The 56010-nt window shown below is 67.9% G+C and carries 53 protein-coding genes and 1 tRNA gene (2 of these 54 running past the window's edge); 36 read left to right on the top strand and 18 right to left on the bottom strand.

The window, feature by feature from the left end; genetic code table 11:
- A protein-coding gene (locus tag F793_RS0106405) for a TonB-dependent receptor (RefSeq protein WP_231366516.1) crosses the window boundary here: on the top strand, positions 1-24 show its 3' end. Its footprint begins 2088 nt before the window's first position; 24 of the gene's 2112 nt are visible here — the last part of the coding sequence; the start codon falls outside the window, past its left edge; its stop codon occupies positions 22-24.
- A gap of 270 nt (positions 25-294) precedes the next feature.
- Here F793_RS0106405 and F793_RS0106410 read toward each other — a convergent pair whose 3' ends face one another.
- Entirely contained in the window at positions 295-1023 is a 729-nt protein-coding gene (locus tag F793_RS0106410; RefSeq protein WP_018877195.1) for a rhomboid family intramembrane serine protease, read from the bottom strand.
- A 248-nt stretch (positions 1024-1271) separates the two neighbouring features.
- Complete coding sequence (locus tag F793_RS0106415; RefSeq protein ID WP_026280264.1) at positions 1272-2777, bottom strand: SulP family inorganic anion transporter; 1506 nt, start codon at positions 2775-2777, stop codon at positions 1272-1274.
- A gap of 264 nt (positions 2778-3041) precedes the next feature.
- On the opposite strand from F793_RS0106415, the gene F793_RS0106420 reads away from it, so the two are divergent.
- A complete protein-coding gene (locus F793_RS0106420) occupies positions 3042-3530 on the top strand; it encodes a universal stress protein (RefSeq protein ID WP_026280819.1) in 489 nt (162 codons plus the stop codon).
- Between the two features lie 121 nt (positions 3531-3651).
- Here F793_RS0106420 and moaA read toward each other — a convergent pair whose 3' ends face one another.
- The gene (gene moaA, locus F793_RS0106425) at positions 3652-4656 is read right to left on the bottom strand and encodes a GTP 3',8-cyclase MoaA (RefSeq protein WP_018877197.1); all 1005 of its coding nucleotides are present in this window, start codon (positions 4654-4656) and stop codon (positions 3652-3654) included.
- Between the two features lie 227 nt (positions 4657-4883).
- On the opposite strand from moaA, the gene F793_RS0106430 reads away from it, so the two are divergent.
- From F793_RS0106430 to F793_RS0106440, 3 genes are all read left to right on the top strand, one after another.
- Positions 4884-7790: a molybdopterin oxidoreductase family protein gene (locus tag F793_RS0106430; RefSeq protein ID WP_018877198.1), complete on the top strand. Its 2907-nt coding sequence runs from the start codon at positions 4884-4886 to the stop codon at positions 7788-7790.
- 68 nt (positions 7791-7858) lie between these two features.
- Positions 7859-8554, top strand: a complete 696-nt coding sequence (locus tag F793_RS0106435; protein WP_026279312.1) for a 4Fe-4S dicluster domain-containing protein — start codon at positions 7859-7861, stop codon at positions 8552-8554.
- Positions 8555-8579: 25 nt separating this feature from the next.
- Positions 8580-9629, top strand: coding sequence for a DmsC/YnfH family molybdoenzyme membrane anchor subunit (locus F793_RS0106440; RefSeq protein WP_018877199.1), 1050 nt, complete (start codon positions 8580-8582; stop codon positions 9627-9629).
- Between the two features lie 133 nt (positions 9630-9762).
- Here F793_RS0106440 and F793_RS14230 read toward each other — a convergent pair whose 3' ends face one another.
- Together F793_RS14230 and F793_RS0106450 are read right to left on the bottom strand one after the other, a co-directional pair.
- On the bottom strand, positions 9763-9897 hold the full coding sequence (locus tag F793_RS14230) for a hypothetical protein (protein WP_018867741.1): 135 nt from the start codon (positions 9895-9897) through the stop codon (positions 9763-9765).
- A gap of 627 nt (positions 9898-10524) precedes the next feature.
- A tRNA-Arg gene (locus tag F793_RS0106450) sits at positions 10525-10601 on the bottom strand.
- A gap of 184 nt (positions 10602-10785) precedes the next feature.
- On the opposite strand from F793_RS0106450, the gene F793_RS0106455 reads away from it, so the two are divergent.
- On the top strand, positions 10786-11661 hold the full coding sequence (locus tag F793_RS0106455) for a c-type cytochrome (RefSeq protein ID WP_018879332.1): 876 nt from the start codon (positions 10786-10788) through the stop codon (positions 11659-11661).
- Positions 11662-11742: 81 nt separating this feature from the next.
- Here F793_RS0106455 and F793_RS0106460 read toward each other — a convergent pair whose 3' ends face one another.
- The 3 genes from F793_RS0106460 to F793_RS0106470 form a co-directional block, all read right to left on the bottom strand.
- Positions 11743-13248, bottom strand: coding sequence for a YifB family Mg chelatase-like AAA ATPase (locus F793_RS0106460; RefSeq protein ID WP_018881731.1), 1506 nt, complete (start codon positions 13246-13248; stop codon positions 11743-11745).
- A 58-nt stretch (positions 13249-13306) separates the two neighbouring features.
- Positions 13307-13567, bottom strand: coding sequence for an accessory factor UbiK family protein (locus tag F793_RS0106465; protein WP_018867744.1), 261 nt, complete (start codon positions 13565-13567; stop codon positions 13307-13309).
- A 64-nt stretch (positions 13568-13631) separates the two neighbouring features.
- Positions 13632-14354, bottom strand: coding sequence for a pteridine reductase (locus F793_RS0106470; RefSeq protein ID WP_026280818.1), 723 nt, complete (start codon positions 14352-14354; stop codon positions 13632-13634).
- Between the two features lie 148 nt (positions 14355-14502).
- Between F793_RS0106470 and F793_RS0106475 the strand changes: the two genes are divergently transcribed.
- On the top strand, positions 14503-15636 hold the full coding sequence (locus F793_RS0106475; protein WP_018881729.1) for a class I SAM-dependent methyltransferase: 1134 nt from the start codon (positions 14503-14505) through the stop codon (positions 15634-15636).
- Between the two features lie 76 nt (positions 15637-15712).
- Positions 15713-16744 carry a tRNA (adenosine(37)-N6)-threonylcarbamoyltransferase complex transferase subunit TsaD gene (gene tsaD, locus F793_RS0106480; protein ID WP_026280265.1) on the top strand — a complete coding sequence of 344 codons (1032 nt, stop codon included), beginning with the start codon at positions 15713-15715 and terminating at the stop codon, positions 16742-16744.
- 30 nt (positions 16745-16774) lie between these two features.
- On the opposite strand, the gene plsY is transcribed toward tsaD, so the two are convergent.
- Entirely contained in the window at positions 16775-17389 is a 615-nt protein-coding gene (gene plsY / locus F793_RS0106485; RefSeq protein ID WP_018875941.1) for a glycerol-3-phosphate 1-O-acyltransferase PlsY, read from the bottom strand.
- Positions 17390-17436: 47 nt separating this feature from the next.
- On the opposite strand from plsY, the gene F793_RS0106490 reads away from it, so the two are divergent.
- The 10 genes from F793_RS0106490 to ccoS all read left to right on the top strand — a co-directional run bounded on the left by F793_RS0106490 (position 17437) and on the right by ccoS (position 28087).
- Positions 17437-18261, top strand: a complete 825-nt coding sequence (locus F793_RS0106490; RefSeq protein WP_026280817.1) for an alpha/beta fold hydrolase — start codon at positions 17437-17439, stop codon at positions 18259-18261.
- Positions 18258-19130 (top strand): malonyl-ACP O-methyltransferase BioC, encoded by an 873-nt coding sequence (bioC, locus tag F793_RS0106495; protein WP_018880896.1) that lies wholly within the window; start codon positions 18258-18260, stop codon positions 19128-19130. The genes F793_RS0106490 and bioC overlap by 4 nt, the downstream gene beginning before the upstream one ends.
- A 205-nt stretch (positions 19131-19335) precedes the next feature.
- On the top strand, positions 19336-20820 hold the full coding sequence (gene ccoN / locus F793_RS0106500) for a cytochrome-c oxidase, cbb3-type subunit I (protein ID WP_028485053.1): 1485 nt from the start codon (positions 19336-19338) through the stop codon (positions 20818-20820).
- 19 nt (positions 20821-20839) lie between these two features.
- On the top strand, positions 20840-21574 hold the full coding sequence (gene ccoO / locus F793_RS0106505) for a cytochrome-c oxidase, cbb3-type subunit II (protein ID WP_018877206.1): 735 nt from the start codon (positions 20840-20842) through the stop codon (positions 21572-21574).
- Positions 21575-21592: 18 nt separating this feature from the next.
- A complete protein-coding gene (locus F793_RS0106510; RefSeq protein WP_026279315.1) occupies positions 21593-21811 on the top strand; it encodes a cbb3-type cytochrome c oxidase subunit 3 in 219 nt (72 codons plus the stop codon).
- Positions 21808-22737, top strand: coding sequence for a cytochrome-c oxidase, cbb3-type subunit III (gene ccoP, locus F793_RS0106515; protein WP_018867754.1), 930 nt, complete (start codon positions 21808-21810; stop codon positions 22735-22737). Before F793_RS0106510 ends, ccoP begins: the two co-directional genes overlap by 4 nt.
- Before the next feature lie 179 nt (positions 22738-22916).
- Positions 22917-24317, top strand: coding sequence for a cytochrome c oxidase accessory protein CcoG (ccoG, locus tag F793_RS0106520; protein WP_018867755.1), 1401 nt, complete (start codon positions 22917-22919; stop codon positions 24315-24317).
- 114 nt (positions 24318-24431) lie between these two features.
- A complete protein-coding gene (locus tag F793_RS0106525) occupies positions 24432-25265 on the top strand; it encodes a FixH family protein (RefSeq protein WP_018867756.1) in 834 nt (277 codons plus the stop codon).
- Positions 25266-25282: 17 nt separating this feature from the next.
- The gene (locus F793_RS0106530; protein ID WP_038036954.1) at positions 25283-27823 is read left to right on the top strand and encodes a heavy metal translocating P-type ATPase; all 2541 of its coding nucleotides are present in this window, start codon (positions 25283-25285) and stop codon (positions 27821-27823) included.
- Positions 27824-27865: 42 nt separating this feature from the next.
- On the top strand, positions 27866-28087 hold the full coding sequence (gene ccoS, locus F793_RS0106535; protein ID WP_018867758.1) for a cbb3-type cytochrome oxidase assembly protein CcoS: 222 nt from the start codon (positions 27866-27868) through the stop codon (positions 28085-28087).
- A gap of 296 nt (positions 28088-28383) precedes the next feature.
- On the opposite strand, the gene rpoH is transcribed toward ccoS, so the two are convergent.
- The 4 genes from rpoH to ftsY all read right to left on the bottom strand — a co-directional run bounded on the left by rpoH (position 28384) and on the right by ftsY (position 31975).
- The gene (gene rpoH / locus F793_RS0106545) at positions 28384-29250 is read right to left on the bottom strand and encodes an RNA polymerase sigma factor RpoH (RefSeq protein WP_018867760.1); all 867 of its coding nucleotides are present in this window, start codon (positions 29248-29250) and stop codon (positions 28384-28386) included.
- 103 nt (positions 29251-29353) lie between these two features.
- Positions 29354-30283, bottom strand: coding sequence for an ABC transporter permease (locus F793_RS0106550; protein ID WP_018867761.1), 930 nt, complete (start codon positions 30281-30283; stop codon positions 29354-29356).
- Positions 30280-30957 (bottom strand): cell division ATP-binding protein FtsE, encoded by a 678-nt coding sequence (ftsE, locus tag F793_RS0106555; protein WP_018867762.1) that lies wholly within the window; start codon positions 30955-30957, stop codon positions 30280-30282. The genes F793_RS0106550 and ftsE overlap by 4 nt, the downstream gene beginning before the upstream one ends.
- 10 nt (positions 30958-30967) lie before the next feature.
- The gene (ftsY, locus tag F793_RS0106560; RefSeq protein WP_018881725.1) at positions 30968-31975 is read right to left on the bottom strand and encodes a signal recognition particle-docking protein FtsY; all 1008 of its coding nucleotides are present in this window, start codon (positions 31973-31975) and stop codon (positions 30968-30970) included.
- Positions 31976-32030: 55 nt separating this feature from the next.
- Here ftsY and F793_RS0106565 point away from each other — a divergent pair, with 55 nt between their 5' ends.
- From F793_RS0106565 to F793_RS0106630, 14 genes are all read left to right on the top strand, one after another.
- Positions 32031-33443 carry a pitrilysin family protein gene (locus F793_RS0106565; RefSeq protein ID WP_026280266.1) on the top strand — a complete coding sequence of 471 codons (1413 nt, stop codon included), beginning with the start codon at positions 32031-32033 and terminating at the stop codon, positions 33441-33443.
- A gap of 14 nt (positions 33444-33457) precedes the next feature.
- A complete protein-coding gene (locus F793_RS0106570; protein WP_018880889.1) occupies positions 33458-34762 on the top strand; it encodes a pitrilysin family protein in 1305 nt (434 codons plus the stop codon).
- The gene (gene rsmD / locus F793_RS0106575) at positions 34749-35360 is read left to right on the top strand and encodes a 16S rRNA (guanine(966)-N(2))-methyltransferase RsmD (RefSeq protein ID WP_018879344.1); all 612 of its coding nucleotides are present in this window, start codon (positions 34749-34751) and stop codon (positions 35358-35360) included. Before F793_RS0106570 ends, rsmD begins: the two co-directional genes overlap by 14 nt.
- A gap of 179 nt (positions 35361-35539) precedes the next feature.
- Positions 35540-37162 (top strand): BCCT family transporter, encoded by a 1623-nt coding sequence (locus F793_RS0106580; protein ID WP_018867767.1) that lies wholly within the window; start codon positions 35540-35542, stop codon positions 37160-37162.
- A gap of 9 nt (positions 37163-37171) precedes the next feature.
- Positions 37172-38053, top strand: a complete 882-nt coding sequence (locus F793_RS0106585) for an NAD(P)-dependent oxidoreductase (RefSeq protein WP_081618653.1) — start codon at positions 37172-37174, stop codon at positions 38051-38053.
- Positions 38054-38420: 367 nt separating this feature from the next.
- Entirely contained in the window at positions 38421-38627 is a 207-nt protein-coding gene (gene rpmE / locus F793_RS0106590) for a 50S ribosomal protein L31 (RefSeq protein WP_018867769.1), read from the top strand.
- A gap of 49 nt (positions 38628-38676) precedes the next feature.
- Positions 38677-39507 carry a hypothetical protein gene (locus F793_RS0106595; protein ID WP_018867770.1) on the top strand — a complete coding sequence of 277 codons (831 nt, stop codon included), beginning with the start codon at positions 38677-38679 and terminating at the stop codon, positions 39505-39507.
- A 15-nt stretch (positions 39508-39522) separates the two neighbouring features.
- Positions 39523-40389: a M48 family metallopeptidase gene (locus F793_RS0106600; RefSeq protein WP_018867771.1), complete on the top strand. Its 867-nt coding sequence runs from the start codon at positions 39523-39525 to the stop codon at positions 40387-40389.
- An 81-nt stretch (positions 40390-40470) separates the two neighbouring features.
- Positions 40471-41691 carry a malic enzyme-like NAD(P)-binding protein gene (locus F793_RS0106605; RefSeq protein WP_018867772.1) on the top strand — a complete coding sequence of 407 codons (1221 nt, stop codon included), beginning with the start codon at positions 40471-40473 and terminating at the stop codon, positions 41689-41691.
- Positions 41692-41721: 30 nt separating this feature from the next.
- The gene (mdh, locus tag F793_RS0106610; protein ID WP_018867773.1) at positions 41722-42645 is read left to right on the top strand and encodes a malate dehydrogenase; all 924 of its coding nucleotides are present in this window, start codon (positions 41722-41724) and stop codon (positions 42643-42645) included.
- On the top strand, positions 42629-43585 hold the full coding sequence (locus F793_RS0106615) for a 5'-3' exonuclease H3TH domain-containing protein (protein ID WP_018877214.1): 957 nt from the start codon (positions 42629-42631) through the stop codon (positions 43583-43585). The genes mdh and F793_RS0106615 overlap by 17 nt, the downstream gene beginning before the upstream one ends.
- Positions 43582-44238, top strand: a complete 657-nt coding sequence (locus tag F793_RS0106620) for a DUF1007 family protein (protein ID WP_018877215.1) — start codon at positions 43582-43584, stop codon at positions 44236-44238. Before F793_RS0106615 ends, F793_RS0106620 begins: the two co-directional genes overlap by 4 nt.
- Positions 44239-44248: 10 nt before the next feature.
- Positions 44249-44788, top strand: a complete 540-nt coding sequence (locus F793_RS0106625) for a pseudouridine synthase (protein ID WP_018867776.1) — start codon at positions 44249-44251, stop codon at positions 44786-44788.
- A 115-nt stretch (positions 44789-44903) separates the two neighbouring features.
- Positions 44904-46970: a transglycosylase SLT domain-containing protein gene (locus F793_RS0106630; RefSeq protein WP_038032629.1), complete on the top strand. Its 2067-nt coding sequence runs from the start codon at positions 44904-44906 to the stop codon at positions 46968-46970.
- Positions 46971-47247: 277 nt separating this feature from the next.
- On the opposite strand, the gene F793_RS0106635 is transcribed toward F793_RS0106630, so the two are convergent.
- Entirely contained in the window at positions 47248-47631 is a 384-nt protein-coding gene (locus F793_RS0106635; protein ID WP_018867778.1) for a group III truncated hemoglobin, read from the bottom strand.
- A gap of 68 nt (positions 47632-47699) precedes the next feature.
- Between F793_RS0106635 and F793_RS0106640 the strand changes: the two genes are divergently transcribed.
- A complete protein-coding gene (locus F793_RS0106640; protein WP_018881724.1) occupies positions 47700-48608 on the top strand; it encodes a fructosamine kinase family protein in 909 nt (302 codons plus the stop codon).
- A 633-nt stretch (positions 48609-49241) separates the two neighbouring features.
- Here the strand turns inward: F793_RS0106640 and proC are convergent.
- Together proC and F793_RS0106650 are read right to left on the bottom strand one after the other, a co-directional pair.
- A complete protein-coding gene (proC, locus tag F793_RS0106645; RefSeq protein WP_018881723.1) occupies positions 49242-50060 on the bottom strand; it encodes a pyrroline-5-carboxylate reductase in 819 nt (272 codons plus the stop codon).
- Positions 50061-50069: 9 nt separating this feature from the next.
- Entirely contained in the window at positions 50070-50771 is a 702-nt protein-coding gene (locus F793_RS0106650) for a YggS family pyridoxal phosphate-dependent enzyme (protein WP_018881722.1), read from the bottom strand.
- Positions 50772-50912: 141 nt separating this feature from the next.
- On the opposite strand from F793_RS0106650, the gene F793_RS0106655 reads away from it, so the two are divergent.
- From F793_RS0106655 to F793_RS0106665, 3 genes are read left to right on the top strand one after another with little or no spacing between them, the layout of a single operon-like run.
- Positions 50913-51947 carry a type IV pilus twitching motility protein PilT gene (locus tag F793_RS0106655; protein ID WP_018865967.1) on the top strand — a complete coding sequence of 345 codons (1035 nt, stop codon included), beginning with the start codon at positions 50913-50915 and terminating at the stop codon, positions 51945-51947.
- 53 nt (positions 51948-52000) lie between these two features.
- Positions 52001-53173: a PilT/PilU family type 4a pilus ATPase gene (locus tag F793_RS0106660; protein WP_018881721.1), complete on the top strand. Its 1173-nt coding sequence runs from the start codon at positions 52001-52003 to the stop codon at positions 53171-53173.
- Positions 53174-53197: 24 nt separating this feature from the next.
- Positions 53198-54316 (top strand): PilT/PilU family type 4a pilus ATPase, encoded by a 1119-nt coding sequence (locus F793_RS0106665; protein WP_018881720.1) that lies wholly within the window; start codon positions 53198-53200, stop codon positions 54314-54316.
- A gap of 51 nt (positions 54317-54367) precedes the next feature.
- Here the strand turns inward: F793_RS0106665 and F793_RS0106670 are convergent, their stop codons facing one another.
- Together F793_RS0106670 and F793_RS0106675 are read right to left on the bottom strand one after the other, a co-directional pair.
- On the bottom strand, positions 54368-55276 hold the full coding sequence (locus F793_RS0106670; RefSeq protein ID WP_018875957.1) for a dihydroorotate dehydrogenase electron transfer subunit: 909 nt from the start codon (positions 55274-55276) through the stop codon (positions 54368-54370).
- On the bottom strand, positions 55273-56010 hold the 3' portion of the coding sequence (locus F793_RS0106675) for a dihydroorotase (RefSeq protein WP_018877219.1). The gene runs 555 nt beyond the window's last position; only the last 738 of its 1293 coding nucleotides appear in the window; its start codon lies off the right edge, out of view; the stop codon is at positions 55273-55275. Before F793_RS0106675 ends, F793_RS0106670 begins: the two co-directional genes overlap by 4 nt.

Consider the following 56010-nt stretch of genomic DNA (forward strand, 5'->3'; position numbering starts at 1 on the left):
ATGCGCATGACCTTCGGGCGCTAGCGCGCGCCACCAAGCCGGACCCTGCACCGTCATTGCGAGGAGGCGCAGCCGACGAAGCACAAAGGCGCGAAGCGCGTTGAACGGCCGCAGGCCGGCCCGAAGGGCGAACGCAGCGAGTAATCTCCCTCCGGAAGCACCGCGTTGCCAGCGTTCGGAGATTGCCACGTCGGCTTCGCCTCCTCGCAATGACGGTGCCATGAAGAGGGGCCGTCGCCGCAACGTCGCGGGATGCCCCGACCGACGGGAGCTGCATTAAGGACGGGTGTTCGGCTAGTCGCGACGCCCGGGCCCCTCCAGCGGTTCTTTCGGCTCGATCTCGTCCAGTCGCCCCTGCTCGATTTTGCGCAGGGTCTCCGGATCCGTCCCGTCGTCCTCCTCCCAGGAGGGCCGTCGCGCGGGCGGTAGCGGGTCGCGCCGGTACAAGAACCAGCCGCAGATCGCACCGACCACGGCGCCGAACAGGTGCGCCTCGAATGAGACCCGGGGCGCGCTGGGGAATATGCCCCAGATCATGCTGCCGTAGAGGAACAGGATGATGATGGCGAGCGCGATGGACAGCGCGTCGCGCCGACGAATGCCAATAACTACGGCAAAGAACATCAGGCCGTGCGTCAGGCCCGAGGCCCCGATGTGCAGGCCTTCGCGGGCGAAGAGCCAGACGCCGAGGCCACCCATCAGCCAGATCAACGGGACCGCCACGCGCGTGGCGCGAGGGAACCCATAGAGGGTGAGCATGCCGAGCACCCAGAGGGTGGGCACGTTGGCGAGCAGGTGGCCCCAGGAGCCGTGGATCAGCGGCGAGGTGATGATGCCCAGCGCCCCGACCGCGTCGCGCGGCAGGATGCCCAGCCGCGACCAGTCCCCGCCCAGCAGGTCGTGCAGGGCGTGGATCACGATCAGGATGGCGGCCCCCAGCATGGGCCAGAGCAGCGCACGCCGAATCCGCTCCTGCTCGGCCCGGGGGTCGGCCGGGGGTGCCGGCCGGCGAAGATTCATCATCCGCCTAGCCTGCCACGCCTGGACAAGAGGTCCAATCTCTCCAATCCCCCGGCGCCGCCACGGGCACCGTCATTGCGAGGCCCCGCAGGGGCCGCGGCAACCTCCTGAAGCTTGCGCAGTGTCGGGGTCCGAGGGTTTCGGAGGGAGATTACTCGCTGCGCTCGCCCTTCGGGCCGGCCTGCGGCCGTTCAACGCGCTTCGCGCCTTTGTGCTTCGTCGCTGCACTCCTCGCAATGACGGTGGCGGTGCTAGTGCCCGCCCGGCCCCAGGTCGGCGCCCTTGTCGTGCTGCGCGAGCTTGTCGTGCAGTTCACCACTTTCACCTCGCGGGGCCTTCACCTCGACCTCCATGCCGTTGCGGCGGAACTTGCCGACGACCTTGTCGATGGCGGCCACCGCCGAGCTGTCCCACAGCGAGGCGCGGGTCAGGTCGATCTCGATGTGATGGATGCCTTCGCGGTAGTCGAAGCTGTCGATGAACTTGTCCACGGCGACGAAGAACAGCTGGCCGCGCACGGTGTAGATCCGGGTCCGGCCGTCCTCGGAGAGCGCACTAGTGACTTCGACCGCCTTGACCATCTTGCGCGCGAAGAAGATCGCCGAGAGCAGCACGCCGGCGAATACGCCCAGCGACAGGTCGTGGGTGATCACGGTGGTGCCGACGGTCACGATCAGCACGGTGGCGTCGGTGCGCGGCAGCTTGTGCAGGGTGGTCAGCGAGCCCCAGTCGAAGGTGGCGATGGAGACCATGATCATCACCGCGACCAGCGCGGCCATTGGGATGATCGAGACCAGATCCCCCAGGAACACGATGAACAGCAGCAGGAAGATGCCCGCCGACAGCGTGGACAACCGCCCCAGCCCCCCGGACTTGATGTTGATCACCGACTGCCCAATCATCGCGCAGCCCGCCATGCCACCGAAAAAGCCGGTGACGACATTGGCGATGCCCTGGCCCTGGGCCTCGCGGTTCTTGCCGGAGGGCGTGTCGGTCAGATCGTCGAGGATGGAGGCGGTCAGCAGCGACTCCAGCAGGCCGACGATCGCCAGCGCGAAGGCGGTCGGGAAGATGATCTGCAGCGTCTCCCAGTTCAGCGGGATGTCGGGGAACAGGAACACCGGCAGGCCGTCCGGCAGGTCGCCCATGTCGCCGACCTCCAGCGTCGGCAGCCCCATGAAATAGACCACGACGCTGAGCACCACGATCGCGACGAGCGGCGGCGGCAGCAGCTTCGGATAGCCAGGGATCATCGGCAGGCCATAGAGGATGATCAGGCCGGCCGTGACCAGCGCCCACATGGTGGTGTCGCCATCCACCAGGTAGGGCACCTGGGACAGGAAGATCAGGATCGCCAGCGCATTCACGAAGCCGACCAGCACCGTGCGCGGGATGAACATCATGTAGCGCGCGAGCTTGGCCCAGGCGAACAGGATCTGGATGATGCCGGTCAGGATGGTCGCGGCCAGCAGGTACTGCAGTCCGTGCTCGGCGATGAGTGTCACCATCAGCAGGGCCATGGCCCCGGTCGCGGCCGAGATCATGCCGGGGCGCCCTCCGGCGAAGGCGATCACCACCGCCATGGTGAAGGACGCGTACAAGCCCACGCTCGGGTCCACCCCGGCGATAATGGAAAACGCGATCGCCTCCGGGATCAGGGCCAGCGCGACCACGATCCCGGCAATCAGGTCTCCGCGCACATTGAACAACCAGATCTTGCGCTGGCGGGACAGGAAGTCTTGTAGGGTCTGCTGCACGATATGGTCCCCAATACCGATGCGCGCCGAAGCCGACATGCGTCGGGATCAACGGGTGAACGAACAGGTACCAGAGACTTGTGCGAAGTAGCCGGGCCCGGTTGCCACCAGTGGATGGCGCGGTTGCAAGCGGTTCAATGCCGGTACAGACTGAAACCGCCAGGAAAGGCGGCAAAGTCTAGCACTTCATAAGCCCGTCCCGAAGTTTGCCGTCCCGCTCAAGCCTTTGCCGGGGCTCTTCCATGCGTTCAATTGGGGATCTTCATGCTGCAGCGCGTCATCATCGCCGTCGACTTCTCGCCCGCCTCTGCCGCGGCCCTGGCCGTTGCACGCCAGCACTGCCCGGGGGCGAAGAAGCGGCTGCTCTATGTGATGAAGCCGTCGGACGTGGCAGAGCCCAGTTCCGCTGGTGCGTTCAGTGGTGCGGGGTCGTCGCCCCTGAATGCAAAGGAAATGCGCCATTCGGCGGAAGAAAAAATCCGGTCGCAGTTGCAGGAGTGGGCGGAGGCAGATGACGAGGTCGCCATCGCCGTGGGCAGTGCGCCGGAGGAGATCTCCCGTCATGCCGAGGAGTGGGGCGCGGATATGATCGTGATGGGGACCCGCGGGCGCAGTCAGATCGCCAACATGCTCTCCGGTTCCGCGACCGAGTGGCTGGTGCGCAACGCCCGCCTGCCGGTACTGGTCGTGCACGACGTGCCGCTGTCCGACTCCATGAAGGAAAAGCTGCCGCCGGAAGGCGCCGTCGACTGAGCCCGATCGCCGTTCGCCGACACGTAGAAGGCCCGCTTTCCAGCGGGCCTTCCTCGTTCCTGTGGAATGCTCGCGCGGTGTCGAGGCCCCAGGCATGTAGGAGGCCAGCCCCGCCGTGACGCTAGCCGCCGGTCATGGACATGAAGCGCATGACCTTTTCCGGGCGCTCGGAGAATTCGTGGCGTTCCGGTTTCAGGTTGATGGCCTGGACCACCAGATCCTCCAGTTCGGAATCGGTGCAGCCCTCGCGCAGGTAGGGGCGCAGGTTCAGGCTGTGGTCGTTGCCCAGGCAGGTGTAGATGGTGCCGTCCACCGACAGGCGCACGCGGTTGCAGGTATCGCAGAAGTGCTGCGAGATCGGCGTAATGAAGCCGATTCGCACCGGCGTATCGGGGATCTGCATGTAGCGCGCCGGGCCGCCGCCGGGCATCACGCCGGGTACCAGGTTGTAGCGCTGCTCCAGACGGGCGCGCACGTCCTGCAGGTTCACGTAGTGACCCTCTTTCGCCTCGCGGCCGGTGTCGCCCATCGGCATGGTCTCGATGAAGCGCAGGGTGAAGCCGTGCTCGATGCAGAAGTCGACCATGTCCTCGACTTCCGGCTCGTTGATCCCGCCCATTACCACCATGTTGATCTTGATCGGGTCGAGCCCGGCGGCCTTGGAGGCCATCAGCCCGTCCAGCACCTTGTCCAGCTTGCCGCCGGTGATCTCCTTGAAGACTTCCGGCTTGAGCGAGTCGAGACTGACGTTGATGCGCGCCACGCCAGCATCCTTCAGTTCCTGGGCATGGCGCGCCATGCGCGTGGCATTGGTGGACAGCGAGATGTCGTCGATGCCAGGCAGGGCGTTCAGGCGTGCGGCCAGGTCCGGGAGGTTCTTGCGTACCAGCGGCTCGCCGCCGGTCAGGCGCACGCGGCGGGTGCCCAGACGTCCGAAGGCTCCCATGACGCGCTCGATCTCCTCGAAGCTGAGCCAGTGATCCGGCTCCTCGAAGTCGCGAAAGCCCTTGGGCATGCAGTAGAAGCAGCGCAGGTCGCAGCGGTCGGTGACCGAGAGGCGGACATATTCGATGCGGCGGCCGAAGGCATCCACCAGTGCGTTCTCGTCCTTGAGGGGCTGTTCCATGGGGTGCTCCGTCCTGCCGATGGGGGCGATATGTTTCATCACACACATCGTAGACCACTTCTCCGGGAACGCAACAACAATGCCTCAGAATCGTTGCGGCAATAAACAAAATCTCTCACAGATAATTTTGTCTTATTCCAAGATAAGAACTTTTCGTTGGCCAAAAGCCCGGCTTATGGCCAATATGGCCCATGAATAAGCAAACCGTAATCTATGGGGTCGTCTGAATGAGCGCGTTGCCCGAGTTCGAGAACCACAGCGAGCAGGAGATCAAGTACACCACCTGCTACATGTGTGCCTGCCGCTGCGGCATCAAGGTTACCGTCCAGAACAACAAGGTCCGCTATATCCAGGGCAATCGGCATCACCCGATCAACAAGGGGGTGCTGTGTGCCAAGGGTAACGCGGGGATCATGAAGCAGCAGTCCCCGGCGCGCCTGCACCAGCCGATGCGCCGCAAGCCCGGCACCGAGCGCGGCGCCGGCGAGTTCGAGCCGATCTCCTGGGACGAGGCCCTGGACATGCTGTCCACGCGGCTGCAGAAGATCCGCGAGACCGACCCGCGCAAGCTGGCGTTCTTCACCGGCCGCGACCAGATGCAGGCCCTGACCGGTCTGTGGGCGACCCAGTTCGGCACGTACAACTGGGCGGCCCACGGCGGCTTCTGCTCGGTGAACATGGCCACCGGCGGTCTGTATACCACCGGCTTCGCCTTCTGGGAATTCGGCGACCCCGACTGGGACCGCACCAAGTACCACATGCTCTGGGGCGTGGCGGAAGACCATGCCTCCAACCCGATCAAGATCGGTCTGGAGAAGCTCAAGCGCCGCGGCGGCAAGTTTGTCGCGATCAACCCGGTGCGCACCGGCTACCAGGCGATCGCCGACGAGTGGGTGGGCATCAAGCCCGGTACCGACGGCCTGTTCGCGCTGTCGATGCTGCACGTGCTGCTGAAGAACGACCAGTTCGACTGGGACTTCCTGGTGCGCTACACCAACGCCACCCAGTTGGTGGTGCAGACCCCGGGGCAGAAGGGCGATGGCCTGATCCTGCGTGACGAGGCCGGCAACCCGCTGGTCTGGGAGCTGGAACAGGAGGCGTTCGTCGACGGCACCCAGGTCGACATCAAGCCGGCGTTGTTCGGCGAGTACACCGCGCCCGACGGCCGCCCGGTCAAGACCGTGATGACGCTGCTGGCCGAGCGCTACCTGAGCGACGAGTATTCCCCGGAGAACACCGCCGAGGTCACCGGCGTCCCGGCCGACCAGACCGAGCGCCTGGCGCTGGAGATGGCGCACGTTGCGTTCAAGGAGACGATCGAACTCGATATCGAGTGGACCGACTCCTGGGGCCGCAAGCACGACAAGGTGTTCGGTCGCCCGGTGTCCATGCACGCGATGCGCGGCATCTCCGCGCACTCCAACGGCTTCCAGACCTGCCGCGCGATCCATCTGCTGCAGATCATGCTGGGCTCGGTGGACTGCCCCGGCGGTCACCTGGCCAAGCCGCCGTATCCCAAGCACGTCCCGCCGGGCATCAAGCCGGCCAAGGAATGCGCGCCGAACACCCCGCTGAAGAGCCCGCCGCTCGGTTTCCCGACCGCGCCGGAGGACCTGGTCATCGATGACGAAGGCAACCCGCTGCGCATCGACAAGGCGTTCTCCTGGGATGCCCCGATCTCCAACCATGGCCTGATGCACATGGTGGTGACCAATGCGGTCAACGGCGATCCCTATCCGATCGACACGCTGATCTTCTTCATGGCGAACATGTCCTGGAACTCCTCGATGAATACCGCCGAGGTGATGGACATGCTGCGGGCGAAGGACGACAGCGGCGAGTACAAGATCCCGTTCCTGGTGGTCGCGGATGCGTTCCACTCGGAGACGGTCAACTTTGCCGATCTGGTGCTCCCGGATACGACCTATCTGGAGCGATACGACACCATCTCCATGCTGGACCGCCCGATCTCCGAGCCGGCCGCGGCGGCGGACTCCATCCGCCACCCGATCCTCGAGGTCGACCGCGACGTGCGTCCCTGGCAGGAGGTCATGGTCGAGCTGGCCGGCCGCCTGAAGTTCCCGGCGTTCACCAACGACGATGGCAGCCGCAAGTTCGAGGACTACAAGGACTTCATCGTCAACTTCGAGAAGGAGCCCGGCATCGGTTTCCTGTCCGGCTACCGCGGCAAGGACGGCAAGACCCACCTGCGTGGCGAGCCGAACCCGAAGCAGTGGGAGGCGTACATCGAGAACCAGGGGTTCTTCGTGCATCACCTGGCGCCGAACCAGCAGTTCTACCGCTACGCCAACAAGGAGTACCTGGAGCTGGCCAAGCACGCCGGCTGGGTGGGCAAGACCGACCCGATCACCATCGAGCTCTACTCCGAGACCCAGCAGCGCTTCAAGCTGGCCGGTCAGGGCCTGTATGACGGCCCGCAGCCGACCAAGCAGGAGCACAAGGATCGCCTGACCCAGTTCTTCGATCCGCTGCCGATCTGGCACAAGCCGCTGGAACAGACCCGGATCGACGAGGAGGAGTATCCCTTCTACGCGGTCAACCAGCGTCCGATGTTCATGTACCACTCCTGGGATTCGCAGAACGCCTGGCTGCGCCAGATCTGCGCCCAGAACTACCTGTACATGAACCGCGGCAAGGCGGAGTCCATGGGCATCGCCGACATGTCCTGGGTGTGGCTCGAGTCGCACAACGGCAAGATCCGCGTGCAGGTCAAGCTGATCGAGGGCTGCGAGCCGAGCACCGTCTGGACCTGGAACGCCATCGGCAAGCAGAAGGGCGCCTGGGGCCTGAAGCCGGACGCGAACGAGTCCAACAAGGGCTTCCTGATGAACCACCTGATCAGCGAGCTGCTGCCGAAGAAGGGCGACCCGGTGGACAACATCACCAACTCCGACCCGGTCACCGGCCAGGCCGCGTGGTACGACCTGAAGGTCAAGATCACCCCGGCCGACCCGGAAGAGGCCAGCACCTGGCCCGACTTCGACACGATCAAGCCGGCGCCCGGCATGTCCGAGGCCCCGGACCAGCTCCGCTACGCGGCGCACAAGCCGGTGCACCTGAACCGTTCCATCCGCGACGTGCTGACGCGCGGCTCGCTGGACGACGAACAGTAGGCATCACGGATCCGGGCCATGCCGCCGGCCGAAGCCGGCGGCCCGAGAGAATTTGAGGAGTACCTGAAATGCGACTTGGACTCGTAATCGACATGGATACCTGCGTGGGCTGTCACGCCTGCGCGGTGGCCTGCAAGCAGTGGAACACCAGCGGTACCACCGGCGCGCTGACCGACTATCGCCCCTATGGCGAGGACCCCAGCGGCGTGTGGTTCAACCGTATTCGCCACTACGAAGTCGGCGATTATCCCAACAACAAGACCGTGAACATCCCGATGTCCTGCATGCACTGCCAGCATGCTGACTGCGTGAACGTCTGCCCGACCGGCGCCTCCTACAAGCGCCCGGAAGACGGCATCGTGCTGGTCGACCAGGACAAGTGCATGGGCTGCAACTACTGCGCCTGGGCCTGCCCCTACGGCGCCCGCGAGCTGGACCGCGAAGACGGCGTGATGAAGAAGTGCACGCTGTGCGTGGACCGCATCTACGACGAGCAGCTGCCGCCGGAAGAGCGCCAGCCCGCCTGCGTGATCACCTGCCCGGCGCACGCCCGGTTCTTCGGTGACTTCGACGATCAGGACTCCGAGGTCAGCCGCCTGGTGCGCGAGCGCGGCGGCGTGAAGCAGATGCCGGAGCTGGGCTACAAGCCGGTCAACACCTATCTGCCCCCGCGTATCACCCGCCCGATCCCCACCGACGATGTGCGCGCCAACAAGCTCGTCACCTCGGTGAAGGACTGGGTCAACAAGATGGTCGCGCGCTAGGCGCGGCCCGAACGGGAGAATTCATATGCATCCGGCATTTTCCGTCATCCTGTTTACCGTCATCTCGGGTGCGGGCTACGGCCTGTTCATCCTGCTGGCGGCCTTCCATCTCGCGGGTATCGGCCCGGCCATGAGCCACGGCGAGCTGCTGGCGCACGGCCTGGTGTCGCTGGGCATGATCACCCTGGGGCTGATGCTCTCCACCGGCCACCTGGCGAACAAGAAGAACGCCTGGCGTTCCTTCATGCGCTTCAAGACCTCCTGGCTGTCGCGCGAGGCCGTGTTCGCGGTGCTGTTCTATCCCTTCGCCGGTATCTACGGCCTGGGTGTGCTGCTGCAGGGTTCGGCCATCGGGCCGCTGCCCGCCATGGCCGGCGCGATCGCGGCCGTGCTGGCCGTGATCACCCTGTTCTCCACCGGCATGATCTACGGCTGCCTGAAGACCATCCGCCAGTGGAACACGGCGCTGACCCCGGCGAATTACATCATGCTGGGCATCGCGACCGGCACCACGCTGTTCGCCGCCATCGCCGCGGTGTTCGGCAATGCCACCACGCTGCATGCGGGCGTGGCCATCGTCGCGCTGCTGGCCGCCGCGTTGCTCAAGGGGATCTACTACTTCTGGATCTCGCGCGTGAACGGTCCGACCATCAACACCGCGACCACCTTCAACCGGGCGACGGTGCGTCTGCTGGATACCGGCCACACCGCCGGTACGTTCCTGACTGACGAGTTCGGTTACGACCCGCGCAAGGACACCATCGACAACATCAAGATGGGCGTCTTCCTGCTCGGCTTCATCGCCCCGGTGCTGGTCTTCGGTTCGATCCTCTCCGGTGCGCCGGCCGGTATCGCCTGGCTGGCGGCGGTCTCGAGCCTGGTCGGGATCGGCATGGAGCGCTGGCTGTTCTTCGCCGAGGCCAAGCACGTCGTGCGCCTGTACCACGGTGCCCAGACCTGCACCGACTCCCTGGCCGAGCCGAGCCGTGTCGGCCCGGAAGTGGCCGCGGATACTCGCCGTGGCGACGCGCCGCGCGCCGAACTGGGCGATACGCCCGGGGGCTCCGGCTCCTGAGTCGGACGCAACCACACGGGTTACCCGGGCGCTCCGGGTAACCCGCATCAAAGGCCAGGGCAGCGGTCATCTGCAGCCCTGGCCTTTTCTGTTTCGAGGGGGCAGCCCCGCCCCGAGCGGGGTCCGTCCTGCCCTACCGGCCCTTGTCGTTCTCGTGCATCCCGTGAATGATGAAGTACCCCACGTACGCGAAGAAGGCCACGATGCCCACCAGCGTCACGATCGTCAGGATTCCGATGGGCGACTGAAACATGATTTCCATCAGCATGATCTTTCCTCCGGTTGGGTCCATGCACCTTCGACGCTAGCCCCCGGAATCGGCCTCCGATTTGATCCAGATCATGCCGGGCGACGATTCGGGATGCACGGGACGTCGCTGTGGCGGGTGTGGGGCGAGCGGAGGCCGGTGGGGCTTCGGTGCGTATCCCGCAAGCAGGCGGGAATCCCAGCGCAGCTGCGCGGGCCTCGGCTCGAACTGGAGGTTCGCAGGGTTGGGTTCCGGGAGTGTTCAGGCGTCGCGCCCGAGAGGGTGAGCCGGGGTTTCGCGAAGCATGGCTTCGCGCCGGCGAGCGCCCCAAGGCTGCCGCCGAGGGGCTGGACTGGCTGCGCCGAAGGTCCTTCGGGCCGGGACAGGCCGTGGCTGTGCTGCGCTCAGCCCGCGTTGCGGGCCTAGGCTCGAACGGAGGCATGGGGCCGGGTTCCGGGGTGTTCGTGCTTCGCGCCCGAGAGGATGGCTTCGCCGCCTTTGGCGGCTCGGTCCTTCGGACCGGTGCAGCCGGTGGCTGCACCGCGATGTCGGCCCGCGTTGCGGGCCTCGATTCGAACGGAGGTTCGAATCGGGCCCTCAGACACCCCATTACTTAGAAAGGGGCCACGAGGGCCCCTTTCTAAGTAATGGCGCGCCCGAGAGGATTCGAACCTCTGACCTCTGCCTCCGGAGGGCAGCGCTCTATCCAGCTGAGCTACGGGCGCAAGGGCTGCAATGATAAGGGCGGGGCCGCGGGTGCGTCCAGCCATATTTGACCGCGCCGCTGGGTTTGTGGTCGCGCCTGGCATGATGCCCTATACTCTGCGCCCGATTTGCGCGTACCGCGCGAGCGCTTTCGAAAGAGCACACCACAAGGCCATGCATGGCCAGGATCTCGGAGGGAGAGAAGTGGGAAATCAACCGATCAAGATGGACACCGGGAACAAGGTGTTGCTGTTTATCTCGTCCCTGGCCCTGCTGGCGACAGTCCTGTTTCTGGTGTCGCAGCTTGCGAGCTGGATTGGGGGCATGATGGGTTCCCAGGCGGAGGCCGTGAGCGAGGAGCGTATTGCCGAGCGCATCGCGCCGATCGGCCGGGTGGTCTCCGGTGAGGTGGATACCGCCGAGGAAGCCGCGGACCTCAGCCCGGGCGACATCTACGCCAACGTCTGCGCCGCCTGCCATGACTCGGGCGCCTCCGGTGCCCCGCTCAAGGATGACACGGACGAGTGGACTAACCGTCTGAACGACAAGGGTCTGGAGACCCTGTTCGAGAACTCGATCAACGGCATCGGCGCGATGCCGGCCCGCGGTGGCGATTCCAGCCTGACCGACGAGCAGATGAATGAAGTCGTGGCCTACATGCTCGATCAGGCAGGCGTTGATCACGGCTACGAGGGCAGTTCCAACGGAAACGGCGACACCGCCGCGGACGACGCCGCCGCTGAAGGCGAGGAGCCGGTGGCCACCACCGACACGGGCGAAGCGGCCGCCGAGGAAGAGGCCGAAGCCGTGGCCGCTATTGCGGTCGACGAGGGTGATGTTGAGCGCGGTCAGTCGCGTTACAACACCTGCGTGGCCTGCCATGGTGCGCAGGGTCAGGGCACCCCGGTCTTCCCGGCGTTGGCCGGCCGGGATGCCGAGTACATCGCTGACAAGCTGGTGCGCTACCGCGCCGGCGAGACCGTCGGTGACCAGACGGCCCTGATGGCGCCGAATGCCGCGAACCTGTCGGATCAGGATATCGCCGATCTGGCCGTCTACGTGGCGACCTTCGAAGACTGATCGTCGCGCCGTTGCCGCGTACAAAGGCCCCGCCCGGTAAACCGTGCGGGGCCTTTTCTTTGCGGGCCGACGCTTCCCCGTTTATTGGGTACGCCAGTGGTCCAGGGCGCGGTAGCTCAGCGCCTCGGTGAGATGTCGGGTGGCAATCGCTTCCGCGCCCTCCAGATCGGCGATGCTGCGCGCCACGCGCAGGATGCGGTGATAGGCCCGTGCCGAGAGACGGAAGCGCTCGGCCGCCTTGTCCAGTAGCTCGCGGTCGGCGGCCGCAAGGGCGGCGTGTTGGTCGAGTCCCGCGCCATGCAGAGTGCTGTTGAGTCCCTCCTGGCGCGCCTGCTGCCGGTTCCGCGCCCGGGTCACGCGCGTCGCGACCGCAGCGGACGTCTCGGTGGGCTCGGTCGCGCCGGCCAGGTCGGCCGGCGGGATCCGGGGCACCTCGATGGCGAGGTCGATCCGGTCCAGCAGGGGGGCGGACAGGCGCTTGCGGTGCCGGGCCCGCTGCTCCGGGGTGCATTCGCAGCGTTCGGCCAGGTCGCAGTCGAAACCCTGCGGGCAGGGGTTCATCGCGCCCACCAGCTGGAAGCGGGCCGGGAACTCGGCCTGGCGCGCGGCACGCGAGATGTGGATTACGCCGGTCTCCAGCGGCTCGCGCAGCACGTCCAGCACCGAGCGGTCGAACTCCGTCAGTTCGTCCAGGAACAGCACGCCCTGGTGCGCCAGCGAGATCTCCCCGGGGCGCGGGGTGCTGCCGCCGCCCACCAGGGCTACGCCCGACGCGGTGTGATGGGGCGAGCGGAACGGCCGCGCCCGCCAGTCACCCCGCAGGTGGGAACTGCCGCGCAGGCTGTGGATGGCGGCCGTCTCCAGCGCCTCGGCCTCGTCCATCGGCGGCAGGATGCCGGGGATGCGCGCCGCCAGCATCGATTTGCCGCTCCCGGGCGGGCCGACCATCAGCAGGTGGTGCCCGCCGGCCGCGGCGATCTCCAGGGCGCGCCGTGCCTGGTGCTGGCCGCGAACGTCCGCGAGATCCGGATGGCTCGGCGAGTTCGGGTCGGGCGGCCGGGCGGGTGCCAGGGCGTCGCGCCCGGCCAGCGCCGCGCATACCGCGGTCAGGTGTGACCCGGTGAGAACTCGCGCGCGGCTCGCCAGTGCCGCCTCGGCGCCGTCCTCCGGGTTGACCACCAGGGCGCGGTCGGCATCCGCGGCGGCGAGTCCGGCCGCCAGTGTGCCGCCCACCGGCCGCAACTGGCCGTCCAGCCCCAGTTCGCCGAGGAATTCGTGTGCCGCCAGGGCTTCGGCCGGGATCTGCTGGCTGGCGGCGAGGATGCCCAGGGCGATGCCGAGGTCGAAGCGGCCACCGTCCTTGGGGAGGTCTGCGGGGGCCAAGTTGACGGTGATGCGCCGCCGCGGGAATTCGAAGCCGCTGGTCTGGATCGCCGCGCGCACGCGATCACGGCTCTCGCGCACCGCGGCCTCCGGCAGGCCGACGATCTGGAAGGCCGGGAGTCCATTGGCCAGATGGGTCTCGATGATCACCAGCGGGGCATGAATGCCGTCGATGGCGCGGGCGTAGGCAATGGTGACGGGCATCCGTGCCCCTCCGTTCGGCCGCCGGGGGTCCGTCCCCGGCGGGTGGTTTCAGTGGTGGCTACTGCCCCGGGGTGTCGTCCGGCCGCCCCTCCAGCGCGGCTACGCGAGCCTCCAGTTCGGCGAGGCGTTCGCGGGTGCGCTCCAGCAGGGCGACCTGAATGTCGAAGTCCTCGCGGGTGACCAGGTCCATGCGCTCGAAGCCGCTTTGCAGCGATGAGCGGACCTGGCGCTGCACGTCTTCCTGCATGTGGCGCACGGACTCCGGGAGGCTTTCGGTGATCCGGCGAGCCAGGTCGTCGAAGCGTTTGGAATCGATCATCGGGTGGTCTCCTGACGCGTGTTCTTGGTTCTGGCCAGTGTAGCGCGGCTGACCCCGGGTACGGCTACTGCGACGCGGAGCGGCCGCCATCCACCGGGATAACCTGGCCGGTAATGTAGGGCGCATCCAGCAGCAGGAACCGCACGGTACGGGCGATATCCTCCGGGCTGCCCTCGCGCTTGAGGGCAGTGCGCTCGATCATGGCCTCGTGGGTGCCGGTATTCTGCGCATCCTCCGGCGCCAGGATCGCGCCGGGCGCAACCCCATTGACCCGCACGCCGGGCCCCAGTTCGCGGGCAAAGGCCTGGGTCAGGGCCCAGAGCCCGGCCTTGGCCGCCGAATACACCGGGTAGCCCTTCAGCGGGCGCAGCGCGTGGATATCCACGATGTTGACGACCGCGCCCTGCGCCCGCTGCAGCGCCGGGTTGCACGCCTGGGTGAGGAAGGTCGGCGCCTTCAGGTTGGAACCGATCAGGTCGTCCCAGGCGGATTCGCGGATCTCGCCAACGGGGGTTGGATAGAACGTCGAGGCGTTGTTGACGAGAAAGTCCAGCCGCCCCCAGGCCGCCTCGGCGTCGCGGGCGAGGCCTTCGATGGCCTGGGGGTCGAGCAGGTCGGCCTGCAGGGTGCGGGCGCTGTCGGGGCGCGCCGTGTCCAGATCGGCGGCCAGCGCGTCGGCCTCGTCACGCGAGCCGCGGTAATGGATCAGCACCCGCAACCCGGCCGCGTGCAGGTGCCGGGCAATGGTGGCGCCGACGCGCCGTGCGGCCCCGGTGATCAGCACCACGCCCGCCGGGTCGGGTGTCCTGCTCAAATTGTCGGTGGGTGCCTGCGCCACGTCCATCCCCGGGTTGGTACCATGCGTCGCCATGTTGCCGCCGAAACCTAGCACAAACACCGCCGACGATCCGGTCGCCCGGGAGATCGCCGCGCGTATGCGCACTCACCTGCAACAGAGTATTGCGGCGGGCCAGGGGTTCCTTCCGTTCGTCGATTACATGCAGGCGGCCCTGTATGCGCCGGGCCTGGGCTATTACGTGAACGGGGCCCACAAGCTGGGCGAGGGCGGGGACTTCGTCACCGCGCCGGAGCTCTCGCCGCTGTTCGGCGAGACCCTGGCGACCTGGCTGGCCCCGGTGCTGCGCGATGACCTCGACGGCGCCGGCACGCTGCTGGAATTCGGTGCCGGCAGTGGCCGTCTGGCGGGGGACGTGATCACCACCCTGCGCGAGCTCGGGGTGGCCTGGGAGCGGTACTGGATCATCGAGGTGAGCCCGGACCTGCGCGCCCGGCAGCAGGCCCACCTGCAGGCCCAGCTGGAGCCGGCGGAATACGCGCGTGTGGCCTGGCTCGATGCCCTCCCCGAGGCCCCCTTGCGTGGGGTGGTGCTGGCCAACGAGGTGCTGGATGCCCTGCCGGTGGAGCTGTTCCGCTGGCGTGAGGGGCGCGTGTGGCAGGTCGGCGTCACTACCGAGGCGGACGGGGCGCTGACCCTGGCCGAACGCGAGGCCCCGTCGGCCCTGGCCGAACCCGTGACGCGGCTGGCGGCCGACTATGGCCCCTGGCCCGAGGGCTACCTGTCCGAGTGGCGGCCGGCGCAGGCGGCGTGGGTGCGCGCGCTCGCCGAGGGGCTGGAGCAGGGGGTGGCCGTGATCGTGGATTACGGCTTTCCGCAGGCGGCCTACTACGCCCCGGAACGGCACCAGGGGACCCTGGTCGGCTACTACCGACAGCAGATGATCCAGGATCCTCTGGCCTATCCGGGGCTGATGGACCTGACCGCCAGTGTCGACTTCACCGCTGTGGCCGAGGCGGCGGATGCCGCGGGCCTCGATGTGCTGGCCTACGCCGGGCAGGGCGAATTCCTCCTGGGGGCGGGGCTGCCGCAGCGTTTCGAGGCCCGCGTCGGTAGCGGCGAGGATGCCCGCCTGACCATGCAGGCGGCGCAGGCCGTGCGCATGCTGACCCTGCCGGGCGAGATGGGCGAGCGCTTCCAGGTCATCGCTCTCGGTCGCGGCTGCGCGCATCTGCCGCTGGAGGGTATCCCGGATCGCCGGGGGCGCCTGTGAACCCCGGTCCTGGCGCAATGGCGCGGTCGTTCCGGGGATGCTTGGTGCCATCGACGAAACCCGGCATGCTGGCGCCATGAAGGTACTGGGTATCGAAACCTCCTGTGACGAGACGGGCGTGGCGCTGATCGACAGCGACCGTGGCCTGCTCGCGCACCGGCTGTACAGCCAGACGGATCTGCACGCAATCTACGGCGGCGTGGTGCCGGAACTGGCCTCGCGCGACCACATCCGGCGGCTCCTGCCGCTGGTGCGCGCGGTGCTGGAGGAGGCGGGCGTGGACGGGCCGGACCTGGATGCGGTGGCCTACACCGGCGGGCCGGGACTGCTGGGGGCGCTGCTGACCGGTGCCTCGGTGGCCCGCTCCCTGGCCTGGGGCTGGGGTATCCCGGCGCTGGCGGTGCATCACCTGGAGGGCCACCTGCTGGCGCCGTTTCTGGAGGATACCGGGCTCGACTTCCCGTTCCTGGTGCTGCAGGTCTCCGGGGGGCATACCCAGCTGATCCATGCCCGGGCCCTGGGCGACTACGACCTGATCGGCGAGAGCATCGACGATGCCGCCGGCGAGGCCTTCGACAAGACCGCCAAGCTGCTGGGGCTGGGGTATCCGGGTGGCCCGGCGCTGGCGCGCCTGGCGGAACAGGGCGAGCCGGATGCCCTGCGGCTGCCGCGCCCCATGCTGGATCGCCCGGGGCTGGACATGAGCTTCTCCGGCCTGAAGACCGCCGTCCTGACCGCGCTGAAGAAGCAAAGTTACCGCCCGGAGGATGTCGCCCGCGCCTTCGAGGAGGCCGTGACCGACACTCTGGTCGAAAAGACCCGGCGCGGTCTGGAGCAGACCGGGGCCCCGGCGCTGGTGGTGGCCGGTGGCGTGGCCGCCAACACCACGCTGCGCGCGGGGCTGCAGGCCATGGCGCAACGCCAGGGGGTGCCGGTGTATTTTCCGCGCCCGGAGTTCTGCACCGACAACGGGGCGATGATCGCGCTGGCCGGGCTGCGGCGGCTGCAGGCCGGTGGCGTAGGGGATGCCGGGGCCCCGGTTGTCGCCGCGCGGGCCCGCTGGCCCCTGGCCGAACTGGAGGCGCCGGTTCCGGCTGGACCGGGCTGAAGCCCTGCCCGGCCCGTGCTCGGTGGGCCGTCAGTCTCCGGGGGCCGGGGCCTTGTTCTTCTGGCCGATCCGAGATTCCTCACCGCGCATCAGACGGCGGATATTGCTGTCGTGGCGGATGAACAGGATTACGCTCATCAGCGCGACCGCGGCGCTGATCCAGTGATCCATGCCCAGCAGGATCGTGTACACCGGCGCCATGCCGGCCGCGACCAGGGCCGCCAGCGACGAATATCGCCAGATCGCGGCGACCACGAGCCAGGTGAGCAGCACCAGTCCGCCGGCCGCCGGGCTGATCGCGAGGATCACGCCAAGTGCGGTGGCCACACCCTTGCCGCCCTGAAGGCGGTAGTACACGGGGAACACGTGACCGAGGAAGGCGGCCAGGCCGATCAGGCCGATCGCCCAGCCGGGGAAGAGCTCCAGCTGGAGCGCGACGAACACCGGCAGCCAGCCCTTGCCGACATCCCCGATGAGCGTGATGATGGCCGCCTTCTTGCCGCCCGAGCGCAGGACATTCGTGGCGCCGGGGTTCTTCGACCCGGTGGTGCGCGGGTCCGGCAGACGCAGCAGCTTGCTGACCAGAATGGCCGTGGAAAGCGATCCCAGCAGATACGCGATGATGATGCCGATTGTAATAGCCATGAGCGGTGAGCCTGTCTGCGCGGATGGGCAAGAGATTGCGAGCGCACATGATACGCAAGCCGGTGGCCGGCGTTCAGCGCGCTGAGATGGGGGGTGTGACCCGTCCGGTCCATGACCCGACGCTGGTGCTGTTGCACGGCTGGGGCTTTTCCGGCGCGGTCTGGGCGCCCCTGCGGGCCAAGCTGCCGGCCGGCACGCGGGTACTGGCGCCGGATCTGCCCGGTCATGGGGCCGCGGGCGACGGCTGGCGGCTGGCGGATGCGGAGGGCGCCGCCGCGGCCCTGATCGCCGCGCTGCCGGCTGACGTCGAGTGCCCGGTCTGGGCTGGCTGGTCCCTGGGCGGCCTGGTGGCGCTCGCGGCGGCGCGCCAGTGGACGGGCCCGCAGGGGCTTGTACTGATTGGGGCAACGCCACGCTTCATCCGTAATGATGACTGGCCGGCCGCCCTGCCGCTGGACGAGCTGGAGGACTTCCGCGCCGCCCTCGGAGGCGACCGCCGCCGACTCAATCGGCGTCTGGCGATGCTCTGTGCTCGTGGCAGTCCCGATGCGGCCTCGCTCGCGCGCGCACTGGCGGATCGGATGCGGGAGGCCCCCGCCTCTCCGGATGGACTGGCGGCGGGTCTGGATCTGCTGCAGGGTGCCGACCTGCGTACCGCCTGGGCCGGGGTGCAGGCGCCGGTGGCGTGCTGGCTGGAGCCGGAGGACGCGCTGGTGCCGGCCGCGGTGGAGGCGGGACTGACGAGCTTGCGCCCCGATGGCCGGACCGGTCGCGGGGCGGGCGGTCATGCGGACTGGTGGGCGCGGCCGCAGCGGCTGGCCGGATTTGTTTCCGAGTTTCTGGATCACTGCAGTGCAGGGGAGTCCGCATGACCCGACCCGACAGCTTCGATCTCGACAAGGCGCGGGTGCGCGAGGCCTTTGCACGGGCCGCTGCCACCTACGAGGAGCATGCGGTCCTGCAGCGCGAGGTGCAGGAGCGGATGCTGGAGCGTCTGGACTGGATCCGGATGGAGCCGGAACGCATCGTCGATCTGGGTTGCGGCATCGGCGAGGCCCTGGATCACCTGAGCCGCCGCTACCGCGGGGCGCGCCTGGCCGGCGTGGACTTCGCCCCGGAGATGGTTGCGCGGGCGCGGCGGCGCGGGCGCTGGCTGCGGCGGCCGCAGGTGGTCTGCGGTGACCTTGAGGCCCTGCCGCTGGCCGAGCGGTCCTTTGATCTGGCGGTTTCCAGCTCGGCCCTGCAGTGGTGCAGCGACCTCGACCAGGCCTTCGCCGAGGTGCGGCGTATCCTGCGCCCGGGCGGGCTGTGGCTGTTTACCACCTTTGGCCCGGACACTTTGCGCGAGTTGCGCGCCGCCTTCGCGGCTGTGGATGGCGGCGCCGGGGCACATGTCAACGCCTTCATGGACATGCACGACATCGGCGATGCCCTGGTGCGATCCGGCTTTGCCGATCCGGTGATGGACCAGGAGGCCCTGACCCTGACCTACCCGGATCTGACCGGCCTGATCCGCGACCTGCGCGGGGTCGGGGTGCGCAACGCCCTGGCGGGGCGTTCGTCGGGTCTGTTCGGCCCACGGCGTCTGGTGGCCGTCGCCGAGGCCTATGCCCGCGACTTCGGCGTCGAGGGTCGCCTGCCCGCGACCTGGGAGGTGGTCTACGGTCATGCCTGGGTGCCGGATGCGCCGCCCCCGTCGCGGCCAGACGGGCGCGTGATCCCGGTTCAGCCGGTTCGTTGATCTGGATCAACGAAAATGCCGCCCGCGTCCCTCGCGGGCGATCCACCGGAAGATGTATTCTCTTGGACAGGAAAAGTTCCGCCCGTCCCGCTCAATATCCGAGTGACACAGGCGGTATTGGTTTTTTGTGGGCCCGGAATGGGGTAGAGTTCACGCCCCCGAACCATCGGGACATCCGTGTTCCCCGCAGCAAGGTGGAAAAGTCATGTCACAAGCAGCCACTACGGCGGGTGCCGCACCCGCAGCGTCAGTCGCGACTTCCGAGCAGTACAACTACGCGATTATCAAGCGGTTTGCCATTGCCGCCGTCCTCTGGGGCGTGTTCGGGATGGCCGCCGGTGTCTGGATCGCCTCGCAGCTGGCGTTCCCGTTCCTGAACTTCGATATCGCGCAGATCACCTTCGGGCGCTTCCGTCCGGTCCACACCACGGCCGTGATCTTCGGTTTCGGGGGTAACGCGCTGTTCGCCACGTCCTACTACGTGGTGCAGCGGACCTGTCAGACCCGGCTGTGGAGTGACTCCATGGCGAGCTTCACCTTCTACGGGTGGAACCTGGCGCTGGTCCTCGGCGTGATCACCTACATGATGGGGATCACCCAGGGCCGCGAATACGCCGAGTTCAACTGGCAGATCGACATCATCATCCTGGTGGTCTGGGTCGCCTACTTCATGATCTACCTGATGACCCTGCTGCGTCGGAACCAGCCGCATATCTACGTGGCGAACTGGTTCTTCATGGCCTTTATCCTGGCCACCGCGTTGCTGCACATCTTCAACAACATCCAGGTCCCGGTCGGCCTGTTCCACCCGCATTCCTACTCCATCTTCTCCGGGGTGCAGGATGCGATGACCCAATGGTGGTACGGCCATAACGCGGTGGGCTTCTTCCTGACGGCCGCGTTCCTCGGGATGATGTACTACTTCGTGCCGAAGCAGGCCGGTCGCCCGATCTACTCGTACAAGCTGTCCATCATCCATTTCTGGGCGCTGGTCTTCCTGTACATGTGGGTGGGTGCGCACCACCTGCACTGGACCGCGCTGCCGGACTGGGTCTCCACCCTGGCGGCGACCTTCTCTATCCTGCTGCTGCTGCCCTCCTGGGGCGGCATGATCAACGGCATCATGACCCTGTCGGGCGCCTGGGATAAGCTGCGCACCGACCCGATCATGCTGTTCCTGATCACCGCGCTGGCGTTCTACGGCATGTCGACCTTCGAGGGTCCGATGATGTCCCTGAAGAGCGTGAACGCGCTGTCGCACTACACCGACTGGACCGTGGGCCACGTGCACTCCGGCGCCCTCGGCTGGGTGGCGATGATCTCCTTCGGCTCGCTGTATCACCTGATCCCGCGGCTGTGGAACGTCAACCTGTACAGCCTGAAGCTGGTGTATGTGCACTTCTTCCTGGCGACCATCGGGATCGTGCTGTACATCACCGCGATGTGGGTGGCCGGTATCGGTCAGGGCCTGATGCTGCGCGCCTTTGACCAGTACGGGAACCTGGCCTACACCTTCACCGAGTCGGTGGTGTTCCTGCACAAGCCGTACGTGGTGCGTGCCATTGGTGGCGGGTTCTTCCTGGCCGGCATGCTGATCATGGCGTTCAACATCGCGATGACCGTTCGCTCGGGCATCAAGGCCGAGGCCCGCGAGGCCCAGGCCGCGTCCGCCGAAGCCCGCACGGCCTGATTAGGGAGAGACTAGATCCATGAAGCATGAAAGCGTTGAAACCAATGCCGGCCTGCTGATCATCCTCACCCTGGCGGTGATCAGCGTCGGCGGCCTGGTCGAGATCGTGCCGCTGTTCTACATCGACGACACGATCGAGGAAGTGGACGGCGTGCGTCCGTATACGCCTCTGGAACAGCGCGGGCGTGACATCTACGTCCGCGAGGGCTGCTACACCTGCCACTCGCAGATGGTGCGTCCGTTCCGTGACGAGATGCTGCGCTACGGTCACTACTCGCTGGCGGCCGAATCGCAGTACGACCATCCGTTCCAGTGGGGCTCGAAGCGCACCGGTCCGGACCTGGCGCGCGTGGGGGGCAAGTACTCCAACGAGTGGCAGGTCCAGCATCTGATCGACCCGCAGTCGCTGGTGCCGGAGTCGATCATGCCGGGCTACCCCTGGCTGGCGACCACGCCGCTCGATTACTCCGATATCGATCGTCGCATGATCGCGCTGAAGCGCGTGGGCGTGCCGTACTCGCTCACCGACGAGGAATACCAGGCCAACGTCGAGAAGTTCGGGGAGCAACACGCCCGGATGTTCGACATCCGCGACGCCGAGGACAATCTGGTGGCGCAGGCGCAGGCCGAGAACTTCGACGGCAACCCCGGGACGATCACCGAGATGGATGCCCTCGTGGCCTATCTCCAGGTCCTCGGGACCATGGTCGACTTCAGCGAATACGACGACGGGCACTTTGCCGAATTCCGGTAAGGGAGGACGGGCGCCACGATGACGGGACTTTGGGAATGGATCACGGATATGGGCAACAGCAAGATCGTTGCCCTCATCCTCTTCATGAGCACCTTTATCGGGGTCGTGATCTTCCTGTTTTCCAATCGTCGGCGTGCCCGGAAGTTCGAGACGTATCGCTACATTCCTCTGGACGACGATGATTCACATCGGGAGCCCGTGGCCCGGCGTGACAAAACCAAGAGTGACGAGCAATGAGCACACAGGACAACCGTGATAAGGACCCGAACCAGGTCGAGACCACTGGGCACGTCTGGGACGGCAACCTTCAGGAATACAACAATCCGCTCCCGCGTTGGTGGCTGTGGGGCTTCTACGCCACGATCGTGTTCGCGCTGGTGTACTGGCTGATCTACCCGGCCTGGCCGATTGGCGACAGCTTCACCAAGGGCTTCAACACCATCACCTTCGAGCAGGGCGGCGAAGAGCGCACCATGCACTGGAACACCCGTGCGTTGCTCGCGAAGGACATGCAGACCGGCACCTACGCGGTGCGCCAGCGCGAGATGCTGGAACAGGTGGCCGCCCAGGATTACGAAACGATCCTGCAGGACGCTGAAAGCATGAGCTTCGTCAACGCGTACGCCCAGGGCTCCTTCGGTACCTGGTGTGCGGCGTGTCACCAGGTCGGTGGCGCGGGCGTGGTCGGGCAGTACCCGAACCTGCGCAATGACCACTGGAAGTGGGGCGGAACGGTCGAACAGATCGAGGAAACCCTGCACCAGGGCCGCCTGGGCTACATGCCCGGGTACCGCGACACCCTGAGCAGCGACCAGCTGAATCAGGTCGCCGCCTACGTGCTGTCGCTGAACGACTACAGCGTGGATCAGGACGACGCCGATGCCGGCGCCCGGATCTTTACCGGGACCGACGGTGGCTGCTTCCAGTGCCACGGCATGGACGCCCAGGGGCTGACCTCGCAGGGCGCGCCCAACCTGACCAACGATCTGTGGGGTCTGGTCGACGTGCGCGGCGCGGAAAGCGATAGCGAGCGTCAGCGCCTGGTCGCCAATTTCATTCGCGATGGTATCCAGCGTGAGATGCCGGCATTCGGTGATCGACTGTCGGATGCGGAGATCAAGATGCTGACTGCCTACGTGCATTCCCTGGGCGGGGGGCAATAGGCCGGCTCCGTCGACCTGGCGAGCCCCGGGGGTGCGGAGGCCTGCCAGGATGCACGCGTTGACAGGGGTGCCCGCCGGGTGGATTGACGCCCGAGGGTGCCCCTTTTTGTTTTGAACTGTTGCCGCGGCCCGCGTATTGCCGCCGGGCCGCACTGCCGGATACGCTCCGGGAGGATCCGATGTCCCAGTCCCAGCCGCTGTACGAGGCGCGAATCCCGATCCACCCGCGGTCGGTCAAGGGGCGGTTTCGCAACCTGAAGACCGGAATTCTCCTCCTGGCCTACGGGGTATTCTTCGGTCTGCCGTGGATCCGCTGGGAACGTGAATACGGGCCGGATCAGGCAGTGCTGTTCGACATCCCCGGGCGCCAGTTCCATATCTTCGACCTGGTTGTCTATCCGCAGGATATCTTCTGGCTGGCAGGCTTTCTGGTCCTCGCCGCATTGCTGCTGTTTTTTGTGACCGGTGTGGCCGGGCGCGTGTTCTGCGGCTACTTCTGCTTCCAGACCCTGTGGACCGATGTCTTCATGTGGCTGGAGCGCAAAATTCAGGGGGAGCGGCCCGCGCGCCTCCGGCTCGCCAAACAGCCCTGGAACGCCGAAAAGCTGGCGAAATATGGTCTCACCCATGCGTCCTGGCTGCTGGTGGCTTTCGCCACCGGGCTCGGGTTCGTCCTGTACTGGGGCGATGCGCCTTCCATCGTGGCCGACTTCTTCACCGGCCAGGCGGTCTACGCCGCCTATGTGACCGCGGGGATCCTGACCGCCACCACCTACACGTTTGCCGGGCTGGCCCGCGAGCAGGTCTGCACGTTCATGTGCCCCTACGCGCGTTTCCAGAGCGTGATGTTCGACCGCGACACCATGATCGTGTCGTACGACGAATCACGCGGCGAGGGCACCGCCGGCCGCGCCAAGGTCCAGGCCGGTCTGAAGACCCGCGAGCAGCGCCAGGCCGCCGGCGTCGGGGACTGCATTGACTGCGGCTACTGCGTGCAGGTGTGCCCGACCGGCATTGATATCCGCGATGGGCTGCAGTACCAGTGCATTCACTGTGCGCTGTGCATCGATGCCTGCGACACGATCATGGACAAGCAGGGCTGGCCACGCGGGCTGATCGCCTATACCTCGGAGCGCGAGCAGGAGGGCGGCAAGACTCGGTTCCTGAGGGGCAAGACGCTGGGTTATGGGGCGGCCGTGCTGGTCGTTATCGTTGCACTGGTTGCCAGCATCGTGGGTCGCCCGCCCGTGGACGCCAACGTGAACCAGGTGCGCCAGCCGCTGTATGTGCAGATGTCCGACGGGCGCATCCAGAACGGCTACGAGATTCGCCTGAACAATACCGCGGACCGGGAGCTGGACTTCCAGATCGGACTCGCCGGGCTCGACGGCGCGGAGCTCGACCTCGGGCAGGTGGAGCGGATCCGCCTGGAGCCCGGGGAGCGACTCACCGTGGTCGCGCGCGTGCGCCACGACGTGCCCGAGGGCGCCCCCTCGCCGCAGCCGTTCCGTTTTGTGATTACGGATCGCGAGGGTCATATTGAACCGCTCGAAGTGACGTCCCAGTTCAGTCATCGCTAACGGTGTTCCGTTGCGCACTGCGCCCGGGCGAGAAACAGTAATCGTGCTGCCGGAAATCGCGCGGCACCCCGCGAGCCCCTAGCTTGCGATCACGCAGGAAACGAAGAAGACATCATGAGCAATCTCGTCATTACCCTCGGCGTCGGTACCGCGGCCCTGGCCATCCTGTTCGCGCTGATCTACCGCTTCACGCGGCTCAAGGCCTACAGCACATCGGCGGTGGTCGTCGCCCTCATGCTGTTTGTGTTCATTCCCTACTCGATCCTGACCTGGCAGGGCGCGGATGTCTTCGCCATCCATCTCGCGCTGTACATCATCGTGCCCTACGGGCTGGGGATCGTCTTCACGCAGAAAGAGGCGGAGGCCGAGAGTGGCGGCAAGGCCAAGATTGGCCGGCTGCACTGGGCTCCGCTGGTTCTCGTGGGGTTTTTCACGATCGTCGCGTCCGTCCAGGCCGTCCTGATCACGCTGGCCCATAACGGGATGCCGCAGCAGTTTATCGGTTCCATCCTGCCGGAGCCCGAGAACCGGGCGGAGCAGGTAACCTCGGCATTCCCGGGCACCGTGGCCGGCATGGAGAGCCGCAAGCAGGCGCTCGCCGTCCATCGCGTCTCGGAGCTCCAGGCCCAGCGCGAGAAGGGCTGGCAGGTTCGTCAGGGCTGGGTCGAGCGCCCCACCGAGGGCGAGGCCGCCACGCTCCAGGTAGAGGTCCGGGATGCCGATGGCGTCCCGATCAACGACGCCAGCATCCGCGGCATCTTCATGTGGCTCGCCGACGAGCGCCGCGACCAGGGCTTCGAGATGCAGCACATGGGCGAAGGCCTGTACCAGGTCGAGGTCGCACTGCCGGCCCCGGGGCGCTGGGATCTGCGCTTCCAGGTCCAGCGCGATGACCAGCTCCTGGAACAGCAGGCCCGGACCCGCGTGCGCAGCGCCCAGTCCGGCTGACCCCCCGCGCTCCCGCCGTGGCGCTCGCGTCCGACTCGCAGGCCCCGGCAGCGTCCGCGGCCCCGACCCGGTGTTTCCACTGCGGGCTCGCTGTGCCCGCGGGCGCGTACTATCCCGTCACCTTCGAGGGGCGGGAAGAGCCTACCTGCTGCCCCGGCTGCCAGGCCGTGGCCGGGGCGATTATCGAGCGCGGCCTGGGGGCCTATTACCATCACCGCGATGCCCCGCCGGCGGAAAGCGGCAGTCCCCTGATCCCGGACGAGCTGCGCGAGCTGGAACTGTTCGATCATCCCGGCGTGCAGCAGCAGTTCGTCACGCCGGCGGGTGCGGCCGGCGAGCGCCGCGAAGCGGCCCTGATGCTGGAAGGCATCACCTGCGCGGCCTGTGTCTGGCTCAACGAGCACCATGTCCAGACCCTCCCGGGTGTGGAGAGCTTTCGCGTCAACTATTCCACCCATCGCGCCCAGGTCGTCTGGGACCCCGAACGGATCGCCCTGTCGGATATCCTCAAGGCGATCCGCGACATCGGCTATCACGCCCACCCCTACGACCCCGGCACCCGCGAGCAGGCCATCGCCCGCGAACGCGGGCTGGCCCTCCGCCGGATCGCCGTGGCCGCTCTTGGCATGATGCAGGTGATGATGCTGGCCGTGGCCCTCTGGCTGGGCGCCGAGGACACCGAGCACGAGGACCTGCTGCAGTTCATGCGCTGGGTCGCCGCCGCGCTCACCACACCGGTGGTCCTCTACTCCGCGATCCCGTTCTACCAGAGCGCCTGGCGCGACCTGCGCCATCGCCAGCTCGGCATGGACGTACCGGTGAGCCTGGCGATCATCGTCACCTACCTCGCCAGCCTCTACGCGGTGATCCTCGGCACCGGTGAACACGTCTACTTCGAATCCGTGGTCATGTTTGTGTTCTTCCTGCTGACCAGTCGCTACCTGGAGCTGATCGCGCGCCAGCGCGCCAGCCATGCCATCGACCGCCTCGATCGACTGGTGCCGGCGATTGCCAACCGCGAGGGCCCCGACGGGCAGATCGAGGCGGTCCCGGTCGGCGAACTGGCCCCCGGCGACCGGGTGCGGGTCCGCCCCGGCGAGACCATCCCGACCGACGGTGTCGTGCGCGCGGGCGAATCCACGGTCAACCGCGCCCTGCTGACCGGCGAGCCGGAGCCCCACCCGGCGCGCCCCGGCGATGCCGTGACCGGGGGCACCGTCAACGTCGACGGCCCTCTGTCCGTCGAGGTCCAGCGCGTCGGCGCGGAGACCACCCTGGCCGCGATCCAGCGCCTGCTCGACCGCGCGCAGACCGAGAAGCCCCGTATGGCGCGCATCGCCGAGGCCGGAACCGGCTGGTTCGTGGGCGCGGTGCTGGTACTTACGGCGCTGGCTGGCCTGGTCTGGTACGCCTGGATCGACCCGGCCCGCGCCCTCTGGGTGATGGTCGCGATGCTGGTCGCGACCTGTCCCTGCGCCCTGGCGCTGGCGACCCCGGTCGCGCTGACGGCCACCACCGGCGCACTCTCGCGCATGGGTCTGCTGGTGACCCGCGGCAGTGCCCTGGAGGCCTTGCCGCGGGTCGACATGGTCTGCCTCGACAAGACCGGTACCCTGACCGCCGGCATGCCGCGCCTGGTCGCCCGCGAGGACCTGCAGCCCGCCCCCGAGGGCGACGACTGGCTGGCGTGGGCGGCGGCGCTGGAGTCCCATTCCGAACACCCCCTGGCCCGGGCCCTGGCCGGGTCGGCGGGGGCCTCCCGCATCCACGCCACCGGGGTCCGGAACCTGCCGGGCCGGGGCCTCGAGGGCCGCATCGAGGGGCGCCGGGTGTCGATTGGCGGAGCCTCCATGCTGCCCTCCGGCGTCGACGCACCGAGTCCGGCCGCACCCGCGGACTATCCGCTGGCCACGCCGGTCTGGCTGGTCGTCGATGATCAGCCCGTCGCGCTGTTCTGGCTGGCCGACACCCCGCGTCCGGAGGTGCGGGATGTGCTCGGTGACCTGCGGGCGCGCGGCCTGCGGGTGGTCCTGCTGACCGGAGACCGCCCCGAGGCCGCCAAGGCGTTTGCCGCGCAGATGGACATCGCCGAGGCCGAGGGGGGGCTGACGCCGGAGGACAAGCTCGCGTACGTGCGGGCGCGCCAGGCCGAGGGCCGGGTGGTGCTGATGGCCGGCGAGGGCATCAACGATGCCCCGGTGCTGGCCGGCGCCGACGTGTCGATGGCGATGGGCGGCGGCACCCAGCTGGCCCAGACCCAGGCCGACCTGGTCCTGCTGTCGGATCGCCTGGACCACTTGCCGCAGGCCCTGGATCAGGCGCGCCACACCCGGCGCGTGATCCGTCAGAACATTGCCTGGGCAATCGGCTACAACGTGGTGGCGCTGCCAGTGGCGGCCGCCGGCCTGCTGACCCCCTGGCTGGCGGCACTGGGCATGTCCCTCAGTTCGCTGCTGGTGGTGGGCAACGCGCTGCGGCTGCGACCGGCGCGGGAGACCGCGGAGCGCAGCCCCATTCGCCCTGCCGAGCCCGTGGCGCCGCCGCGGCCGCCGGTGTAGGTACTGGTTTAAGCGGCTGGTCTGGCTGGGTACACTGGGGCCATGACCATCCTGTACCTCCTGATTCCGCTGGCGATGCTGTTTGCCCTGGTCGTGGGGTTGGTGCTCTTCTGGGCGATCCGTTCCGGCCAGTACGACGATCTCCAGGGCCCGGCGCACCGCATCCTGATGGATGACGACGACCCGCGGATCCCCACCCGTTCGGGAGACGACCCGCCCGGGCGGGACCGCGAGGGCCGTCCGGGCCAAAAGTCCGAGCGCTGACGTCGGTCGAACTTGCGCCGCGTCGCGGTGCCGCTTACCCTTCGCCTATTCTGGTTGGAAAATTCCGAGGATTGCGAGATGCGCGACTGGTTTACCTTTGAGAACTTCCCGCTGACCTTTACGGCAGCCCTGATCATCTGGTCCTGGATCAGCTTCTTCTCGGTGATCCTGTTCGGCTGATCCGGCGCGGAACGGGCCGGCGGGGCCATGTCGCCCGTTCGGCAACCAAAAAGGCCCCGGCTTGTGCCGGGGCCTTTCTGCGTTCGGGGCCGGGATCGCCGGGCCGCAGGCCCGGGTCAGTCGTCGAAGGCGGCGCGGATGCGCTTGATTGCGTTGTTCTCGATCTGGCGGATGCGCTCCGCCGAGACGGCATATTCCGCAGCCAGTTCGTGCAGCGTCGCCTTCTGGTCCGCCATGTAGCGGCGCATCAGGATGTCGCGGGCGCGCTCGTCGAGTTCGCCCAGGGTCTGGCTCAGTCGCTCCTGGTAGTGACGGTCCCAGTCTTCGTCTTCGGTGACGTGCGCCGGGTCGTCGCTCAGGTCCTCCAGGCTCAGGCGTTCGGACGGGGCCTGGTAGCCTTGTTCGTCGTCCGCCTCGGGGCCCGGGTCGAAGCTCGCGTCCTGGCTCGACAGGCGGCGCTCCATCTCCCAGACGTCCTTCTCCGACACGCCCAGATCCTGCGCGACGGCGGAGACCTCGGCGTTCGACAGCCAGCCGAGGCGCTGCTTGGCGCTGCGCAGGTTGAAGAACAGCTTGCGCTGCGCCTTGGTCGTCGCCACCTTCACGATGCGCCAGTTGCGCAGGATGAACTCGTGGATCTCGGCGCGGATCCAGTGCACGGCAAAGGACACCAGGCGCACGCCCTGGTTGGGGTCGAAGCGGCGCACGGCCTTCATCAGGCCCACGTTGCCTTCCTGGATCAGGTCACCCAGCGGCAGGCCGTAGCCCTGGTAGCCGCGCGCGACGTGGATCACGAAGCGCAGGTTGTGCAGGATCAGCTGGCGCGCGGCATCCAGATCCTGGCGCTCGTGCAGCGCCACGGCCAGTTCGCGTTCCTGTTCGGCGTCCAGCACCTCGATGCGGCCGACGGCCTGCATGTAGTGATCGAGGTCGCCCACCGGTACGGGCATGTCGACGCGCGGGGTGGTCAGGGCCTGGGTCATGCGTGGTGATTCCTCCCGATTCTATGGCTCTAGATTAGCAGTCTGATAGTGAGAGTGCTAAACCCTGTAAAAGTTCCGGCCACTTTCTGCCAATGGGCGCACCCTATGGGGCATCCCGCAGCGCATGACCGCTGCCCAGTCGGGCCCCCAGCCAGCCCAGGAGCAGCCCGGCCAGCAGCAGGGTGAGCAGATGGCTGCCTCCGGGGAGCGCGAGCTGGAACGGAAGGTCGAATGCCGCGGCCGCCTGTTCCAGGGGTGCCCGGCTGAGGCCGATCCCGACCAGCAGCAGGAGGCCGGCGAAGACCCCGCCCCCCAGCCCGGTGATCAGACCACCGTACAGCGACGGCCGCCGCAGGAAGCGGTGGGTGGCCCCGCTGATGCGCGAGATGGCGATCTCCTCGCGGCGTTCGCGCAGTTCGGAGGCGGTGGCCAGCGCGAGGATCAGGAGGGCCCCCAGACCCAGTAGCGCCCCGACGACCGCCAGGATGCGCAGCCCCAGCTGATGCAGGCTGTTGAGTTGCCGGACCCACTCGTCGTCGCTGACCACTGTGGCGCCCGGTGCCGTGTCGGCGAGCGCCTGGCGCAGGGCCGCGACGGTTTCCGGCTCGGCGGTGGCCGGGAGCACGTCCACGACATCCGGCAGGGGGTTGTCATCCAGCCAGTCCAGCAGGCCCGGGTCGCTCAGGCCCTCGCGGTAGCGTGCCAGGGCCTCGTCGGCGTCGATCCAGGTCCAGCGCTCGATCCGCGCATCGGTCTCCAGGTGGCGTTCGAGCGCCGCCACCGTGTCCGGCTCCACGGCATCGAGATAGAGGGCGATGCGCGGCTCGTGGTCGACGTGGGCGGACAATGCGCGCGCATTGTCCAGCAGGACCCAGAGGTAGGCGGGCAGGGCGAGGATGAACCCCAGCACGGCGATGCTGATCAGGCTCAGGACGGGTGCCTGCAGGCGGCGCTGGAGGCTGCGCCGGGCGGCATCCCGGTGCGCCTCCAGCCAGGCCGGGACGGTGTCCAGGAGGCGGCGTCCGGGTTTCACGTCGCGGACTCCGCGGCGCCGCGCGCCTCGATGCGGCCGTCCTCCAGGTGCAGGACCGGCTTGCCCATGCGTTCCACCAGCCCCAGGTCGTGGCTGGCGATCAACGCGGTCATGCCGACCCGGTTGAAGTCGTCGAACAGCTGCAGGATCTCGCGCGACAGCGCCGGGTCAAGGTTCCCGGTGGGCTCGTCCGCCAGCAGCAGGACCGGGCGGTGGACGATGGCCCGGGCAATCCCGACCCGCTGCTGTTCCCCCGCGGACAGGGTGCGCGGGTTCACCGCCTCCTTGTGCAGCAGACCGACCTTGTCGAGGGCCGCGCGTACGCGCTTGCGCATCTCCGGGCGGCGATAGGCGAGGATCTCCAGCGGCAGGGCGACGTTGTCGAACACCGGACGGTCGAACAGCAGGCGGTGATCCTGGAACACCAGTCCGATACTGCGGCGAAAGCCGGGGATGGCGCGGCTGGAGAGGCGGTCGAGGTCGTGGCCGTTGACGCGGATGCGGCCGCGGGTGGGCCGCTCGAGCCCGGCGATCAGTCGCAGCAGCGTGCTCTTGCCGGCACCGGAGGGCCCGGTGATGAAGGCCATCGCGCCCGCATCCACGCGCAGGCTGACATTGCTGAGCGCCTCTGCCGCGCTGCCGAACCGCTTGGTGACGCGTTGCAGCTGGATCATCCGGAGCGGGTCAGTCGCTGTCGCGGCCGAGCAGGGCGCGGACGAAGGCGTGCGCATCGAAGACCTGCAGGTCCTCGGCCTTCTCCCCGACCCCGATGAAGCGCACCGGCACCCCCAGCTGTTCGGCCAGCGCGAACAGCACGCCGCCCTTGGCGGTCCCGTCCAGCTTGGTCACCACGATCCCGGTCAGGCCCAGTGCCTCGTGAAACTGGCGCGCCTGATTCAGCGCGTTCTGCCCGGTTCCGCCATCCACCACCAGCAGGACCTCGTCCGGGGCGTGTTCGTCCAGTCGCCCCATCACGCGCTTTGCCTTGCGCACCTCGTCCATCAGGTTGGTCTGGGTATGCAGGCGCCCGGCGGTGTCCGCGATCATCACATCGATGCCGCGCGCCTGCGCCGCCTGCAGCCCGTCGTAGACCACCGATGCGGAATCGGCCCCGGTGCCCTGGGCGATCACCGGGGCGTTGTTGCGCTCGCCCCAGGTCTGCAGCTGTTCCACCGCCGCGGCGCGGAAGGTGTCGCCGGCCGCCAGCAGCACCGAGCGGCCGTTGGCCTGGAGGTGGTGCGCCAGCTTGCCGATGGTGGTGGTCTTGCCGGCGCCGTTGATGCCGACCACGAGGATCGAGAACGGGCGTTCGGCCTCCGGGATCTCCAGCGGCTGCGAGACCGGCTCGAGGATCTCGATCATGGCCGCCTCGAGGGCGTCCATCAGCGCCTCGGCATCATCCAGCTGGCCGCGTTTTACCTCGCGGGTGATACGATCCATGATCCGCTGGGTCGCATCCAGGCCCACGTCCGCGAGGAGCAGGCGTTCTTCCAGCTCCTCGAACAGTTCGTCGTCGATCTTGCGCCGGAACAGCGACCCCAGATCGCCGCCCAGGGCCTGCCCGGTCTTGGCCAGGCCCTGGCGCAGGCGCTGGAACCAGCCCCCGCGGGCAGGCTTTTCCGGCTCGGCGTTCGCCGTCTCCGGCGGGGCGGCCGTGGAGTCTTCGGACTTCTTCTTGCGGAAACCGAACATGCTCGATGTGGTCAAGTAGAGAGTTCGCCAATGCTAGCACGAGGATTCATGAATCATGCGCGGTAAAAAACTGGTCACAGTGCTCATTACAGCGCTGGTGTGCGCCTGGCCGGCGGTCGGGTCGGCCGCGCCGCCGGAGATCGAATCGGACGTGGTCGAGGCCACGCTGGACAACGGGCTGACGGTGCTGGTGCTGGAGGACCGGAGGGCTCCGGTCGTGGCCAATATGGTCTGGTACCGGGTCGGCTCGGCCGACGAGCACAGCGGTGTGACGGGGATCTCGCACATGCTGGAACATATGATGTTCCGCGGCTCCGAACGCTACGAGCCGGGCGAATTCTCGCGCATCATCTCGCGCCTGGGCGGACGCGAGAACGCCTTTACCGGTCGTGACTACACCGGCTACTTCCAGGTGATCGGGCGCGATCACTGGGAGACGGTGATGGCGATGGAGGCGGAACGCATGCAGAACCTCAAGCTGCAGGAAGACGAGTTCCGCCCGGAACTGAGCGTGGTCCAGGAGGAGCGCCGCCTGCGGGTGGAGGATCAGCCGAACGCCCTGCTGCGCGAGCAGCTGATGGCCACCGCGTTCTTCAACCACCCCTACGGCAACCCGGTGATCGGCTGGATGAGCGACATCGAGGCCTACACCCTGGAGGACAACCAGGCGTGGTACGACCGCTACTACCACCCCAACAACGCGGTCGTCGTGGTGGTAGGCGATGTCGACGCCGAGCGGGTGATCGACGCCGCCCGCGAGCACTTCGGCGACATCCCCGCCGGGGAGCTGCCGGAGGCGAAGCCGCGCAGCGAGACCCCGCAGAAGGGCGAGCGCCGTATCACGGTGGAGGCCCCGGCCGAACTCCCCTACCTGATGATGGGCTGGAAGACTCCGGTGCTGAACACCGTCGAGGATCCGGTGGATGCCTATGCCCTGATGGTGGCGGCCGGGATCCTCGATTCCGGCGAGGCCTCGCGCTTTGCCCGCGAGATCGTGCGCGGCGAGGAGCTGGCCGGCGCGACGTCGGCCCGCTACAGCCCCTTCAGCCGGCTGGATGACCTGTTCCTGATCGCGGCCGTGCCCACGGCGGATACCGACGTCGACACGCTGGAGGCCGCCCTGCTGGAACAGGTGGAGCGCCTGAAGGACGAGCCGGTCAGCGACAGCGAGCTCGAGCGGGTGCAGGCGCGGGTGATCGCCTCCGAGGTGTACCAGCGCGATTCGGTGCGCTCGCAGGCCTTCCAGCTGGGCATGCTGCAGACCATCGGGGTCGGCTGGCAGGAAGGCGATCGCTTCGTCGAGCGCGTGCGGGCGGTCACCGCCGAGGACGTGCAGCGCGTGGCCCGCGAATACCTGGTGCCGCAGCGCCGCACGGTCGGAATCCTCGACCCGCAGCCCCTGGATGGCGAAGACCCGCCTGATCCGGGTGCGGCGCAACCCTATGGCGAAACCGCGGGGGGCATGTGATGACGGGAGGCAAGATGATGCGTGCGGGATGGCTGACGGCCTTCGTGTGGCTGCTGGCGCTGGCGCTACCGGCCCAGGCGGTGGAGATCGAGCAGTGGGAGACCGACGAGGGCCTGCGCGTGCTCTATGTGGCCGCGCCGGACCTGCCGATGGTCGACCTGCGTCTTACGTTCGACGGCGGCGCCTCGCGCGACGGTGACCACCACGGCCTGGCCTCGCTGACCAGCAGCGCCCTGCGCCACGGCACGGAGGAGATGGATTCGGACGAACTGGCCGAGCGCTTCGAGTCGGTGGGCGCGCAATTCAGCACCGATTCGCTGCGCGACATGGCCATCGTCAGCCTGCGCAGCCTGACCGAGCCGGACTGGATGAATACCGCGGTGGAGACCCTGACCGCCGTGCTGGCCGCGCCGGCCTTCCCCGAGGCCGACTTCGAGCGGGCCCGGCGCCAGGCCCTGCAGGGGCTGCAGCGCGAGCGCCAGGACCCGGGCAGCGTCGCCAGCCGGCGCTTCTACGAACTGATGTATGGCGACCACCCCTACGCCAACTGGCCGGGCGGCAAGCGCGAGACCCTGGAGGCCCTGGCGCCGGCGGATGCCCGTGCGTTCTATGAGCGCTTCTACACCACCGGCAACGGGGCCCTGGCGATCACTGGTGGCCTGACGCGCGAGGAGGCTGAGGCGGTGGCCGACCGGATCTCCGCGGCGCTGCCGCAGGGCGCGGCGGCGGAGCCGCTGCCGGCCGTGGAGCCGCGCGACGAGCCGGTGGAGGAGCGTATCGAGTTTCCCTCCGAGCAGGCCCATATCCTGATGGGCGCCCCGGCGCTGCGACGTGGCGACGAGGATCATTACGCCCTGACGCTTGCCAATCACGCCTTCGGGGGCGGCGGCTTTACCTCGCGGCTGTTTCGGGAGATCCGCAGCCAGCGAGGTCTGGCCTATTCCGTGAGCAGTCGCCTGCAGCCGATGGCGGCCGAGGGCCCCTTCCGGATCGGGATGCAGACCGGCGTGGACCAGGCGGACGAGGCGGTGACCGCCCTGCGCGAGGCGCTCGTGCGCTGGCACGCCGACGGGGTCGATGCCGAAGAACTCGAGGCCTCGCGCGAGAATGTGGTCAACAGCTTCCCGCTGTCGCTGGCCTCGAACAGCGATATCGTCGGATTGCTGGGGATGATGGCCTTCTACGACCTGCCGCTGGACTACCTGGAGCGCTACATCGAGCGCATGGAGGCGGTGGAGCTGGATGAACTGAATGCCCGGCTGCGCGAGCGCATCAACCCGGATGCGATGGTCACGGTGATCGTGGGTGGGCAGGAGTAGGCGGGCCCCCGCCGGGCGCCCGGCGCGCATCCGCATCATCGGCGGCGCCTGGCGGCGACGCTGGCTGCCGGTCCCTGCGGTGGGCGGCCTGCGGCCGACTGCCGATGCCCTGCGCGAGACGGTGTTCAACTGGCTGCAGCCCCGGTTGCCGGGCGCACGGGTGCTGGACCTGTTCGCCGGAACCGGGGCGCTGGGGCTGGAGGCGGCCTCGCGCGGGGCCGATGCGGTGCTGCTGGTCGAGCGCGATGCGCGCGCCGCGGCCCAGCTCCAGGCCAACTGCGAGACCCTGGGCGCCGGGCAGGTCAGCGTGCGTCGGGATGACGCCCGGCGCCTGCTGGCCGGCCCGCCCCCCGAGGGCCTTGCCTACGATCTCGTGCTGGTGGACCCGCCGTTCGGGCAGGGGCATGTCCCGCCGGTGCTGGAGGCCCTGCTCGCGCAGGGCTGGCTGCACGCCGACAGCCGGGTTTATGTGGAGCTCGAGTCCGAGGCGGATCTCGCCTTTCTCGCCGCGGGGGGCTGGCAGATCGAGCGCGAGCGCCAGGGCGGGCAGGCTCGGGCCCTGCTGCTGGCCCGGAATTCGACCCGCGCCGAGGCGTGAGGCAGCGCGGGCCGTGACGCCTGTCGCGGTTTTGCAGTGCGGCGAGTCTTTCGCTACGGTGATGCTGTCCCACCTACCGCGACAACGCCCATCGGGCGCCTCCCCGCGCGGCTTCCGGAAAACTCCGGAACCGGACCGCTCGGTCTTGCGCTTGCCACAGGAACAAAAGGGGAAACCGAATGGATGAGCAGTCCACCCCGGGTCTGACGCAAACCCGCCTCGGCGGCTTTGGCGTGATCTGCAGCCCGGTCTTCTATACCGCCAGCCTGATAATCGCAGCCTTCGTGGCTTTCGGGGCCATCTTCCCGGATCGCGCCGAGGCGATCTTCGAGCAGCTCCAAAGTGGCATCGGGGAGTATCTCGGCTGGTATTACATGCTGGTCGTGACGGTATTCCTGGTCTTTTCCCTGTATCTGATGTTCAGCCGCTACGGCGGCGTGCGCCTGGGCGACCAGTTCGAGACCCCGCGTTTCAGCTACGCCGCGTGGTTCGCGATGCTGTTCTCCGCGGGCATGGGGATCGGGCTGCTGTTCTGGAGCATCGCCGAGCCGATGTTCCACTACCTCAGCCCGCCACATGCGGAGGGCGAGAGTGCCGAGGCGGCCACCGAGGCCATGCGCTACACCTTCTTCCACTGGGGCCTGCACGCCTGGGCGATCTACATCGTCGTTGGCCTGTCGCTGGCGTACTACGCCTACCGCCACAACCTCCCGCTGCTGATCCGCTCGTCGCTGTACCCGTTCATCGGTGATCGGATCTATGGTCCGTGGGGACATCTCGTCGACGTGGTAGCGCTGTTCGGCACCATGTTCGGGGTGGCCACCTCGCTGGGCCTTGGCGTCATGCAGATCAACTCGGGCCTGAACTTCGTGTTCGGGATCGAGGAATCCACCTTCATGCAGATCGTCCTGGTCGCGATCATCACCCTGATTGCCGTCGTCTCGGTGGCGCTGGGTGTGGACAAGGGCATCAAGCGCCTGTCCAACTTCAATATTGGCCTGGCGGCGATCCTGATCGCCCTGCTGCTGGTGATGGGGCCGACCCTGTTCATCCTGCGTCTGCTGGTGGAAAGCACCGGCGTCTATGTGCAGTCCCTGCCTGAAATGAGCCTGTGGGCCGACACCATCGAGGACTCCGGCTGGGCCACCTCCTGGACCATCTTCTACTGGGGCTGGTGGATCTCCTGGGCCCCGTACGTCGGTATGTTCATCGCGCGGGTCTCGCGCGGGCGCACCATTCGCGAGTTCGTCGCCGGGGTGCTGCTGGCCCCGACCGCCGCGGCCTTCGTCTGGCTGGCCGTGTTCGGGGGTACCGCGATGAGCTACGAGCTCGACGGCGTTGCGGACCTGGCCGGCGCCGTTTCGGAAAACGTGTCCACCGCGCTGTTTGTCACCCTCCAGGCCCTGCCGCTCTTCGACTGGCTGGCCGTGGCGGTGATGGCGGCGGCGACGCTGCTGATCGTGACGTTCTTCGTGACCTCCTCGGACTCCGGTTCGCTGGTCATCGACACCCTGGCCTCCGGCGACGTGCGTAACCCGACCGTCACCCAGCGCGTGTACTGGGCCATCCTCGAAGGGGTGGTCGCCTCCATCCTGCTGCTGGCGGGCGGACTGGCCGCGCTGCAGGCGGCCGCGATCAGTGTCGGTCTGCCGTTCTCGGTCATCATGCTGATCATGGTGATCGGCCTGTGGCGAAGCTTGCACCAGACCGAGGCGGTCACGCCGAGCAAGTACCAGAAGGAGGCCCCGCCGCCGCATACCCTGCTCGGGTACACGGATGATCTGGACGACAAGATCAAGTAGGGGGTCAGCATGACTGCGTCCCGAGTGGCGCTGCTGGGATGCGGGCTCATGGGGCAACCCATGGGCCTGCGTCTTTTGCAGGCCGGATTTCCCGTGGTGGCCTACAACCGCACGGTCGCTCGCGCGAGCGATCTGGCGGCCGAGGGGGTCACCGTCCACAACGCCCCCGCCGCGGCCGTCGCGGAGGCCGATGTGCTGGTGCTGATGCTCAGCGATGCCGGCGCCATTGGCGCGGTGCTCGACGACCTGCCGGACGGGGCGCTGGATGGGCGCTGCGTGATCCAGATGGCGACCATTCTGCCGGCCGAAAGTCGCGCCCTGGCACAGCGGGTGCGGGCCGCCGGGGCATGCTATCTCGAGGCGCCGGTACTGGGCTCCATACCGGAGGCGCGCGACGGCCGGCTGCTGATCATGGCGGGAGCCGACAGCGACACGGACTTTGCTCGGGCGCAGCCGGTGCTGGCGGCTCTGGGCGAGACCCCGCGACATGTCGGCCCAGTGGGCCAGGGCGCGGCCCTGAAGCTCGCCTTCAACCAGCTGATCGCCAGCCTGACCGCCGCGTTTTCCCTGAGTCTGGGGCTGGTGCGCCGCGAGGGCGTGGAGGTGGATACCTTCATGGACATCCTGCGTGACAGCGCCCTGTACGCCCCGACCTTCGACAAGAAGCTGGGCAAGATGGTCTCCGGCGACTTCGGCACGGCCAATTTTCCGGTCAAGCACTTGCTGAAGGATGTGCGCCTGACCGAGCAGGCGGTCGAGGATGCCCATCTGGTGGGTCCATGGTTGCCGTTGCTGGCGGATCTGCTGGATCGGGCGCAGGCCCAGGGCCTGGCGGACGCGGATTACTCTGCCATCTACACGGCGATTGTCCCGGACTCGCCAGGGCGATGAGGGCGGACCGCGGCTTTATGCACAGCCGTCTCCGCAGTCCGAGCGGGTACGCCTGTCTCCGTCAGGGACGCCGGGTCGTGGTGGTTTTCGGAGAGTAAAACAATTGAGATCAAGGTGTTGCGGGGGTTTTTTGTCTCATCGGTGGCGGCGCCCCTTGACGTCCCGCGAGCGTCTCGTTCCGGGTGCGACAATTCGTCCACAAAGTTATCCACAGGTTGTCCGGTGGGCAAAACCACGTGGCCATTCAGGGGGTTGCCGCCTGGATTTCAAATGCCCTGCCCAAATGGCACCGTAAACCGGTCTTGCGCTGAAGGCCCGGAGCCGGCTATCCTATTGGACTTTTCGCCAGAACCTGCGTGAGCCGACCATGAAAGCCGACATCCATCCGAACTACCACAACGTCAAGGTTATCTGCAGCTGCGGTACGCAGTTCGAGACCCGCTCCACTCTCGCCTCCGGCGACGAGATGCATGTGGACGTGTGCTCGCAGTGCCACCCGTTCTACACCGGCAAGCAGAAGATCGTTGATACCGCCGGCCAGGTCGACAAGTTCAACCGCCGCTTCGCATTCTGAAGCCGCGGCGCGCCGTCAGGCGCGCAACGCGACCGGGTGCGTGACCGCGATGGCGGGCCGTGTCCGAACCGACGAGGGCGTCCTGCGGGGCGCCCTCGTCTGCGTTGTGGGGGCCGTGCTCCTGCTGCTGGCCGGAATGGCTGCGGCGGAGTGCCGGCTGGCGGATCAGGACCGGCGCGGGTTGCAGGAGGTCGAGGTCGAGCGTGTCGTGGGGTTCGACCGGTTGCACCTGGCCGATGGGCGGACGATCCGCCTGATCGGTCTGGCCCCGGCCGCCCCGTTGCCGGAGGCCTTGACTCCGCTGCGCGATCTGCGCCTGCATGAGGGAATACGTGAAGCCCTTGAAACCCGCCTGGCTGCGGCGGGGCAGCGCCTGAAGCTGCGCCCCGCGGACCCCGCGCGGGACCCGGGAGGTACCCCGCGCATGCATGCCTGGAGTGAAGATGGCGCCTTGCTGGCGGCGGATCTGATCGCGGCGGGCGCGGCGATGCCGCGGCCGGGGCCGCGACCGGTGCCGCTGGATGCCTGCCTGTACGCGGCCGAGGCCGAGGCGCGAGCCGCAGAACGGGGGCTGTGGCTGGAGCGCCCGGCGGCCATGCCCGCCCGGGTACTGGACCCGCTGGATGGCGCGCTGCGTCAGGGCCGGCTGCGGGTGATGGCCGAGGTGACCGCGGTGCGCGCGACCGGGCGCCACTGGGTGCTGGTGCTGGAGGGCCCCCTGGATTTGCTGATCCGCGGGGATGACCGCGATCATTGGCCCGAGCTGGATCCCGAATCCTTGATCGGTGAGGCGGTGGTCGCGCGCGGTCAGGTGTATCCTTGGAGAGACCGACTCCGGATGCGCATTCGGCATCCGCTCGATCTCGAGGTAGAGGACTAGCGAGGTGCTGGAATAATGCGTGCGTTTCCCAAGTCGTGGCGGCCGGTCCGCGGTCGCCTGGGCTCTCTGCTCCTGGCGGTGCTGGTTGCCGGTGGCCTTGCGGTGGCGATCCCCGGGTGCACCACCAACCCGGTGACCGGTCGCTCGCAGCTGATGCTGGTCTCCGAGAGCCAGGCCATCAGTGCCTCGCGTACCGCCTACGTGGAGATGCTGGCACCGGCACGGGAGGAAGGCCGGATCAATGCCGACCCCGAGATGACCGCGCGAGTGCATGGCATTACCGAAAAGGTCGTCGCCCAGGCCGTGAAGTACCGCTCCGAGACCGCGGACTGGGACTGGGAGATCGTGGTCATCGAGGCCCCGGACACCATCAACGCGTTCGCCATGGCGGGCGGCAAGATGGCGATCTACTCGGGCATCATCGAGCAGCTGGAGCTGACCGACGACGAACTGGCCCAGATCATCGGGCACGAGATCGCCCATGCGCTGTCGGCCCACACCGCGGAGAAGATGTCGGTGGCGCTGGCCAGCAACATGGCGGTTGCCGGCTACGCCATGACGGGGGATCGTTCGCAGATTGCCCTGACCGGGGCGGCGCTGGGCGCGGCACTGGCGGTCCAGCTGCCGCACAGTCGCGCGATGGAGGCCGAGGCCGACGAGATCGGTATGGAGCTGGCGGCCCGCGCGGGTTATAACCCCGACGCCGCGGCGAGCCTGTGGCGCAAGATGGCGGCCCAGTCCAACGGGCGCCACCCGGTCTTCCTCAGTACCCACCCGGCGCCGGAATCGCGCCAGCGTGACCTCACCCGGATGGCCGATCGCTTCCGGCCACTGTACGAAGAGGCGCGCAACAGCCGCGTCCCCACGCACCCGGTCAACTGAAGGATCTCTCCCGTCGCCCGGACTCGCGCCGGGCGGCACGCCGTTTATTTGTTCCCGATCGAAAAAAGGCCCCGCTACACCATGTCCAAGGATTTCAATCAGCGCGCGCTGGAGTACCACGAACAGCAGCCGGCCGGAAAACTGGCCATCCAGGTCACCAAGCCCACGGCGACCCAGGACGACCTCTCCCTGGCCTACTCGCCGGGTGTCGCCGCGCCGGTGCGCGCGATCGCCGAGGATCCGGAGCTGGCCTATCGCTATACCGGCAAGGGCAATCTGGTCGCGGTGATCACCGACGGGACCGCCGTGCTGGGGCTGGGTAACGTCGGTGCCCTGGCCTCCAAGCCGGTGATGGAGGGCAAGGGCGTGCTGTTCAAGACCTTCGCCAATATCGACGTGTTCGATATCGAGGTGGACGCCCCGCAGCCGGAGGACTTCATCAACACCGTCGCGCGCATCGCCGGCGGGTTCGGCGGCATCAACCTCGAGGATATCGCGGCGCCGCACTGCTTCGAGATCGAGCGTCGTCTGTCCGAGCGCCTGGACATCCCGGTCTTCCACGATGATCAGCACGGCACTGCGATCATCACCGCGGCCGGCCTGGTCAACGCGCTGGAGATCCAGGGCAAGAAGCTCAGTGAGGCGAAGATCGTCTGCGTCGGCGCGGGCGCCGCCGGGATCGCCTCCATGCAGTTGCTGGTCCGCCTGGGCGCGGCCAAGAAGAACCTGTACATGGTGGATCGCAAGGGCGTGATCCACAGCCAGCGCGACGACCTGAACGAGTACAAGCAGATCTTCGCGGTGGACACCGAGGCGCGCAGCCTGGCGGATGCCTGCCGTGACGCCGATGTCTTCATCGGCCTGTCCGGTCCGGACCTGCTGACCCCGGAGATGCTGCGGTCCATGGCGCCGAAGCCGGTGGTCTTCGCGCTGTCCAACCCGGACCCGGAGATCCGCCCGGAGCTTGCGCACGAGACCCGTGACGATCTGATCATGGCCACCGGGCGCTCGGACTACCCGAATCAGGTGAACAACGTGCTCGGCTTCCCGTTCATCTTCCGCGGCGCGCTGGATGTGCGCGCGCGGACCATCAACGACGAGATGCTGGTCGCGGCGGTCCACGCGCTCGCCGGGCTGGCCCGCGAGCCGGTACCGCAGTCCGTGCTGGATGCCTACGGGCGGGATGCGCTCGAGTTCGGCCCGCACTACATCCTGCCGACCCCGTTCGATCCGCGCCTGATCGATACCGTGCCACAGGCGATCAGTCAGGCTGCCCGCGACAGCGGGGTCGCCCGCCTGTAGCCCGCCCCAACCGCAGAGGAGGAGCAGCGCATGCAGAAGATCGCCATCGTCGGCGCCGGGCGCGTCGGTGAATCCACCGCCCAGTTCCTTGCGCGGCGTGATGTCGCCCGCGAGATCGCGTTGCTGGATGTGCGCGAGGGCGCGGCGGCTGGTGCTGCCCTGGATATCCAGGAGACCGCCCCGCTGCTGCGCTTCGACACCCGGCTGAGCGGCAGCCACGAGCCCTCGGTGATCGCCGGTGCCGAACTGGTGATCATCACGGCCGGGTTGCCGCGCAAGCCCGGCATGTCGCGCTCCGACGTGCTGGACAAGAACGTCGAGATCCTCGACCTGATCCTGCAGGACATCCTGGTCCATGCCCCGCAGAGCCGCATCCTGGTGGTCTCCAACCCGGTGGACGTGCTGACCTACCGCGCCTGGCAGAAGACCGGCTGGAGCCGCGACCGGATATTCGGCCAGGCCGGGGTGCTGGATACCTCGCGCATGGCCGCCTTCATTGCGCTGGAGACCGGGTTGTCCACCCACGACATCCAGGCGCTGGTACTGGGCGGCCATGGCGATGCGATGGTCCCGATGCTGCGCTATTCCTCGGTCAACGGGGTGCCGCTGCATCACTTCATGGATCAGGCCGCGCTGGACAACATCGTCGAGCGCACCCGCCACGGCGGGGCCGAGATCCTCGCCCTGAAACAGACCTCCAGCGCCTACGGCGCCCCGGCCGCGGCCATCGCCGAGATGGTCGAGGCGATCGCCCTGGACCGGCGCCGGGTGCTGCCCACCGTTGCGCTGCTGGACGGCGAGTACGGCGAGCGCGATGTTGCCATGGGCGTGCCCTGCATTCTGGGTCAGGGCGGCATGGAGCGGGCGATCGAGCTGGACCTGAATGCCGCGGAGCGCGCCGCCTTCGACCAGTCGATCGCCGGGGTGCGGAAGGACCTTGAACGCCTCGCCTGAATCCGCGCCGGTCCCGGATGTGCCACGGCCGACCCTGACGCTGATCGACAGCAGCATCTTCGTCTTCCGTGCCTGGTTCGCGCGCGGCCTGGATCCCGACCCGCAGGGCCGCCCGGGCGGCGCGCTGCACGGCCTGGTCCATTCGCTCTGTCAGTGGTTGCCGGCCTGCGCTCCGGGGCCCGTGGCGTTCTGCCTCGACACCGGGCTGCGCCGGGGCTTTCGTCACCGCATCGATCCGGCCTACAAGGCCCATCGCCCGCCGGCACCGCCGGAGCTGCGCGAGCAGTTCGAACGGATCCGCGAGCTTCTGGGAAGGCTCGGTTTCACGACCCTGGCCGACCCGGAATACGAGGCCGATGACCTGATCGCCAGTCTGGCCCGCTCCGGCCGCGCGGCCGGGTATCGCATCGACGTGAAGAGTGCGGACAAGGATCTGACCCAGGTCATTCTGGGTGATGCGGACCGGCTGCATGACCCGGAACGCGGCACCGACCTGGATCGCCGCGCGATCGAGAAGCGCTTCCGCATTCGGCCGGAACAGGTCGCGGACATGCTGGCGCTGGCCGGGGACGCCAGCGACAACATTCCGGGGATCGATGGGGTCGGCCCGAAAAGCGCCGCGCGCATCCTGCGCCGGCTGCGCGACCTCGACACCGTCCTGGCGGACCCGGCGGCGGTTGCCCGCTGCAATATCCGCCGTGCCCCGGCGGTCGCCGCGGCCATCGCCGGGGCGGCCGATCGCCTGCGCCGTGCGCGCCGGCTGACGGGTCTCGCCGACCGGATCCCGGGGCTGCCGGCAGTCAACCAGATGCTGCCCCGGGGCCCCGACCCGGATGCAGCGGTCTGGCTCCGGGATCTGGGGGTGACCCCAACCTATCATGCACCGCTGCTGGCCGCCGCCAATGCCTGGGCCGGCGCCGATACGAGACAGACTGCATGACCGCAAGCCGCACATTCCCCGCGATCCTGATCCTGATGGCGTTGTTGCTGCCGGCCGCTGCGCAGGCCCACCCGCATGCGTGGATCGACCTGCGCGTCAGCTTCGAGCGCGACGCCACGGGGCAGATCACCCACATGCTCCACCACTGGCGCTTCGATCCGACCTACGGGCAATACCTCCACGACGATGCCCAGGAGCATCAGCCGGGGGATACCCCGGAGGCGCGCCTGCAGGGGCTGGCCCGCGAGATCCTGGACAACCTCGACGAGTACCGCTGGTACAGCCATCTGCAGGTGGCGGACGACGCGATCGGCATCGCCGCCGCCGCGGAACCGCGCATGGCTATGGAGGACGGGCTGCTGCACTTCCGCTTCCGGCTGGAGCTGGAGACCCCCGTGGATCCCGCCGTCGCGCCGCTGGAGTACAAGGTCTACGACCCGACGTATTTCATCGAGATTCTGCACCAGGAGCCGCACGGCACGCGCATTGTCGATGCCTCCGGCCTGGTGGATGCGACCTGCCAGACGCAGCTCGAGCGTCCGCGCCCGGATCCGGCCATGGTGGCGCGCGCGATGGCGCTGGACTATGGCGCCAGCGTCGATTACGACCTCGGTCGCTACTTCGCCGAGCGCGTCACCCTGCGCTGCGACTGACGCGCCGTTCATGGCCCGGATTGTCCTGTTCCACAAGCCCTGGGGTGTGCTGCCGCAGTTCACCGACCCCGAGGGGCGGCCGACGCTGGCCGACTACATCGAAATCCCCGGCGTCTACCCGGCCGGACGCCTGGATCGCGACAGCGAGGGCCTGATGGTCCTGACCGACGACGGCCGCCTGAATGCCCGCCTGACTCAGCCACGCCACAAGACCAGCAAGACCTACTGGGTCCAGGTCGAGGGCGAGCCCGACGATGCCGCGCTCGCTGCCCTGCGCGAGGGCGTCGAGCTGAAGGATGGCCTCACGCGCCCGGCGAAGGTGGAGCGTATGGATCCACCGGATCTTCCGGAGCGTGATCCGCCGGTGCGTTTCCGCCGCCATATCCCGACCCGCTGGCTGGCCATCACCCTGCGCGAGGGGCGCAATCGCCAGGTGCGCCGGATGACCGCAGCAGTGGGTCACCCGACCCTGCGTCTGGTGCGCTACCGGGTCGGATCGTGGACCCTCGACGGCCTGGCGCGCGGCGAGGTTCGCGTGCTGGATTCCTGATCCAGAGCCGCTTCTTGCCGGATCTGCCGACATGCCCCCGCGAAACCGCCCGGAAGCCGTTGCAAGCGCCCCGGGGCTGGCCGATGATGAACAACCATTGAAGCGAGGGCAGGGCATGCGCCTTTCCAGGAACGTAATCGTCGGGCTCGCCGGCCTGTTGCTGGCTCTGGCCGCGTCGCTGCCGGCGGCGGCTGCGGAGGACGACCGCTACGTCTTCGAGCGCAGTCTGTTCCTGCTGGCGGAGCGGGCGCTGAACCGGGGCGACATGACCGCCTACCGCGCCGCGCGCAGCACCCTGACCGGCTATCCGCTGACCCCCTATCTGGATTACCGCGAACTCGCGCGCAATCTCGGTCGCGCCGAACCGGACGCCGTGCGCGACTTCGTGCGCGAACATGACGACACCCCGCTGGCCGCGCGGCTGCGCAGTAGTTACCTGACGCACCTCGCGCGCGAGGAGCAGTGGGAGGACTACCTTGAGTTTGTCGCGGCCACCGGGGCGAAGCCGTCGCTGTCGGTCGAGCAGGACTGCTATCGGCGCCAGGCGCTCTTGAAGGCCGGCGACCGCGATGCCGCACTGGAAGACATGGAGTCCATCTGGCTGCACGGGCAATCCCGCCCGTCCGCCTGCGATCCCGTGCTGGCCGCCTGGCGCGACGCCGACGGTCTGACCGGCGAGCTTGCCTGGGAGCGTTTCGAGCTTGCCGTGAAGGCCGGCCAGACCGGTCTCGCCCGTTATCTGCGGCGCTATCTGGCGGATGCCGATCGCCGCTGGGCGGAACGCTGGCTGGACCTGGCCAGCCGCCCCGCGCGGGTGGTGGAGGTCGACTTCCAGGCCGACGATCACCGCTCGGCCGAGGCGCTGCTGGAGCGGGCCTTTATCCGCTGGGTCCGGCAGGACCTGGACGCCGCGCTGGAGGGGTGGGAGGCGTCCGGGGACGCGCTCGGGCTGTCGACCGAGGCCGCCGGGCGCGTGCAGCACGCACTTGCCCTGCGTCTGGCCCTGCGCTATCGCCCCGAGGCCCTGGACTTCATGGCCCGCCTGGAACCCGAGGTGTTCGATACCCAGTTGCGCCAGTGGCAGGTGCGGGCGGCCCTGTACGAGCGCGACTGGGCGACGGTGATGGATGCGATCCGGGCCATGGATCGCGACGTGCGTGACGAGGCGGCGTGGCAGTACTGGCACGCCCGGGCGCTGGAGCAGACCGAGTCGCTGGAGGCTGCCCGGCGCTTCTACGAGCGCGCCGCCCGCGAGCGGAACTTCCACGGCTTCCTGGCCGCTGACCGGCTGGGCCAGCCCTACCGTATCGGGCATGAGCCCCTGGTGCTGGACGACGGGCGGCGGGCGGCCATGCGTGAGCATGCCGGCATGCAGCGCATGCGCGAGTTGGTTCGCCTGGATCGCTACGCCGAGGCCCGCCGCGAGTGGACCCATGCCATCGCGGGCTGGGATACGCCGGAACTGGAGTCGGCGGCGCGCACCTTCGCCGACTGGGGCTGGCATGACCGAGCCATCTTCACCGCTGCGCGGGCGCGTAACTGGGACGATATCGAGCTGCGTTTCCCGCTGGCCTTTGACGACCTCATCGTGACCGGGGCCCGCGAACAGGCCATCGACCCGGCCTGGGCCATGGCCATCGCGCGCCAGGAGAGCGCGTTCCTGCATGACGTGCGTTCCGGGGCCGGCGCGCTGGGGATCATGCAGGTGATGCCGGCGACCGGCCGCTCGATCGCCTCGGCGGCCGGGGTACGGGTGAACTCCGACTGGGACATCCTCGACCCGGCGACCAACGCCCGGCTCGGGACCTACTACCTGCGGCGCAACCTCGACCGCTTTGGCGGTCACAGCCTGCTGTCCACCGCGGCCTACAACGCCGGGGCCCACCGTGTGCGTTCCTGGCTGCCGGAGGATCGGGCGATGGACCCGGATATCTGGGCCGAACTGATCCCGTTCTCCGAGACTCGCGATTACATTCGCCGGGTGTTTGCCTACCGAATCCTGTACGCGGTGCGCCTGGGGCAGGAGCCGCCGTCGCTGTCCACGCTGCTGTATCCGGTCACGCCGCAGGACCGCCTGGCCGCCAGCCGCGAACGCCACCTGGCCGCCCTGCCGGGCGATGCGGGCATCACCCTCAGTCGGGCCTTCTGCGACGCCCCGGGCTACACCGACAACGCCTGCTAGGGCGTCTGCTCACCACGAAGCTCACGAAGGCACGAAGAAGGGTCAGGTCAAAAGCGATTCACAGGAAGGTTGGAAGATCGGAAGTAGGGAAATGGGTTGAGGGCCTGGGGCCGCCGCTGGGTGCCGGCGTCAGCCGCGACCGCAAAGGCAACAGCGCGGGGCCGTGCCCCGAAGCCGCCCCACAAGACCTCTTCCTGACTTCCATTCTTCCTGTAAAACCGCCCTTGACCTTCTTCGTGTCTTCGTGCGCTTCGTGGTGAAGAACAGGGTGCTGGAACTAGCCGCGGATGATGTCCTCGCGCATGCGGCTGGCGATGCCGTCGGCCAGTTGTTGCCATTCGGCCGCCAGCGGGGCCTCCAGGTGTTCTTCGGTGGTGGCCTTGAAGTGGCGCATCCAGATGGCCAGGTCGGCCTCGGTCAGGTTCAGCGGCGCGTGCTTGCCGACCATGTCGATGGTCGGCGGCTGTTCCAGGCGCCCGCCCAGGTTCATGTACCAGAAATCGGCGATCCGGTTCACGTGATCCGGGAAGTCCTGAATGCGCTCGAAGTGATGACCGATCTCGGGGTCGGCCGAGAGGCGGCGGTAGAAGTCGTCGATCACCGCGCGGATGCGCTCGGCGCCGATCTTGTCGCACAGGGGTTCGAGCTTGCGAAAGGCCATGGGGGTCTCCTGACGAATCCTGCGTCAGCCGGTACCCTGCACACAGCAGAGCAACCCGGATGCCGAGGATGAACCGATTCGATTCAGCGGGCCCCGATGCCGTGACGGCGGCGGTGGCCCAGTGCATTGCCGACCATACCGGAACGCCGTTCGAGCCGACAGGAAGCCAGGCCTGTTCCGGGGGCTCCATCAACCAGGCGCAGCGCCTGACCGGGACCGACGGGCGTCGCTTCTTCGTCAAGCTGAGCGGGGGCGATGGCGCCGCGATGTTCGCCGCCGAGGCGCGCGGCCTGGAAGAACTCGCGCGCTGCGAACGGCTGAAGATCCCCGAGGTGGTGGGGACTGGCTCCGCCGGCAGTACCCACTTTCTGGTGATGGAGGACCTTGCGCTGGGCGGGCGGCGCGACGGTGTGGCCCTGGGGCACGGGATCGCCGACATGCACCGGAAGACCCGGACGCGCTTCGGGCTGGATCACGACAACTTCATCGGCAGCACGCCGCAGTCGAATGCCGAGCACGACGACTGGGTCTCGTTCTACCGCGACGAGCGCCTGGGCTTCCAGCGCCGGCTGGCGCGCGAGCGCGGGGCCTCGCGCTCGTTGCTGGGGGTGCTGGAGGAGCTGGAGGCCTCCCTGGACGGCTTCTTTGTCGACTACCGCCCCGAGCCATCGCTGCTGCACGGCGACCTGTGGAGCGGCAACTGGGGATTCCTGGCGGACGGGCGCGCGACGATCTTTGATCCGGCGGTGTACTACGGCGACCGCGAGGCCGATCTGGCGATGATGGAGCTGTTCGGCCACCCCGGGCAGGACTTCGTGGCCGCGTACGAGGAGATCCTGCCCATCGACCCGGGCTATGGCGTGCGCCGTACGCTCTACAACCTCTACCACATCCTCAATCACGACCACCTGTTCGGCGGCGGCTACGGCGCCCAGGCCGAGCGCATGATCCGCCAGCTCCTCGCCGAACTGCGCTGACGGCCCACGTCGAGACTTTGAAAGGCAAGGGCGGTTTTACCACGAAGCTCACGAAGGCACGAAGAAGGTCAAGGGCGGTTTTACCACGAAGCTCACGAAGGCACGAAGAAGGTCAAGGGCGGTTTTACAGGAAGAAGGGAAGTCAGGAAGAGGTCTTGTGGGGCGGCTGCGGGGCGCGGCCCCGCGCTTTTGCCTTTGCGGTCGCGGCTGGCGCCGGCCCCAGCCCCCCAACCCATTTTCCTCCTTCCGAACTTCCTGTGAATCGCTCTTGACCTGGCCCTTCTTCGTGCCTTCGTGCGCTTCGTGGTGAACTAGGGAGACGCTGATTTAATCGCACGTCCGCGTTGGTGCCCCCTGTTTTCCGAGACAAGGCGTGTCGTGCAGCGGGTAGTGGTTCTACCCGCAAGCGGCGCAACGCAGGATCGGGCCATATTCATTCAGAATCAGGGGGCACCAACCCCACAAGCTATTGAAAGCAGGGGCTCGGCCGCCCGTTGTTGATCAAAAACGGGCGCGCGCACGGCGTTGCGGTTCCCTTGTGCAGAATGACTGCACGGCAGTCACCGCGCCTTGTTCGCACGCAAAAGCGACTCGAGCGCGGACGTGCGATTAAATCAGCGTCTCCCTGGGGTTTCAGCGGCCGAGTTCGCGCGAGCGGTCGGCGGCCGCGGTCATTGCGCGGCGCATCAGGTCGCGCAGGTCGCCGTCCTCCAGTACCTGCAGGGCGCGTTCAGTGGTGCCCCCGGGGGAGGTCACGCGGTGGCGCAGTTCGGCGGGGCTCTCGTCGCTCTCGGTGGCCAGGCGGGTGGCGCCGGCGAGGGTGCCCAGGGTCAGCTCCAGTGCGGTATCGGCCGGCAGGCCCAGCGACTGCGCCGCCTCCTGCATGGCCTCGATCATCAGGAACACGTAGGCAGGCCCGCTGCCGGAGGTGGCGGTCACCGCGTGCATCTGCTCCTCGTCCTCGACCCAGATCGCGCGTCCGACCGCTTCCAGTAGCCGGGTCGCGGTGGTGTGGTCCTCGGGGTCGGCGGTGGGGGCGGCGTACAGCCCGGTGACCCCGGCGCCCACCAGGGCCGGGGTGTTCGGCATCGCCCGGACCATGCGCGTGGCGTCGCCCAGCCAGCTGGCCAGCTGGGCCGTGGTGATGCCGGCGGCCACGGAGATCACCAGGGGCTCGCCGCGGGACACCGCCTCGCGCAGGGTCGGGGCCAGATCCGGCAGGGTCTGCGGCTTGACGGCGAGGACCAGGGTGGCGGCTTCGGCGGCCAGTTCCGTGGCCTCGGCGCTGGCCAGACCCGGGTAGCGGGCCTGCAGGTCGCGCACGCGCTCGGCGCTCTTGTCTGCGATCGCGATGCGTTCGGCGGCGTGGCCGGACTGGACCAGCCCCTGGATCAGGGCCTCGCCCATGTTGCCGGCCCCGATGAAGCCGACCTCGAAGCGGTGTTCCGTCATGCAGACTCCTTATTTGGGTGGACGCGGGCCGAACAGGGCGGTGCCGACCCGCACCAGGGTGGCGCCTTCGAGGATCGCGGCCTCGAGATCGCCGGACATGCCCATGGACAGGGTGTCGAGTGTATGCCCCCGGCTGTTCAGGGTATCGCGCAGGGCGCTCAGGCGCGCAAAGGGTTCCCGCTGGCGCCGCGGGTCGTCCTCGGCGGCGGGGATGGCCATCAGGCCGCGCAGTTCCAGGCCCGGCAGGTCACGCACGGCATCGGCCAGGGTGGCGGCCTCGGCGGGCGCCACGCCGGCCTTCTGCGGTTCCTCGCTGATGTTGACCTGCAGACAGACCTGCAGCGGTGGCAGGCCCGCGGGGCGCTGGTCCGACAGGCGCCGCGCGATGCGTTCGCGATCGACGGTATGCACCCAGGCCGCCCGCTCGGCCACCGCGCGGGTCTTGTTGCCCTGCAGTGCGCCGATGAAGTGCCATTCGAGTCCGAGCGGCGCGGGGGGTGCCTCCAGGGCGTCGTACTTGTCCACCAGTTCGGGCACGTAGTTCTCGCCGAACGCAGACTGGCCGCAGGCGTGCAGGGCGCGGATCTCGTCCGCGTCGCGCGTCTTGCTGACGGCCAGCAGCCGGACCGTATCCGGGTCGCGTCCGGCCTCGCGGCAGGCGGCCTCGATGCGGGCCCGAACGGTGCTCAGGGCATGGTCTGGTGTGGTCATTTCCCTATGATATAGTCCGGAAGAACGCAAGGTCACCGCGGATTTTTACGCGGCCCTTCATCAAGCGACAGGGCGTGGTGGTTGCGGCTGCCACCCGGGTGCTGGCGCGCCTTGGCGTGGCGCCCGACAACAGGGGGATGCATGGATATCACGCAGTTGCTGGCCTTCGCGGTCAAGAACGGGGCCTCGGACCTGCACATCTCCGCCGGCATGCCGCCGATGGTGCGCATCGACGGCGACATGCGCCGGGTGAATGTGCCGGTCATGGACCACAAAGAGGTCCAGGGCCTGATCTACGACATCATGAACGACCGTCAGCGCAAGGACTACGAGGAGTTCCTGGAGACGGACTTCTCGTTCGAGGTCTCCGGGCTGGCGCGCTTCCGTGTCAATGCCTTCAACCAGGACCGCGGCGCGGCTGCGGTGTTCCGGACCATCCCCTCCAAGGTCCTGACCCTCGAAGAGCTGGGCGCCCCGCGCATCTTCGAGGAGATCTCGAACTACCCGCGCGGCATCGTGCTGGTCACCGGCCCCACCGGCTCGGGCAAGTCCACCACGCTGGCGGGCATGGTCAACCACCGCAACGAGAACGACTACGGGCATATCCTCACCATCGAGGACCCGATCGAGTTCGTGCACGAATCGAAGAAGTCGCTGGTCAACCAGCGCGAGGTGCACCGCGATACCCACGGTTTCAGCGAGGCCCTGCGTTCGGCGCTGCGCGAGGACCCGGACACGATTCTGGTGGGCGAGCTGCGTGACCTCGAGACGATCCGCCTGGCGCTGACCGCGGCCGAGACCGGGCACCTGGTGTTCGGCACCCTGCATACAAGCTCCGCGGCCAAGACCATCGACCGTATCGTCGACGTGTTCCCGGCGGCGGAGAAGGACATGGTCCGCGCGATGCTGTCGGAGTCGCTGCGCGCGGTCATCGCGCAGACCCTGATGAAGAAGATCGGTGGCGGCCGGATCGCGGCGCACGAGATCATGCTCGGCACGCCGGCGATCCGGAACCTGATCCGCGAGAACAAGATCGCGCAGATGTACTCCACCATCCAGACCAGTGCCGGCACCGGCATGCAGACGCTCGACCAGTGCCTGAAGGACATGCTGGCGCAGGGCGTGATCAGTCGCGAGGATGCTCGCCGCAAGGCGGCCAACCCGGATTCCATTTGATCGAGACGGCCCGCTTGGCGTGAACGCCACACCGGGTATCAGGGGAGAACGCCATGGATCGTGACAAGGCGATCAAGTACATGCATGACCTGCTGCGGGCCCTGGTGGACCGGGGCGGGTCGGACCTGTTCATTACTGTGGGGATGCCGCCGGCGGCCAAGATCGACGGCCGCGTGGTGCCGATGACCGAGCAGAAGCTGACGCCCTCGCACACCCAGGCGCTGGTGCGCTCGCTGATGAACGACAAGCAGTCGGCCGAGTTCGAGCGCCACCAGGAGTGCAACTTCGCGATCGGCCTGCAGGGTGTGTCGCGTTTCCGCGTGAATGTCTTCACCCAGCGCGGCAGCCCGGGCATGGTGCTGCGCACCATCAATTCGGTGATCCCGAAATTCGAGGACATCCAGATGCCGCCGCAGCTGGAGAAGATCACCCAGGAGCGGCGCGGGCTGGTGATCTTCGTGGGCGGTACCGGGTCGGGCAAGTCCACCTCGCTGGCGGCGATGATCGGCTACCGCAATCGCACCACGGCCGACCACATCGTCACCATCGAGGATCCGATCGAGTTCGTGCACGAGCACGACAAGAGCATCATCACCCAGCGCGAGGTCGGGGTGGACACCGAGAACTACGAGATCGCGCTGAAGAACACCCTGCGCCAGGCCCCGGACGTGATCCTGATCGGCGAGATCCGCGACCGCGAGACCATGGACTACGGCATCGCCTTTGCCGAGACCGGTCACCTGTGCCTGTCCACGCTGCATGCCAACAGCACCAACCAGGCACTGGACCGGATCATCAACTTCTTCCCCGAGGACCGGCGCGAGCAGCTGCTGATGGACCTGTCGCTGAACCTGAAGGCGGTGGTCTCGCAGCGCCTGGTGCGCAAGGAGAGTGGCGAGGGTCGGGTGCCGGCGGTGGAGATCATGATCAACACCCCGTTGATGTCGGACCTGATCCTGAAGGGCGAAGTACACGAGATGAAGGAGCTCATGTCGCGCTCGCGCGAGCAGGGCATGCAGACCTTCGACCAGGCCCTGTTCGATCTCTACGAAAATCGCCAGATCAGTTACGACGAGGCTCTGCGCAACGCCGACTCGGTGAACGATCTGCGCCTGCGCATCAAGCTCGACAGCCAGCGTGCCCAGGATGACGGCGCGCCCGCGGTGAAGGATGAAGGCGAGGGTCTGGCGGTCGACGAGCGCGCCGAGGACTTCAACCTGCGCTAGCGCGTCGGGTCAGGGAAACAGACTATGAGCCAGTTGCAGATCGAGCCCTACCTGAAACTGATGGCGCAGAAGGCCGCGTCGGACCTGTTCTTCCTGACCGGCGCGCCGGCCAGCATCAAGGTCGACGGCCAGCTCCAGCCCATCTCGCGCAAGGCGCTGGCCCCGGGCCAGGCCGAGAGTATCGCCCGCGAGATGATGAACGAGCACCAGGCGGAGATCTTCGAGCGCGAGACCGCGGTCAACTTTGGCCTGTCGCGCGAGGGACTGGGACGCTTTCGCGTGAACGTCTATCGCCAGCGTGGCGAGGTCGCGATGGTCATCCGTTTCATCCGTGTGGCGATCCCGACCATCGAGCAGCTGGGCCTGCCCCCCGTGCTGAAGGACCTTGTCTCGTACAACGACGGGCTGGTGCTGATCGTGGGGGCAACGGGCACCGGGAAATCGACCACCCTGGCATCGATGATCGACTACCGCAGCACGAACAAGAGCGGGCATATCCTCACGGTCGAGGACCCGATCGAGTTCCTGTTCAGCCACAAGCGTTCGATCGTGGGCCAGCGCGAGGTGGGGATTGATACCCCCAGCTACGACCATGCCCTGCAGGAGGGCATGCGCGAGGCGCCGGACGTGATCATGGTCGGCGAGGTGCGTTCACGCGAGACCATGCGCGCGGCCCTGACCTACGCCGATACCGGCCACCTGGTGCTGACGACCCTGCACGCGACCAACGCCACCCAGGCGCTGGACCGGGTGATCAACCTGTTCCCCGAGGACAACCGCCCGCAGATCCTGTCGGACCTGTCGCTGAACCTGCGCGCGATCGTGGCCCAGCGCCTGCTGCAGACCAAGGATGGGCGGCGTGTCGCCGCGCTGGAAATCCTGATCAATACGTCCTACATCGCGGAGCTGATCCGGGACGAGAAGATCAGTGAGATCAAGGAGGTGATGGCGAAGGGCGCGTCCGTGGGCATGCAGACCTTCGATCAGGCCATCGTGAAGTTGTTCAAGAGCGGAGATGTGATGCTGGACGAGGCCCTGAACAAGGCCGACTCGCGCGCCGATCTCGAATGGCGCCTGAACTTCGGCGGCGGTGTATCCTCCGCCGACGAAACCGAGGAGGAGCTCAAGCTCCCTGACAAGTAGGAGCCGGCTCGCCGGCGAAGCCCCTGCCAAAGTCAGGCCAGGGTCTTTCCCTCAGGCCCGCTCCGGCTCCGGAAAGACATCCGCTGCCGCGAACACCGGGCCGTCCACGCAGACGCGCTTCATCGCCACGCCCTCCGGGGTGCGCACCGGGACCGTGCAGCCGGCGCAGCCGCCCACCGCGCAGGCCATGAACTCCTCCAGCGAGACCTGGCAGGGCAGGTCGAACTCCGCCGCCAGTTCCGCGCAGGCCTCGAGCATGGGGTGCGGGCCGCAGGCGAAGATCTCCACCTGGTCGCGTTCCGCCGGCGACAGCCCGGCCAGCCAGGCGCGCCCGAGATCGGTCACGAAGCCGTCAAAGGCGCCCGGCAGCCCGGCCTTCGAGGTCAGGCGACAGGCCACGCCCCAGTCCTCCAGCAGCGGCAGGGTCGCGATCGCGCCGTCCGGGAGCCCCGGCCACAGGATCTCGGAGGGGCGCGCGTGAAACGGGAACGGGACCTCGGAGCCCAGCACCGCGTGGGTCTGCCCGGCCTCGCCCTGCAGGTGCAGGCGATGGGCCAGGAAGATCATTGGCGGGATGCCGACCCCGCCACCCAGCAGCAGCCGCTTCGGTCGCTCCGGGTGCAGGCGGAAGGGCTGGCCGATCGGGCCCAGCACGCTGAGGGTGTCGCCCTTGACCTGTTGCGACAGCGCACGGGTACCGTCTCCCACGACCTTGTAGAGAAACTCCACCCAGCCGGCCTCGCGGTCCACGCGCTGGATCGACAGCGGCCGGCGCATCAGCAGTCGCGGCGCGCACTGCAGGTGGGCGAACTGCCCCGGCTGGGCCGCGCGGGCACATTCGGGGGCGAAGACCCGCAGGATCCATTGGTCCGCCCCGGCATCGTGGTGGTCCAGGATGCGCCCCTCTTCCTGGAAGATCGTGCCCCGGTGGGGGCGGGCGGCGGTCTCGCGCGCAGTCATGCGGTGTCCTCGGAAGTCAGGGTCCAGACCGGGCGTCCGGCGACCCAGGTCTCGCGGACCTGACCGGAGAAGGTCCAGTTGAAGAAGGGGGTGTTGTGGCCGGCGCTCAGCCAGTCCTCGCGCCGCACCTCCTGCATCGCGGTCGGGTCCCACAGCACGAAGTCGGCGCGTGCCCCTGGTGTCAGGCGGCCCTGGGCAAAGTCGAGGATCTCCGCCGGCCCGGTGGTCACCCGGGCCAGCGCCTCGTGCAGGCTCATCAGCCCGTCCTCGACCAGGCGCAGCGTCAGCGGCAGCAGGGTCTCCAGCGCCGAGATGCCGGGCTCGGTGCCGGCGAAGGGCCCCAGTTTGCTGTCGGGCTCGTGCGGCTGGTGGTCGGAGCAGATCGCGCTGATGTCGCCGCGCGCGACCGCCGCGCGCAGCCCGTCGCGGTCGCGCTGGCCCCGCAGGGGCGGGATCACATGGCAGTTCGGGTCGTATTCCGCGACGTCCACCTCGGTCAGGAACAGCTGGTGGGCGGCCACGTCCGCGCTGACCGGCAGGCCCTCGGCGCGCGCCTTGGTGATCATCTCCGCGCCGCGCCGAGTGGACAGGCGGGCCACATGGACCCGCGCGCCGGTCTGTTCGACCAGGGCCAGGATGGCGCCCAGCGCGGCGGTTTCCGCCGCCTCGGGGATGCTGGCCAGACCGAGGCGGGTGGAGACCGCGCCCTCGTGCATGCAGCCGGAGCCGGTCAG

This window comes from Thioalkalivibrio sp. ALE22, from assembly GCF_000381445.1.
Classification (GTDB): domain Bacteria; phylum Pseudomonadota; class Gammaproteobacteria; order Ectothiorhodospirales; family Ectothiorhodospiraceae; genus Thioalkalivibrio.

What these genes read in the sequence shown, in the direction of transcription:
- F793_RS0106410 (WP_018877195.1), bottom strand. Translation starts at nt 1,023, where the DNA reads ATGATGAATCTTCGCCGGCCGGCACCCCCGGCCGACCCCCGGGCCGAG.
- F793_RS0106420 (WP_026280819.1), top strand. Translation starts at nt 3,042, where the DNA reads ATGCTGCAGCGCGTCATCATCGCCGTCGACTTCTCGCCCGCCTCTGCC.
- moaA (WP_018877197.1), bottom strand. Translation starts at nt 4,656, where the DNA reads ATGGAACAGCCCCTCAAGGACGAGAACGCACTGGTGGATGCCTTCGGC.
- F793_RS0106430 (WP_018877198.1), top strand. Translation starts at nt 4,884, where the DNA reads ATGAGCGCGTTGCCCGAGTTCGAGAACCACAGCGAGCAGGAGATCAAG.
- F793_RS0106435 (WP_026279312.1), top strand. Translation starts at nt 7,859, where the DNA reads ATGCGACTTGGACTCGTAATCGACATGGATACCTGCGTGGGCTGTCAC.
- F793_RS0106440 (WP_018877199.1), top strand. Translation starts at nt 8,580, where the DNA reads ATGCATCCGGCATTTTCCGTCATCCTGTTTACCGTCATCTCGGGTGCG.
- F793_RS14230 (WP_018867741.1), bottom strand. Translation starts at nt 9,897, where the DNA reads ATGCTGATGGAAATCATGTTTCAGTCGCCCATCGGAATCCTGACGATC.
- F793_RS0106460 (WP_018881731.1), bottom strand. Translation starts at nt 13,248, where the DNA reads ATGCCCGTCACCATTGCCTACGCCCGCGCCATCGACGGCATTCATGCC.
- F793_RS0106465 (WP_018867744.1), bottom strand. Translation starts at nt 13,567, where the DNA reads ATGATCGATTCCAAACGCTTCGACGACCTGGCTCGCCGGATCACCGAA.
- F793_RS0106475 (WP_018881729.1), top strand. Translation starts at nt 14,503, where the DNA reads ATGCGCACTCACCTGCAACAGAGTATTGCGGCGGGCCAGGGGTTCCTT.
- tsaD (WP_026280265.1), top strand. Translation starts at nt 15,713, where the DNA reads ATGAAGGTACTGGGTATCGAAACCTCCTGTGACGAGACGGGCGTGGCG.
- plsY (WP_018875941.1), bottom strand. Translation starts at nt 17,389, where the DNA reads ATGGCTATTACAATCGGCATCATCATCGCGTATCTGCTGGGATCGCTT.
- F793_RS0106490 (WP_026280817.1), top strand. Translation starts at nt 17,437, where the DNA reads ATGATACGCAAGCCGGTGGCCGGCGTTCAGCGCGCTGAGATGGGGGGT.
- bioC (WP_018880896.1), top strand. Translation starts at nt 18,258, where the DNA reads ATGACCCGACCCGACAGCTTCGATCTCGACAAGGCGCGGGTGCGCGAG.
- ccoN (WP_028485053.1), top strand. Translation starts at nt 19,336, where the DNA reads ATGTCACAAGCAGCCACTACGGCGGGTGCCGCACCCGCAGCGTCAGTC.
- ccoO (WP_018877206.1), top strand. Translation starts at nt 20,840, where the DNA reads ATGAAGCATGAAAGCGTTGAAACCAATGCCGGCCTGCTGATCATCCTC.
- F793_RS0106510 (WP_026279315.1), top strand. Translation starts at nt 21,593, where the DNA reads ATGACGGGACTTTGGGAATGGATCACGGATATGGGCAACAGCAAGATC.
- ccoP (WP_018867754.1), top strand. Translation starts at nt 21,808, where the DNA reads ATGAGCACACAGGACAACCGTGATAAGGACCCGAACCAGGTCGAGACC.
- ccoG (WP_018867755.1), top strand. Translation starts at nt 22,917, where the DNA reads ATGTCCCAGTCCCAGCCGCTGTACGAGGCGCGAATCCCGATCCACCCG.
- F793_RS0106525 (WP_018867756.1), top strand. Translation starts at nt 24,432, where the DNA reads ATGAGCAATCTCGTCATTACCCTCGGCGTCGGTACCGCGGCCCTGGCC.
- ccoS (WP_018867758.1), top strand. Translation starts at nt 27,866, where the DNA reads ATGACCATCCTGTACCTCCTGATTCCGCTGGCGATGCTGTTTGCCCTG.
- rpoH (WP_018867760.1), bottom strand. Translation starts at nt 29,250, where the DNA reads ATGACCCAGGCCCTGACCACCCCGCGCGTCGACATGCCCGTACCGGTG.
- ftsE (WP_018867762.1), bottom strand. Translation starts at nt 30,957, where the DNA reads ATGATCCAGCTGCAACGCGTCACCAAGCGGTTCGGCAGCGCGGCAGAG.
- ftsY (WP_018881725.1), bottom strand. Translation starts at nt 31,975, where the DNA reads ATGTTCGGTTTCCGCAAGAAGAAGTCCGAAGACTCCACGGCCGCCCCG.
- F793_RS0106565 (WP_026280266.1), top strand. Translation starts at nt 32,031, where the DNA reads ATGCGCGGTAAAAAACTGGTCACAGTGCTCATTACAGCGCTGGTGTGC.
- F793_RS0106570 (WP_018880889.1), top strand. Translation starts at nt 33,458, where the DNA reads ATGATGCGTGCGGGATGGCTGACGGCCTTCGTGTGGCTGCTGGCGCTG.
- F793_RS0106580 (WP_018867767.1), top strand. Translation starts at nt 35,540, where the DNA reads ATGGATGAGCAGTCCACCCCGGGTCTGACGCAAACCCGCCTCGGCGGC.
- F793_RS0106585 (WP_081618653.1), top strand. Translation starts at nt 37,172, where the DNA reads ATGACTGCGTCCCGAGTGGCGCTGCTGGGATGCGGGCTCATGGGGCAA.
- rpmE (WP_018867769.1), top strand. Translation starts at nt 38,421, where the DNA reads ATGAAAGCCGACATCCATCCGAACTACCACAACGTCAAGGTTATCTGC.
- F793_RS0106595 (WP_018867770.1), top strand. Translation starts at nt 38,677, where the DNA reads ATGGCGGGCCGTGTCCGAACCGACGAGGGCGTCCTGCGGGGCGCCCTC.
- F793_RS0106600 (WP_018867771.1), top strand. Translation starts at nt 39,523, where the DNA reads ATGCGTGCGTTTCCCAAGTCGTGGCGGCCGGTCCGCGGTCGCCTGGGC.
- F793_RS0106605 (WP_018867772.1), top strand. Translation starts at nt 40,471, where the DNA reads ATGTCCAAGGATTTCAATCAGCGCGCGCTGGAGTACCACGAACAGCAG.
- mdh (WP_018867773.1), top strand. Translation starts at nt 41,722, where the DNA reads ATGCAGAAGATCGCCATCGTCGGCGCCGGGCGCGTCGGTGAATCCACC.
- F793_RS0106620 (WP_018877215.1), top strand. Translation starts at nt 43,582, where the DNA reads ATGACCGCAAGCCGCACATTCCCCGCGATCCTGATCCTGATGGCGTTG.
- F793_RS0106625 (WP_018867776.1), top strand. Translation starts at nt 44,249, where the DNA reads ATGGCCCGGATTGTCCTGTTCCACAAGCCCTGGGGTGTGCTGCCGCAG.
- F793_RS0106630 (WP_038032629.1), top strand. Translation starts at nt 44,904, where the DNA reads ATGCGCCTTTCCAGGAACGTAATCGTCGGGCTCGCCGGCCTGTTGCTG.
- F793_RS0106635 (WP_018867778.1), bottom strand. Translation starts at nt 47,631, where the DNA reads ATGGCCTTTCGCAAGCTCGAACCCCTGTGCGACAAGATCGGCGCCGAG.
- F793_RS0106640 (WP_018881724.1), top strand. Translation starts at nt 47,700, where the DNA reads ATGAACCGATTCGATTCAGCGGGCCCCGATGCCGTGACGGCGGCGGTG.
- proC (WP_018881723.1), bottom strand. Translation starts at nt 50,060, where the DNA reads ATGACGGAACACCGCTTCGAGGTCGGCTTCATCGGGGCCGGCAACATG.
- F793_RS0106650 (WP_018881722.1), bottom strand. Translation starts at nt 50,771, where the DNA reads ATGACCACACCAGACCATGCCCTGAGCACCGTTCGGGCCCGCATCGAG.
- F793_RS0106655 (WP_018865967.1), top strand. Translation starts at nt 50,913, where the DNA reads ATGGATATCACGCAGTTGCTGGCCTTCGCGGTCAAGAACGGGGCCTCG.
- F793_RS0106660 (WP_018881721.1), top strand. Translation starts at nt 52,001, where the DNA reads ATGGATCGTGACAAGGCGATCAAGTACATGCATGACCTGCTGCGGGCC.
- F793_RS0106665 (WP_018881720.1), top strand. Translation starts at nt 53,198, where the DNA reads ATGAGCCAGTTGCAGATCGAGCCCTACCTGAAACTGATGGCGCAGAAG.
- F793_RS0106670 (WP_018875957.1), bottom strand. Translation starts at nt 55,276, where the DNA reads ATGACTGCGCGCGAGACCGCCGCCCGCCCCCACCGGGGCACGATCTTC.